Origin of the sequence: Prosthecobacter debontii, assembly GCF_900167535.1 — a bacterium.
GTDB lineage: Bacteria > Verrucomicrobiota > Verrucomicrobiia > Verrucomicrobiales > Verrucomicrobiaceae > Prosthecobacter > Prosthecobacter debontii.
This window is the reverse complement of the sequence record NZ_FUYE01000018.1, coordinates 1-56,497: the sequence shown is the minus strand read 5'-3', so window position 1 is coordinate 56,497 and position 56,497 is coordinate 1. Positions and strand designations below refer to the sequence as shown.

Annotated in this window: 55 protein-coding genes (1 of these 55 cut by a window edge); 35 read left to right on the top strand and 20 right to left on the bottom strand. The window is 58.0% G+C overall.

Features of this window, described 5'->3' with window-relative positions; translation table 11 throughout:
* Positions 1-231, bottom strand: the 5' portion of a protein-coding gene (locus B5D61_RS20885) for an NHL repeat-containing protein (RefSeq protein ID WP_078815443.1). 849 nt of this gene lie to the left of the window's left edge; only the first 231 of its 1,080 coding nucleotides appear in the window; its start codon is at positions 229-231; its stop codon lies beyond the left edge, outside the window.
* Between the two features lie 216 nt (positions 232-447).
* Between B5D61_RS20885 and rnhC the strand changes: the two genes are divergently transcribed.
* From rnhC to B5D61_RS20860, 5 genes are all read left to right on the top strand, one after another.
* Positions 448-1,407 (top strand): ribonuclease HIII, encoded by a 960-nt coding sequence (gene rnhC, locus B5D61_RS20880; protein WP_078815386.1) that lies wholly within the window; start codon positions 448-450, stop codon positions 1,405-1,407.
* A 62-nt stretch (positions 1,408-1,469) separates the two neighbouring features.
* Positions 1,470-1,805, top strand: a complete 336-nt coding sequence (locus B5D61_RS20875) for an HU family DNA-binding protein (protein WP_078815385.1) — start codon at positions 1,470-1,472, stop codon at positions 1,803-1,805.
* Positions 1,806-1,893: 88 nt separating this feature from the next.
* Positions 1,894-2,478 (top strand): helix-turn-helix domain-containing protein, encoded by a 585-nt coding sequence (locus tag B5D61_RS20870; protein WP_078815384.1) that lies wholly within the window; start codon positions 1,894-1,896, stop codon positions 2,476-2,478.
* An 8-nt stretch (positions 2,479-2,486) separates the two neighbouring features.
* Entirely contained in the window at positions 2,487-2,993 is a 507-nt protein-coding gene (locus B5D61_RS20865; protein ID WP_078815383.1) for a tetratricopeptide repeat protein, read from the top strand.
* Positions 2,994-3,041: 48 nt separating this feature from the next.
* Positions 3,042-3,488 carry a VOC family protein gene (locus tag B5D61_RS20860; RefSeq protein WP_078815382.1) on the top strand — a complete coding sequence of 149 codons (447 nt, stop codon included), beginning with the start codon at positions 3,042-3,044 and terminating at the stop codon, positions 3,486-3,488.
* Between the two features lie 49 nt (positions 3,489-3,537).
* On the opposite strand, the gene purU is transcribed toward B5D61_RS20860, so the two are convergent.
* On the bottom strand, positions 3,538-4,398 hold the full coding sequence (purU, locus tag B5D61_RS20855) for a formyltetrahydrofolate deformylase (RefSeq protein WP_078815381.1): 861 nt from the start codon (positions 4,396-4,398) through the stop codon (positions 3,538-3,540).
* Positions 4,399-4,563: 165 nt separating this feature from the next.
* On the opposite strand from purU, the gene B5D61_RS20850 reads away from it, so the two are divergent.
* The 3 genes from B5D61_RS20850 to B5D61_RS20840 all read left to right on the top strand — a co-directional run bounded on the left by B5D61_RS20850 (position 4,564) and on the right by B5D61_RS20840 (position 7,808).
* On the top strand, positions 4,564-5,088 hold the full coding sequence (locus B5D61_RS20850) for a gluconokinase (protein WP_217699033.1): 525 nt from the start codon (positions 4,564-4,566) through the stop codon (positions 5,086-5,088).
* 61 nt (positions 5,089-5,149) lie between these two features.
* Positions 5,150-6,490 (top strand): sensor histidine kinase, encoded by a 1,341-nt coding sequence (locus B5D61_RS20845; protein ID WP_078815380.1) that lies wholly within the window; start codon positions 5,150-5,152, stop codon positions 6,488-6,490.
* A gap of 13 nt (positions 6,491-6,503) precedes the next feature.
* Positions 6,504-7,808, top strand: coding sequence for a sigma-54-dependent transcriptional regulator (locus B5D61_RS20840; protein WP_078815379.1), 1,305 nt, complete (start codon positions 6,504-6,506; stop codon positions 7,806-7,808).
* Positions 7,809-7,820: 12 nt separating this feature from the next.
* On the opposite strand, the gene B5D61_RS20835 is transcribed toward B5D61_RS20840, so the two are convergent.
* The 7 genes from B5D61_RS20835 to B5D61_RS20805 form a co-directional block, all read right to left on the bottom strand.
* Positions 7,821-8,432, bottom strand: coding sequence for a lysophospholipid acyltransferase family protein (locus B5D61_RS20835; RefSeq protein WP_078815378.1), 612 nt, complete (start codon positions 8,430-8,432; stop codon positions 7,821-7,823).
* A gap of 118 nt (positions 8,433-8,550) precedes the next feature.
* Complete coding sequence (gene cmk, locus B5D61_RS20830) at positions 8,551-9,183, bottom strand: (d)CMP kinase (protein ID WP_078815377.1); 633 nt, start codon at positions 9,181-9,183, stop codon at positions 8,551-8,553.
* Between the two features lie 37 nt (positions 9,184-9,220).
* Positions 9,221-10,579: a 3-phosphoshikimate 1-carboxyvinyltransferase gene (gene aroA, locus B5D61_RS20825; RefSeq protein ID WP_078815376.1), complete on the bottom strand. Its 1,359-nt coding sequence runs from the start codon at positions 10,577-10,579 to the stop codon at positions 9,221-9,223.
* A 1-nt stretch (position 10,580) separates the two neighbouring features.
* Positions 10,581-11,444, bottom strand: coding sequence for a prephenate dehydrogenase (locus B5D61_RS20820; RefSeq protein WP_078815375.1), 864 nt, complete (start codon positions 11,442-11,444; stop codon positions 10,581-10,583).
* Between the two features lie 15 nt (positions 11,445-11,459).
* Positions 11,460-11,990 (bottom strand): hypothetical protein, encoded by a 531-nt coding sequence (locus B5D61_RS20815; RefSeq protein WP_078815374.1) that lies wholly within the window; start codon positions 11,988-11,990, stop codon positions 11,460-11,462.
* Between the two features lie 27 nt (positions 11,991-12,017).
* Positions 12,018-13,115, bottom strand: a complete 1,098-nt coding sequence (gene dnaN, locus B5D61_RS20810; RefSeq protein WP_078815373.1) for a DNA polymerase III subunit beta — start codon at positions 13,113-13,115, stop codon at positions 12,018-12,020.
* Positions 13,116-13,262: 147 nt separating this feature from the next.
* Positions 13,263-13,853 carry an HAD family hydrolase gene (locus B5D61_RS20805; RefSeq protein ID WP_078815372.1) on the bottom strand — a complete coding sequence of 197 codons (591 nt, stop codon included), beginning with the start codon at positions 13,851-13,853 and terminating at the stop codon, positions 13,263-13,265.
* A gap of 128 nt (positions 13,854-13,981) precedes the next feature.
* Between B5D61_RS20805 and B5D61_RS20800 the strand changes: the two genes are divergently transcribed.
* Positions 13,982-15,205, top strand: coding sequence for an FG-GAP repeat domain-containing protein (locus B5D61_RS20800; RefSeq protein ID WP_078815441.1), 1,224 nt, complete (start codon positions 13,982-13,984; stop codon positions 15,203-15,205).
* Between the two features lie 60 nt (positions 15,206-15,265).
* Here the strand turns inward: B5D61_RS20800 and B5D61_RS20795 are convergent, their stop codons facing one another.
* From B5D61_RS20795 to B5D61_RS20780, 4 genes are all read right to left on the bottom strand, one after another.
* Positions 15,266-16,936: a hypothetical protein gene (locus B5D61_RS20795; RefSeq protein WP_176159578.1), complete on the bottom strand. Its 1,671-nt coding sequence runs from the start codon at positions 16,934-16,936 to the stop codon at positions 15,266-15,268.
* 196 nt (positions 16,937-17,132) lie between these two features.
* Complete coding sequence (locus B5D61_RS20790; RefSeq protein ID WP_078815370.1) at positions 17,133-18,008, bottom strand: DMT family transporter; 876 nt, start codon at positions 18,006-18,008, stop codon at positions 17,133-17,135.
* The gene (locus tag B5D61_RS26680; protein WP_078815369.1) at positions 18,005-19,726 is read right to left on the bottom strand and encodes a DUF4886 domain-containing protein; all 1,722 of its coding nucleotides are present in this window, start codon (positions 19,724-19,726) and stop codon (positions 18,005-18,007) included. The genes B5D61_RS20790 and B5D61_RS26680 overlap by 4 nt, the downstream gene beginning before the upstream one ends.
* Positions 19,727-19,784: 58 nt before the next feature.
* On the bottom strand, positions 19,785-21,749 hold the full coding sequence (locus B5D61_RS20780; RefSeq protein WP_078815368.1) for a protein kinase domain-containing protein: 1,965 nt from the start codon (positions 21,747-21,749) through the stop codon (positions 19,785-19,787).
* 366 nt (positions 21,750-22,115) lie between these two features.
* On the opposite strand from B5D61_RS20780, the gene B5D61_RS20775 reads away from it, so the two are divergent.
* The 17 genes from B5D61_RS20775 to B5D61_RS20695 all read left to right on the top strand — a co-directional run bounded on the left by B5D61_RS20775 (position 22,116) and on the right by B5D61_RS20695 (position 35,737).
* Entirely contained in the window at positions 22,116-22,856 is a 741-nt protein-coding gene (locus tag B5D61_RS20775; protein ID WP_139373400.1) for an RNA polymerase sigma factor, read from the top strand.
* A gap of 200 nt (positions 22,857-23,056) precedes the next feature.
* On the top strand, positions 23,057-23,326 hold the full coding sequence (locus B5D61_RS20770) for a hypothetical protein (RefSeq protein WP_139373399.1): 270 nt from the start codon (positions 23,057-23,059) through the stop codon (positions 23,324-23,326).
* Between the two features lie 86 nt (positions 23,327-23,412).
* Entirely contained in the window at positions 23,413-23,787 is a 375-nt protein-coding gene (locus tag B5D61_RS20765; RefSeq protein ID WP_078815365.1) for a hypothetical protein, read from the top strand.
* Positions 23,788-23,794: 7 nt separating this feature from the next.
* The gene (locus B5D61_RS20760) at positions 23,795-26,494 is read left to right on the top strand and encodes a TraG/VirB4 family ATPase (protein ID WP_078815364.1); all 2,700 of its coding nucleotides are present in this window, start codon (positions 23,795-23,797) and stop codon (positions 26,492-26,494) included.
* The gene (locus B5D61_RS20755; RefSeq protein WP_078815363.1) at positions 26,491-27,000 is read left to right on the top strand and encodes a hypothetical protein; all 510 of its coding nucleotides are present in this window, start codon (positions 26,491-26,493) and stop codon (positions 26,998-27,000) included. Before B5D61_RS20760 ends, B5D61_RS20755 begins: the two co-directional genes overlap by 4 nt.
* A gap of 45 nt (positions 27,001-27,045) precedes the next feature.
* Positions 27,046-27,906 carry a hypothetical protein gene (locus B5D61_RS20750; protein WP_078815362.1) on the top strand — a complete coding sequence of 287 codons (861 nt, stop codon included), beginning with the start codon at positions 27,046-27,048 and terminating at the stop codon, positions 27,904-27,906.
* A gap of 50 nt (positions 27,907-27,956) precedes the next feature.
* Complete coding sequence (locus B5D61_RS20745) at positions 27,957-28,967, top strand: hypothetical protein (RefSeq protein WP_078815361.1); 1,011 nt, start codon at positions 27,957-27,959, stop codon at positions 28,965-28,967.
* A 21-nt stretch (positions 28,968-28,988) separates the two neighbouring features.
* Entirely contained in the window at positions 28,989-29,645 is a 657-nt protein-coding gene (locus tag B5D61_RS20740; RefSeq protein ID WP_078815360.1) for a hypothetical protein, read from the top strand.
* On the top strand, positions 29,642-30,274 hold the full coding sequence (locus B5D61_RS20735) for a hypothetical protein (RefSeq protein ID WP_078815359.1): 633 nt from the start codon (positions 29,642-29,644) through the stop codon (positions 30,272-30,274). The genes B5D61_RS20740 and B5D61_RS20735 overlap by 4 nt, the downstream gene beginning before the upstream one ends.
* Positions 30,271-31,218, top strand: a complete 948-nt coding sequence (locus B5D61_RS20730) for a hypothetical protein (protein WP_078815358.1) — start codon at positions 30,271-30,273, stop codon at positions 31,216-31,218. Before B5D61_RS20735 ends, B5D61_RS20730 begins: the two co-directional genes overlap by 4 nt.
* Before the next feature lie 21 nt (positions 31,219-31,239).
* Positions 31,240-32,463 (top strand): TrbI/VirB10 family protein, encoded by a 1,224-nt coding sequence (locus tag B5D61_RS20725; protein WP_078815357.1) that lies wholly within the window; start codon positions 31,240-31,242, stop codon positions 32,461-32,463.
* A complete protein-coding gene (locus tag B5D61_RS20720) occupies positions 32,460-33,161 on the top strand; it encodes a hypothetical protein (RefSeq protein WP_078815356.1) in 702 nt (233 codons plus the stop codon). The genes B5D61_RS20725 and B5D61_RS20720 overlap by 4 nt, the downstream gene beginning before the upstream one ends.
* 44 nt (positions 33,162-33,205) lie before the next feature.
* The gene (locus tag B5D61_RS20715) at positions 33,206-34,102 is read left to right on the top strand and encodes an AAA family ATPase (protein ID WP_078815355.1); all 897 of its coding nucleotides are present in this window, start codon (positions 33,206-33,208) and stop codon (positions 34,100-34,102) included.
* Entirely contained in the window at positions 34,077-34,505 is a 429-nt protein-coding gene (locus B5D61_RS20710) for a hypothetical protein (RefSeq protein ID WP_078815354.1), read from the top strand. The genes B5D61_RS20715 and B5D61_RS20710 overlap by 26 nt, the downstream gene beginning before the upstream one ends.
* 41 nt (positions 34,506-34,546) lie before the next feature.
* Positions 34,547-34,960, top strand: a complete 414-nt coding sequence (locus B5D61_RS20705; protein ID WP_078815353.1) for a hypothetical protein — start codon at positions 34,547-34,549, stop codon at positions 34,958-34,960.
* Positions 34,961-34,982: 22 nt separating this feature from the next.
* Positions 34,983-35,390, top strand: a complete 408-nt coding sequence (locus tag B5D61_RS20700; protein WP_078815352.1) for a hypothetical protein — start codon at positions 34,983-34,985, stop codon at positions 35,388-35,390.
* A gap of 23 nt (positions 35,391-35,413) precedes the next feature.
* Positions 35,414-35,737 carry a hypothetical protein gene (locus B5D61_RS20695; RefSeq protein WP_078815351.1) on the top strand — a complete coding sequence of 108 codons (324 nt, stop codon included), beginning with the start codon at positions 35,414-35,416 and terminating at the stop codon, positions 35,735-35,737.
* Between the two features lie 109 nt (positions 35,738-35,846).
* Here the strand turns inward: B5D61_RS20695 and B5D61_RS20690 are convergent, their stop codons facing one another.
* From B5D61_RS20690 to B5D61_RS20670, 5 genes are all read right to left on the bottom strand, one after another.
* The gene (locus B5D61_RS20690) at positions 35,847-37,982 is read right to left on the bottom strand and encodes a serine/threonine-protein kinase (RefSeq protein WP_078815350.1); all 2,136 of its coding nucleotides are present in this window, start codon (positions 37,980-37,982) and stop codon (positions 35,847-35,849) included.
* A 285-nt stretch (positions 37,983-38,267) separates the two neighbouring features.
* Complete coding sequence (locus B5D61_RS20685; protein ID WP_078815349.1) at positions 38,268-38,702, bottom strand: cyclic nucleotide-binding domain-containing protein; 435 nt, start codon at positions 38,700-38,702, stop codon at positions 38,268-38,270.
* Positions 38,703-38,889: 187 nt separating this feature from the next.
* The gene (locus B5D61_RS20680; RefSeq protein WP_078815348.1) at positions 38,890-40,449 is read right to left on the bottom strand and encodes an alpha/beta hydrolase family protein; all 1,560 of its coding nucleotides are present in this window, start codon (positions 40,447-40,449) and stop codon (positions 38,890-38,892) included.
* A gap of 248 nt (positions 40,450-40,697) precedes the next feature.
* Positions 40,698-42,368 carry a hypothetical protein gene (locus B5D61_RS20675; RefSeq protein WP_078815347.1) on the bottom strand — a complete coding sequence of 557 codons (1,671 nt, stop codon included), beginning with the start codon at positions 42,366-42,368 and terminating at the stop codon, positions 40,698-40,700.
* A gap of 62 nt (positions 42,369-42,430) precedes the next feature.
* Complete coding sequence (locus B5D61_RS20670) at positions 42,431-43,963, bottom strand: type IV secretory system conjugative DNA transfer family protein (protein WP_078815346.1); 1,533 nt, start codon at positions 43,961-43,963, stop codon at positions 42,431-42,433.
* 357 nt (positions 43,964-44,320) lie between these two features.
* Between B5D61_RS20670 and B5D61_RS20665 the strand changes: the two genes are divergently transcribed.
* The 7 genes from B5D61_RS20665 (at position 44,321) to B5D61_RS20635 (ending at position 51,715) form a co-directional block, all read left to right on the top strand.
* Positions 44,321-44,743, top strand: coding sequence for an ExbD/TolR family protein (locus B5D61_RS20665; protein ID WP_176159577.1), 423 nt, complete (start codon positions 44,321-44,323; stop codon positions 44,741-44,743).
* A gap of 154 nt (positions 44,744-44,897) precedes the next feature.
* Positions 44,898-45,467 carry a peptide deformylase gene (def, locus tag B5D61_RS20660; RefSeq protein WP_078815344.1) on the top strand — a complete coding sequence of 190 codons (570 nt, stop codon included), beginning with the start codon at positions 44,898-44,900 and terminating at the stop codon, positions 45,465-45,467.
* Between the two features lie 96 nt (positions 45,468-45,563).
* Positions 45,564-46,970, top strand: coding sequence for a neutral/alkaline non-lysosomal ceramidase N-terminal domain-containing protein (locus tag B5D61_RS20655; RefSeq protein WP_078815343.1), 1,407 nt, complete (start codon positions 45,564-45,566; stop codon positions 46,968-46,970).
* Positions 46,971-47,054: 84 nt separating this feature from the next.
* A complete protein-coding gene (locus B5D61_RS20650; RefSeq protein ID WP_078815342.1) occupies positions 47,055-48,095 on the top strand; it encodes a BPSS1187 family protein in 1,041 nt (346 codons plus the stop codon).
* A 301-nt stretch (positions 48,096-48,396) separates the two neighbouring features.
* Positions 48,397-49,014: a histidine phosphatase family protein gene (locus tag B5D61_RS20645; protein WP_078815341.1), complete on the top strand. Its 618-nt coding sequence runs from the start codon at positions 48,397-48,399 to the stop codon at positions 49,012-49,014.
* Between the two features lie 76 nt (positions 49,015-49,090).
* Positions 49,091-50,086, top strand: coding sequence for a 3-keto-disaccharide hydrolase (locus B5D61_RS20640; protein ID WP_078815340.1), 996 nt, complete (start codon positions 49,091-49,093; stop codon positions 50,084-50,086).
* A gap of 279 nt (positions 50,087-50,365) precedes the next feature.
* Positions 50,366-51,715, top strand: coding sequence for a Gfo/Idh/MocA family protein (locus tag B5D61_RS20635; protein ID WP_078815339.1), 1,350 nt, complete (start codon positions 50,366-50,368; stop codon positions 51,713-51,715).
* A gap of 309 nt (positions 51,716-52,024) precedes the next feature.
* On the opposite strand, the gene B5D61_RS20630 is transcribed toward B5D61_RS20635, so the two are convergent.
* Positions 52,025-53,323 carry a glucose-1-phosphate adenylyltransferase gene (locus tag B5D61_RS20630; protein ID WP_078815338.1) on the bottom strand — a complete coding sequence of 433 codons (1,299 nt, stop codon included), beginning with the start codon at positions 53,321-53,323 and terminating at the stop codon, positions 52,025-52,027.
* Positions 53,324-53,442: 119 nt separating this feature from the next.
* On the opposite strand from B5D61_RS20630, the gene B5D61_RS20625 reads away from it, so the two are divergent.
* Both B5D61_RS20625 and B5D61_RS20620 read left to right on the top strand, forming a co-directional pair.
* Positions 53,443-54,411 carry a c-type cytochrome domain-containing protein gene (locus tag B5D61_RS20625; RefSeq protein ID WP_078815337.1) on the top strand — a complete coding sequence of 323 codons (969 nt, stop codon included), beginning with the start codon at positions 53,443-53,445 and terminating at the stop codon, positions 54,409-54,411.
* Positions 54,412-54,510: 99 nt separating this feature from the next.
* The gene (locus tag B5D61_RS20620) at positions 54,511-54,735 is read left to right on the top strand and encodes a hypothetical protein (protein ID WP_078815336.1); all 225 of its coding nucleotides are present in this window, start codon (positions 54,511-54,513) and stop codon (positions 54,733-54,735) included.
* Positions 54,736-54,742: 7 nt separating this feature from the next.
* Here the strand turns inward: B5D61_RS20620 and B5D61_RS20615 are convergent, their stop codons facing one another.
* A complete protein-coding gene (locus B5D61_RS20615) occupies positions 54,743-56,284 on the bottom strand; it encodes a zinc metalloprotease (protein WP_078815335.1) in 1,542 nt (513 codons plus the stop codon).
* Positions 56,285-56,497: the final 213 nt, after the last annotated feature.

Here is a 56,497-nt window from a genome sequence, read left to right as displayed (position 1 = left end):
ACCATCCGGCGTGATTTTACGCACTTTCTGTCCGGTGTATTCACAATACCACAACGCCCCATCGGGCCCACGCACGACTCCAAAGGGATTGTCCATCTTTGCTTGGGTGGCTGGGCCGCCATCACCGCTGAAGCCCTTTTCCCCCGTGCCTGCCACGGTGGAGATGGTCCATTCCGCCGCAGGAGAGAGAGCGGCGCAGAGCAATGAAAAACTAAGCACGAGATGTTTCATGAGACGTAGAGGGAAGACGAATAACGACATGAGGCAGCCAATACGGAAACCTAGACAACATTTTCCGCTATTTCTCTTATATGAGGATCAACGGCAATGGAGATTGGAGTTTCAAAACAAATCTTGTAACGTCCTTATCATATTTCCGGTATGGTGCTGGAGATCATGTTGTGCCACGCGTCAGGTGTTAGATTTTTAAGGCCTGCTTTTTTGCCCATGCCACCCCTGACCTCCTACACGCATCTCCTGACCTCTGCTCAGACCTTGCAACTCCAATCCCTCCTCAAAGCCCAAGGCTGGGAATTCGAATCCAAGCCTTACTGCCTCTATGCAGCCCGCCGTGGGAAGACCCAAGTATCCGTCTATGAAAAGGGCCCCAAGGTGCTGGTTCAGGGAAAAGAGACCGCTGACTTCGTGACTCACCTGCTCGAGCCTCAGGTGCTCGGCCAGGCAGAATTAGGCTATGAGGAGGTGCTGCACCCGGAAATGTATGAGCCTCACATCGGCGTGGATGAAAGCGGCAAAGGTGATTTTTTCGGCCCTCTCGTCATCGCTGGGGTATATGTCCATGCGAAATCGGCCCGATTACTGCGTGAGGCAGGGGCTGTGGATAGCAAACGCATCACCAGCGACCAGAAGATCCGTCAACTGGCCGACACCATCCGCTCCATCCCGGGCCTGAAGTGGGAAATCGTTCAGATCAATCCTGAGCGCTACAACACCCTCTACGAGAAATTTGGCAATCTGAATCGCCTCCTGGCTTGGGGGCATGCCAAAATCATTGAGCTGCTTCTGGAGAAAGTTCCTGACTGCCCGCGCGCCATCTCAGACCAATTTGCCAATCCAGCCGTGCTGAAAAAAGCCCTCCAGGAGAAAGGGCGCGGTATCGAACTCATCCAGCGCACCAAAGCAGAATCTGACCCTGCCGTAGCTGCCGCTTCCATCTTGGCTAGGGAGCGTTTTATCAATTGGCTGCGCGACACTGAGCAAGACTGCGGTATTCCTTTACCCAAAGGAGTCTCCGAGGCCGTTAAGGCCAGTGCGAGATGTCTAATCAGCAAGGGTGGGGAAGAAAAGCTGAGTGGGTTTGCTAAAATGCACTTCAAAACCGTAGCGGAGCTAGTTTCCTCCACTAACCCCCACCAACCACCCTCCGATTCTCTCCTATCAACTTAAGAAAATAGGTTGCAAAGACCTAATCCGTCGCCATTTAAACTCTTTTACCTCCCCTTTCCATCATGTCCACGGTCACAAAACGCGATATCGTCACAGAACTGAGCGACCTTACGGGTCTCAAGCACCAACAAGTCGCTGATGTTCTGGACAAAGTGATCGATTTGATCAGCCAAAAAATGGAGAATGGCCAAGAAGTGACCTTCAGAAAGTTCGGCACCTTCGAGGTGCGTGTGGCCAAATCCAAGATTGGTAGGAATCCGAATAAACCTAAGGATGAGGTTTTAATCCCAGACCGCTGCATCGTTCGCTTTAAGCCAGGTCGCGAACTCAAGGAACGCGTTCTCAAGCTTGATCCTAAAGTCATCCAGTCGAATGGGAATAGCTCTGCGGAAAAATGAAACCAATGTGAGGGTGGGCTGCGATAAATAGAGTGATCGGCTGAAGGATCACTTGAATGTTCGAAAGAACACTATTTACTCTCCCATCATGTCCACCCTCATCGGTTCTGAATTGCGCACAGCTCGCGAGTTGCGAAACCTCAGCTTGGCGGATGTCGCCCACGAAACGCGGATTCCAGTGCCGCGCATTCAATGGCTGGAGCAGGATAATTACGCCGCCTTTGGTAGCCTGACCTATGCGCGAGCTTTTCTGAAGATTTACAGTCGCTACCTGCAAGTGGATGCCGACGAAATCTTGGGGGAACTCCCCAACTCCCGCCTGAAAGGCGCCTGTGATTACCGTCACCTCATGGCCAATTTCGGCCCTTGGATCCCCTCTAAACCCTCAGCGGCCACCCCCAAAGCGCCGGTCAGCACAGGCCATCGCTCGCCCGTTTTCACCGGCTTGTTCCTCTTTGTGCTCATGCTCGCCAGCACCGGTTACTGGGGGCACCAACTCTCCGTCAGCCGCTCCACAGAAGGTCTCCGCTCAGACGCAACCCCCGTCGCGGAACAGATCCGCCCAACGAGTAAGACCACGGCCACGAAACGGAAGGGCAGCCCCACCACCGGCAGCCCGCTCACTCAAGTCAGCACTGGATTCGACGCTGGCATCGCACCGACTTTGCGGTAGGATGTCGCATGAACAACTCCACGTCCGTGCCCAGCCCCCGCTGGTGGCTAGCCCCCCTGGTCTTCACCATCGGGCTCATCATCGCCTTGGCCATCGTGTGGCAAGCCAGCGAGATTGCGCGTGAGGTGCTGGCCAAAGCGGTCATGATGATCGTGGGCGCACTTTCCACCCCCTTCATTCTGGAAACCACCGTGGCGCTCTTCGGCCTCTGCATCGTCATCGCCATCAATCAATGGCGCCTCAATAAAGAAGGGGACGGCTGGGTTTACCTAGCCCAAACCGAGCCGGATGCCGCCAGCGTAGCTGCCGGAGCTGAAACGCCCGCCAAGCGTCTGGACCCCGTGGTGATGACCACCCCCTTGGATCAGAGCACCGACCTCCATGCACGCCTGGCCATGATCGAAGGCTATCTCGACCTCGGCCTCACTCAGGAAGCCCAGGATCATCTCCAGCAGCTCAGCGCGGATGAGCGGCAGGACCCACGTGTCTCGGCCATCCAAAGCCGACTCGGCTAGCCAGCCACTGTAGGCTATGTTCGGTAAAAAGATCCACGCCCCCGTCTTATGAGCCCCAGCAAGTCGCTCACCATGCACAACGTGGGCATCGTCGTCAAAGACCTGGATGCCGCCGTTGAGTTCTTCACTGAACTCGGCCTCGAACTTGAGGGACGCGCTCCTATCGAAGGCCCCTGGGCAGATGGCGTCACCGGGCTGCACGAAATGCGTGTGGAAATAGCGATGATGCGCACACCCGACGGCCACAGTCGGCTGGAACTCTCCCGCTTCCTCGCTCCCGAAGTCATCGCTGATCATCGCACCGCTCCGGTGAATTCACTCGGCTATCTACGCGTCATGTTCAACGTCGTGGACCTGGATGACACGCTCGCACGGCTGCGCAAACACGGTGCAGAAGTCGTCGATCAAGTGGTGGACTATGAAAATATCTATCGCCTGTGCTACATTCGTGGCCCCGAGGGCCTCCTCATTGGCTTGGCACAAGACATCGGCTAACGAGGCCCCGAAGAGGCCCACGACCTACCCATGATCCGACTTTCGGAGATCAATCGAAGACCACGGTCTTGTTTTGATAGACCAGCACTTGATCCCGCACATGCCACCAGAGCGCCTTGGCCAGCACGGTCTTCTCTAGATCGCGCCCCAGACGCACGAGGTCCTGCACACTGTCCTCATGGCTCACGCACATCACATCCTGATGGATGATGGGCCCTTCATCCAGATCTGCGGTGACGTAGTGGCTGGTGGCCCCAATGATCTTCACCCCGCGCACATGGGCTTGATGGTAGGGTTTGGCCCCCACGAAAGCCGGCAGGAAGCTGTGGTGGATATTGAGGATCTGGTTGGGAAAAGCCTCGATCATGGCCGGGCTGATGATCTGCATGTAGCGGGCCAGCACCACGGTATCAATGCGCTCCTTCTTCAGCAGCTCGATCTGCGCAGCTTCTTGAGCGGCCTTGTTATCCTTGGTGATGGGGAAGTGATAAAAAGGGATGCCAAAACGCTCGGCCGCAGGTTTCAGCGTTTCGTGGTTGGCCACGATCAGCGGGATGTCGACGGGCAGTTCCCCGGCCTCATGCCGTGCTAGGAGGTCATACAGGCAGTGGTTTTCCTTCGTCACAAACAGCGCCACCCGCTTGCGCTGACTGGCAAAGTGCAGGCGCACTTGCATCTCATGCCGGCGGGCCATCGGTTGCAGACGGGCAAAGATCTCCTCCTTCTCCAGCGTGAATTTCTCCAGGTTCCATTCCAAGCGCATGAAGAAGGCGTTTTCAGCGGGGTCGATGTGCTGCTGCAGATCGATGATGTTCCCCTGGTGGGAGGAGATGAAGCCAGTGACATCGTGGACGAGGCCAGGGCGGTCTGGGCAGTGGATCAGGAGCGTAGCGGTGTCAGCAGCAGGCATACAGGGACGCAAAGTTTCATCCAAAGGCAGGCGAGACGCAAAGGCTTAGACGCGGGAGCCGGGTGAAAGCCGTAATTTCTTCTCCCGGCGGAACAAAATCCATCTTGCCTGCGTGGGCAGGAACGCGTCCCGTAGAGTCTTTCCTCCCTTTTTCTAACCATCCCCATGTCTTCCTCTGCTTCTCCCCTGCCCCGCACCCTCGTCATCATGGGCGTGTGCGGCTGTGGTAAAACTCTGATCGGTAATATGCTGGCGCAGCACTACGGTGCCCTTTGTGAAGACGCCGATGATTTCCACACCGAGGCGGCGAAGGAGAAGATGCGCTCTGGCACCCCGCTGACGGATGAAGACCGCTGGCCCTGGTTTGCAGCCCTCCGCGCCCGCATCGAAGAAATGCGTGGTCAAGCCCCCCTCTACATCCTGGCCTGCTCCGCTTTGAAGGAAATCTATCGTGACAAGCTGCGTGCCGGAGATCGCCCCGAGGAACTGGTGTTTGTGCATCTCAAGGGCTCTCGCGAGGTGATCTTCTCACGCATGTCCAAGCGTGAGGGTCACTACATGCCGGTCAGCCTGCTGGACAGTCAATTTGCCATCCTGGAAGAGACGCCCGACCTGCTCACCGTCTCCCTGGAGCAGACCCCCGAGGCCATCGTCAGGGAAGTGATCCAGAAACTGCCTTCAGCAGAGTGACAGGCCCAGACTTCAGATCCATTCTTGGTTAGGCGACTCACTCCCCTTTCTTTCTACATTCATGGCCACCACCACCTGGCACCGCAGCTTGGCCGCACGTCATGTCGCGGTCATGGTGGGCTATGTGGCAGTGGGTTCCCTGCTTCTGCTCACTTGGCTCAGCTACCAGCAGCAGCAGGAGGCCAGACACCTCTTCGCCACGCTGGCGCAGAATGATGTGGAGTTTGTCCAGCGGCTGAACCTCCCGCGCAGTGAACGGCTGGCTCGCGATCTCCAGCGCCTGCTGCGGCTGGACATCCACTTTCGCCAGCGCCGCAAGATGGAGCCTCTCCCGCCCATCCCTGTGGAGGAAGCAGCCGCTCTCATGGGCACATCCGCCAGCCGTCAGGTGCATCAGCTCCCCACCGGACGTGAAGCGCTGATCCTGAACCTGGATGCGGACTATGACATGATCTTCATCCGCGAGCCGCCCACGGTCATGCTCACACTCTGGCATCCCACCACCGGATTCGCCTTGATCGTCTTTTGGTTATTCTCCGCCGTGCTGGCCTGGGTCATTGGTAGGCAGGTGGTGGGCCCAGTGAGCGGCCTCACGCGCAGGTTGCAAGGTTTCTTCGCCGAGCCTCACCGCCTGCTGCCAGAGACGGAGCGTGATGACGAGATCGGCCGCCTCGCCAGCGCCCTCACCCAGGCCCGGGATGAACTGGGCGAAGAACGCCGACGCCGCGAGCAGTCGGAGCGGCTCGCGCTGTTGGGTCGGGTGGCCACGGGCTTAGCCCACGAGATCAAAAACCCGCTCGCCTCCATTCAGCTCCATGCCCAGCTCGTGGAATCCGCGGAGCTGGATCTCGAATCCCAGACCAGCCTGCGTCACCTCCTGGCTGAAGTGCGGGTGATCGAAGGGCTGGTCAACCAGTGGCTCTATCTGGCCCGTCCCGCCGCCCCACGGAGACAGGCTTTGGACTCCATCGCACTGCTGCAGGAGACCGCCGAGCTGCTGCGCCCGCAGGCCGAGCATGCCGGCGTCATCCTGACCCTGCCCGCCCACCAGCCAGCGCAGGCCAACCACATCTCGGGGGATCGCCAACGGCTCCAGCAGGTGTTTCGAAACGTCATGATCAATGCCATCCAGGCCATGCCCTCCGGCGGAGAACTGCGCATCGGTCTGGCGGTGGTGAACCAGACAATCGTCTTCAGCTTTCATGATGACGGCCCGGGGTTCACCTCGGCAGCACTGGATCGCGGCGAGGAGCTATTTTTCACCGAAAAAGAAGGTGGCATGGGGGTGGGGCTCAACGTCGCGCAGGAGATCATTTCTGCCCACGAGGGTCAAATGACGCTCAAAAACCATCCCGAAGAAGGCGCTCTCGTGGAGATCACATTGCCGATGAGCAAATCTTAACCGTTGCTCGCGCATGTCACGAGTCTTGATCATCGAAGACGAATATGCTTTGGCCGCCGCCCTCGCCACTGTCGTGCGCCGTCTGGGGGCTGAACCCGTCGTCGCCGCCTCAGGCCAAGGAGGGCTCGACAAAGCCCAGCGCCAGCAGTTTGACGCCGTGCTCCTGGACATCGGCTTGCCTGACATGAGCGGGCTGAAGGTTCTGTCCGCCCTGCGTGCCGGCCCCACGCCGCCGCCCATTCTCATCATCACCGCCCATGGCAGCCTGGAAAACGCCCTGGAGGCCCGCCGACTGGGAGCTCATGACTATTTCCTGAAACCGCTGAATCTCGCCGAGATCCAACCGCAGATCCGCGCCCTGCTGGACCTGCCGCGTCTCGATCTCCCCCCGTCCTTCGCCTCCCCAGATCCTTCGTTGATGATCGGGAACGCCCCCGAGATGCAGCGTGCCTTTGCCCAGATCGCCCAGGCCGCCGCCGCCCGCGTGCCGGTGCTCCTCACCGGCCAGCACGGCACGGGGAAGACCCTGGCTGCGGAGATCATCGCCGCGCAGAGCAGCGCCTCACCGCTGACCCGCTATCGCTACGACGAGTGGCCCGCTGAGCAAGCCGAAGCCACGCTGCAACAGTGCCTGGATGAGGCCCGCAACGGCGGTGTGCTCCTGCTGGAAGAAATCTCTCTCCTGCCGCTGCACCTTCAGGCGACCCTGGCGCGCACCATCACGGAGCCGGGTGCCCCCCGCGTGCTCGCCACCAGCGCCTCGGATCTTCGGGAAGCCATCACCCAGGGGAGATTCCGCGAAGACTTGTTTTATCAAATCAGTGTCCTCCAGGTCACTCTCCCCGCCCTCTCTCACCGCACGGAGGACATCCCTGCCTTGGCCGCCGAACTGCTGAAAAACGCCGCTCCCGGCAAGGATCTGCATCTCTCCGTGGAGGCCCTCGGTCTGCTCAAAGCCTGCCCATGGCCCGGGAACGTGCGTGAGTTGGCCGCCGCCATGCAGCATGCCGCCGCCGTCTGCACCTCCCCCCAAGTCCTGCCCCGGCACCTACCGCCGAGCCTCCAGGCCACAGGCCAAGATACCTCTCACCTGGACACCGCCTTGGTGCGCAGCATGACCGCCTGGCTCGATCAAAAGCTCACCTGCCCTGTTGAGAACACCCCGGACTACGACACCCTGCTGGCGCAAATCGAAAAACCCCTCCTCACCGAGCTCCTCGCCCGCTACGAAGACAAGCCCACCCGCCTCGCCGCTGCGCTCAACATGAACCGAGCCACCCTCCGCCGAAAACTGCGTGAGTTGCTCGGCCGGGAGTGACCTTCAAAAGCTTTAAAGAGTAAGGCCTCCAATCCTCTCCATCACTTCGTCGGCGAGGGATTGGTAAAGATTGCGGCCTTCCGCTTGATGAGCCTTGAGGTCCGTCACATACGGTTTTCCCACCACCAAACGAATTTGCGCCGGGCGGATGAACTTGGCCCCCCGTGGATAGGCTTCGTAGCTGCCGTAGATACGCACGGGCAACACGGGGGCACTACTCTTGGCAATGAAGAGACCGACACCCGCCTCGGCCTTCTGAAGATAACCATCCGGGCTGCGGGTGCCTTCAGGAAACATGAGCACCTTCTTCCCGCTCTTGAGCAGGCGGATGGTGGCTTTCAGGCTGGAGGCATCCGGCTTGTCCCGGTCAATCGGGATGGTCTGCCAGCTTCTCAGGATCCTTCCCGCCAAGGGATGATTGAAGAGAGTCTTCCGAGCGAAGAAATACAGCGGCTCATCGAACGCCTGACCAATGAAGGGAGGATCGAGAAAGCTCACGTGATTGGCCACAATCAAGGCCGCCCCCTCCATCTTCAGGTTTTCCTCTCCGATCACCCGAAAGTCATAAAAGCTCCGGGCGAAGGCTCGGAAGACTGTATGGCCGATTCGGTAAGACAGGGTCATGCGAGGAGGGGGTAATGAACCGTGATCAGTGTTCTGTTTTCTATTTTCAGTGAATCAGAAGAGGTTTTTAACAGGGTGGTGCGGAGGAGGAAACTGAATACTGACCTCTGAATGCCGATTACTTCAAATGCGCCATCACAGCATCCACAGCCCCTTCCAGCGTCAGATGGCTGTTATCAATGACAACCGCGCCCTCTGGAATGACCAGAGGTGAGGTCTTGCGGGTGGAGTCCAGGCGATCACGCTCAGCCACTTGATCCGCATGTCCCTGAGCACGACGGCGGGCCGCGCGAACTTCTTCACTGGCGTCGATGTAAAACTTCAGCGGACTTTCGGGGAAAACCACGCTGCCGATGTCACGCCCTTCCATGACCAGGGGTCCAATCGCCGCTAGAGCCCGCTGATCGGCCACGAGGCGCGCCCGCACCTCAGGCACACGAGCTACGAGAGAGACGCCGCGATTCACTGGATCACTGTTCAGGTCTTCGACAGTCAAGAGACGTCCATTGACGCAGACTTGAGTCTGTCCTTCGGACACCGGGGATTCCAGGGCGACGCCAGCCGCAGCTTTCTGCACCGCGTCTGCATCGGCGGGGTCCACCCCGGTTTCCAAGACAGCCCAGGTCATGGCCCGATACATGTTCCCCGTATTCACATAGGTGTAGCCCAACCGCTGCGCCAGGATGCGGGCGACGCTGCTTTTTCCGGAGGCGGCAGGACCGTCAATGGTGATGACTGAATGGGCGGGCATGTGGGCGGTGAAAAGATCGAGGTCTGAGGACAGGAGATTACTTCAGCTTACGTGGCACACGGGAGATCACCGGGATAGGGCCCTCGCCATTTTCATTTTTCTGGAACAGTGCCAGATCATGCTCAAAGCCTGGGTAACTGGTGCTGATGCACTCTGGACCTTCGATAACGGTTTCTCCCTCGGCAAAGAGCCCTGCAATCGCGAACGCCATGGCGATGCGGTGGTCGTGATAAGTGCTGATGGTCGCCCCGTGAAGTTTGGCTCCACCGACGATCTCCATGCCATCGTCAAATTCCGTCACCGTCACGCCCATGCGGCGGAGGTTTTCAGCCACCGCAGCGATGCGGTCCGTCTCCTTCACGCGCAGTTCGTGAGCATCCTGGATGCGGGTGGTGCCAGCCGCCAGGGCAGCCGCCACGGCCAAGATGGGCAGTTCATCGATGACGTTCGGGATCTCCGCCCCACCGATGACGGTGGCGTTGAGTTGGCCGCCTTGCACCGTCACATTGCCGCGAGGTTCGCCTGAGCTGGTTTCCTCCGAGGTATGGATATGCGCTCCCATGCGGAGCAGGACGCTGATGACGCCGGTGCGTGTGGGGTTCAGCCCCACATTTTTAAGCGTGATCTGCTGATCAGGGCTGGCAGCGGCAGCGACCATCCAGAAGGCTGCGCTGGAGATGTCTCCAGGCACAACGAGATCCGTTGCCCGCGGGCTCTGGCCACCATAGACGGAGATGGCATTGCCCTCACGCAGCCATTTGATGCCGAAGTGGGACATGATCCGCTCGGTATGATTGCGGGTCGCCACAGGCTCGATCACGGTCGTCTTCCCGGGAGCGAACAAACCTGCGAGGAGGATGGCAGACTTCACCTGAGCACTGGCCATGGGCAGGGTGTATTCGATCGCCGTCAGGTTACCGCCGGTGACTTTCAGCGGAGCACAAATCTTCTCGCCCTGGCCTTCCACCTTAGCCCCCATGAGGCGGAGGGGATCGGCCACACGTTTCATTGGGCGCTTGGACAAAGAGGCATCTCCAAACATCTCGGTGGTGAACTCCTGCCCCGCCAAGATGCCTGAAAGCAAGCGGATAGTAGTGCCGGAGTTCCCGCAATCGACCGGACCCGCAGGTGCCTTGAGTTTGGGACCGTTGCCCGTGATCGCAAGCTTGGTTAGGCCAATACCTGCTGTCTCTTCCAGAGGCTCGACGGTGGCCCCCATGGCCTCCATGGCTTTCACGGAGCAGAGGCAGTCTTCACTGGGGAGGAAGCCCTCGATGACAGTGGTGCCAGAGGCCATGCCGGCAAACATCGCGGCGCGGTGGCTGATGCTTTTATCTCCGGGGACGGAGATTTCTGCGGGGAAGGACTTGAGCTTGCGGACTTTCAGAGTGGCCATATCAGGAGACGGCCGCCGGGACAGTCTGGCGGAGGCGCTGTGCCTCGGCTAGAAAACGGCGGAGCTCTTCTTCGTCCGGCTTGCCAAGGATTTCAAGAAGCTCTGTCAGAGTCGCCGAAGCCGCCTGAAGCTGGGTCAGCAAAGCTGCCCGGTTTTCCAGCGCGATTCCCGTCCACAGACCCGGATCTCCCCCTGCCACGCGCGTGGTATCACGGAAGCCATTGGCCACGCACGCCACCGCCCCAGGATCGGTGCGTAACGCGGCCAGGGTCGTGACGACCGCCATCATGTGCGGCAGGTGAGAAATGCGCGCCACCTTATCGTCATGCTCCTCGGGGGTCATCTCCAGCACCCGACAGCCGACCGCCTGCCAAAAAGCCCGCAGGGTCTCCAGCGGGGCTGGTTCACCAGTCGTCGTGGGAGTGATCAAACAGACGGCGTTTTGAAACAAATCTGCACGAGCAGCCTCCACGCCGGTCTTCTCAGAGCCTGCCATGGGGTGACTGCCGATGAAACGCGAGCCAAACACCGGCTCGAGAGCCCGCACCACGCTGCCCTTCACACTGCCGACATCGGTCACCAGCCCATCAGGCGCCAGCTCCGCATGGGCGATCTGGGCCGCCAACGCAGGCATGGTCTCCACCGGAGTGCACAGAATGATCAATGAGGCCCCCTGAGCGGCCGCTGTGGCATCGGTAAAAAACGCGGCCTGAATACCGCGCTGACGAATGCCTGCCTCAGCCGCTTCACGCCGAGCCCACAGGCGCAGACGCACCTGAGGGAATCGATCCTGGATCGCCAGGGCTAAAGAACCGCCCAGCAAACCCGGACCATAAATGGCGATGGTGGATGTCTCTGCGATCACGCGCCAGGAGAGGGCTCAATAAGGAACCCGGAAAATGACACCCGTCTCGGGGTCCTTGGCTTTCTGTCCCGGGCGCAGACCTTCGACACTGATCATCTTGCTGGGGTCCTTCGGGCTGTAAACGAACCCTGGCTTGCCAGGGACGGCACGTGCGAAGGGGACTTCCGATGGAGCCGCTGGCGCAGTCGGTGTCGTGGGTATCGTCACCACCGGCGGGGTGGTGCCCGGAGGCGTCACTGTGGAAGGACTACCGGCTGGAGGAGTGGGCACACCTCCTGGAACCGGGGGAGTCACCGTCAGACCGGGGTCCACGGGAGGCATGGTGCCTCCTGTAGAGGGGTCGAGATTCGGGGGAGGCACTTGGGGGCCTACCATGCCCTCAGGTCCTTCAGGCACAGGCTCCACATACCGATTCGGATCACCATAGCGCGGGGGCTCATCCAAGGAACGTCCTCGGCCAGCGAAAGGACGAGGAGCCGGGCCGTAACAACTGGCAAGAATTGCCGCCGCAGCGGTAAGGAGGAGGAGATGCGTGGGGCGCTGCATCGGTTTGAGGAGGGGAGTGGGGTTTGCTTAACTGTTCACGCGCATCGGCATGAGCACGTAAAGGAAGCTGCTGCCGGTGCGGAGGACGCCGGGGCTGATCTCGTCGATGAGGTGAAGAGTCACTTCGTCGGCGCTCAGGTTCCGCAGCGGAGCCATGGCGAATTCGGGATTGAAGGCGATTGTGATCGCAGGTCCCTTGTAATTGATGGCTAAAATTTCGCGAGCCTCCCCGATGTCCGGGCTTTGAGCGACGATTTCCACCTGCCCGGCTGAGAACTGGAATTTGACAGAATTGGACTTCTCACTGGCCAGCAAGGACACACGGCTGATGGCTTTGAGGAAAACTTCACGTTCCAGAGCGATGCGTTCCTTGGCTTCCCCAGGGATCACCTGACGGTAGTTCGGGTAGTTGCCATCGATCAGCTTGCTGATGAGCAGGCCGTCCCCGAAGTCAAAACCGACTTGGCTATTCGTGACCCGGATGATTACATCTCCGGTATCACTCAACAGGCGGGAAAGCTCATTCACGGCCTTGGTCGGCACGATGATATCGACTTCCTGGCTCTGCGGGAACTCGATCTCCTGCTCCACCATGGCCAAGCGGCGACCATCCGTGGCCACCATCGTCAGGGTGTTGTTTTTAAAGGAGAACAGAATGCCATTCAGCACATAACGGGTTTCATCCGTGGAGATGGCATAGGAAGTCTTTTTCAGGCAGTCACGCAGCAACTGCTGATCCATGCGAAACTCCCGGGCACCTTCGAAACGAGGCAGGGCTGGGAATTCTTCACTGGTCAGACCGAGAACCTTGAAGAAGGAAGGACCGCTGCGGATGGAGGCAACGTTCTTTTCATCCACACTGATGTCGATGTCTTCGGAGGGAAGCTCACGCACGATCGTCGCCAGACGACGAGCAGGCAGCGTGGTCGCGCCTTCCTCCTCCACCTCCGCAGGCACGCTACAGGTCACCCCCACATCCAGATCGGTGGTGGTTAATTCCAAAACGCCTTCACGGGCACGCAGCAAAACGTTGGAGAGGATAGCCAGAGTGGTGCGTGCACTGACGACGTGCTGCACCTGCTGAATGGCCTGCTGGAAAGAATCCTTGCTGATGGAGAACTTCATAAAAAGGGGGGCGGCGTGCCTACTGATAGAGTCGAACGGCTTTTTTTATCAGAGGCACGGGCTCTGGCAAGGAGTTTCGTGGAAAAGGAAATGAGGGGAAGCTAGGCCGCCAACCTGGATTTTACCCCCAGCCCACCGCCTTCCGCGCTAGCGCAACGTGCGCGGCACGAAGGCCCACTGCATCCCGGCCGCCTCCGCCGCCACGATGCCCGCCTGCCCGTCCTCCAGCACCAGGCAGTCCTTCGGCTCCACCCCCATCTTCTCCGCCGCCAGAAGGAACATGTCTGGGGCCGGTTTCCCCTGCTTCACATACGCCGGGGTCACAATGGTGGGGAACAGATGCAGCAAGCCATTGGCCGCCAAGCAGCCACGCACGATGATCTCCTCACTCCCCGAGGCCACAGCCATGGGGAAGCGCCCCTCCAGGCTGCGGGCAAAATCTGCCACCGGCTGAATGGCCTGCACCTGGGGGATGATCTTCAGAAACATCTCCGCCTTCAAATGCGCCACGGAGTCTGGATCGACCTGACTGCCGTATTGGGCATTCAGCTCCGTCACCACATCCTGCTCACGCACGCCAGCCCGGGCATAAAAGAAATCTTCGGTGAACTCAAACGGGGCCTCGTGGTGCCGCAGGGAGGCCAGCCAAGCTTCATAGTGCAGGGGCATTGAGTCCACCAAGGTGCCGTCACAATCGAAAATGAAGGCGCGGAAAGGGTAATCGGGGATTTGGAGCATTGAACCTCTTACGATGGCTCAGGTCGCCCTGGAGGCAAATGACGAATCTGCCGCCCCCCTGCCCTGCGGTTCTTCTTTCAGCTTGGCTGCAAGATATGACTCGCCAAGGTTGTTCCCTGCCTCACTCCATGAAGTCTTGCCTCGTCTCCATTCTGACCCTCGCCGCGCTCTCCGCAGCCGCGGCCCCGACCTTTAAAAAAATCACCCTGACCGAAGAATTCGTCGCGGAAGGCGCTCACTTTGCCGATTTCGATCACGATGGCCAAAATGACATCTGCGCCGGACGCTTCATCTGGAAAGGGCCGGAGTTCAAAGAGCGCATCGAGTTCGCTCCAAAATTTGAAAAAGAGCCTTATGACCCTGCCAAGGGCTACAGTGATTTCTTCCTGAGCTATACCTACGACTTCAATGGCGATGGCTGGAGCGACATCCTGGCCTTCTCCTGGCCGGGCAAGGAGACCTGGGTGTTTGAAAACCCTCAGAACAAAAAAACGGAGTGGACCCGCCACACCATCTTTGACATCACCGACAACGAATCCCCCACTCTGGGTGACATCAACGGCGATGGCAAACCCGAGCTTATCTGCCACACCAGCCTCGGTGTGCAGCCCTCCAAAGGCGGTCGTTTAGGTTACGCCGAGATCGACTGGAGCAATCCCTTTGGCAAAGCCCGCTTCCGCCCCATCACCCCCGTCACGGAAGAGAACGACAAGAAATACTTCCGCTACACCCACGGCTACGGTTTTGGCGATGTGAATGGCGATGGCCGCGCCGACCTTCTCACCAAAGAGGGGTGGTTTGAACAACCTGCCGACACGAAGGAGGACAAGGACTGGACCTTCCATGCCGCCCCCTTCACCCCAGAAGGTGAGCGCGGCGGCTCCTTCATCCTCGTCTATGATGTGAACGGCGATGGCCGCAATGATGTGATCAGCAGCCACAATGCCCATGGCTACGGCCTGAGCTGGTATGAGCAGACGGAAGACGGCAGCTTCATCGATCACAAGCTGATGGGCAACACCGTGGAAAACAGCCCTGTGGGGGTCAAATTCAGCCAGCTTCACGCCATGCAGATGGCCGACATGGATGGTGATGGCGTGCTCGACCTCGTCACGGGTAAGCGCCGCTGGGCTCACGGCCCCCTGAAAGACGACGAACCGAATGCCGCCCCGGTGCTCTACTGGTTCCAGATCAAACGCGATGGCAAAGGCGGCGCGGAGTTCATCCCTCACCAGATCGACGACAACAGCGGCGTCGGCACCGAAGTCACTCCAGGCGACGTCAATCAAGACGGCAAGCTGGATGTGGTGGTCGGCAACAAGAAGGGCGTGTTTGTGTTTTTGCAGGAGTAATCACCTGAATCTTTCTCACGGATCGCAAGGTGTATCGTTTCTTCGGAGCGATACACCTTGTTAGTTTTTGGGGGATTCGATTGCGGGGATCAATGGCCTCCTTTGCTTTATTGATGGCAAAGGAGCCGCTTTCAGAGAATTCTCCGTGGCCTGTGGATCAGGAATAAGTTTTTCGAACTCGAGTCCTACAGGCACAGCTTCATGCAATTGCGTCAAAGCTTTGTGAGCCGACTCTCGAACGATGTAATGATACCGTTTGAAAGGTTTGAATGTTCCATCCCCTACCGGCAGATGAGTTCGAGTGACTGTATATCCTCGGTGATTCAATAAGCGCTTGAGCAAAGGGATCACTTCAGACTGAGTCTGATTTCTCGATAGCGAGGGTAATCGAGAAGAATCTAACGGCAACTCAGCTAGAATAGCTAGCGCGCGTTCATACGCATGATCTGAAGCATCGAGCTCAAAATCATGATTCGTCTTTTCAGGGTCCTTCATCTCTCGATCCCAATACAGAGATAGCTGCTCTCGCAAAAAATCCTCAAGCCGGATTGCTTGACCTCCAGCATCTGAAACTAGAGGAGCTGCTTGGATAGGGCTTTGACGGACACATTCTCTCAAATACTGAAGTTCTACCGGATCAAAGAAGTATCCCAGTTCGCCCCCAGTTGAACGCATTGTTTTTTTCGCATCGATAAGGGCACTTAAGATAACCATCCGACTCTGCTGTGGAAGCTGACCGCTCAATTCAATTAACCTTGCCCCTTTGGCTCGTCGAGAAAGCGTTTTTGCAGCGAGTTTGACCACGTCTTGATCGGCACTTTTCAACAACGGCTCAAAGGCCGAAGAGGCCATGCATTGATCGGTGAGGCGTCCTTGGTTCAACAAATTCAAAACCTGAGATCGAGTCCTATTAGGTCCACGATCAAGACAGTCTAAAGCCAACGATAGCAACGGCTTCCAGTCATCCAGAGGCATATAAGCGGAAGAGTGCGCCAACCCACTGGCAATCCCCCAAAGAACAGCACGATCCGCCGATGGCGAGCCATACGTCTCGAGGTTACTTGAGTCGGCAGACAACAAGCTCGTGATGTATTGCAGGAGTTGACCGGGAGTCGCGTCGAGAGACCATGAAACACTTTTGAACGACTGCAGTGCAGCTAACGCAGCCGATTCATTCTCGGTAAGGGATGCTTTGGAAGACAACTCGGCACTCCACTTGTCAGTGAGGGTCTTTCCTGACGGCAATCCCCCCATCTTCTGCAACAACCGTAGGCCGCAGATGCGATTTTCCCAAGTCACCTCCTTGTGATCGCCAAACCTACCGAGTTGGAGAAGATCGGCTAAGGCTGTTGGGATCTCTTTCAAGGCCATGCTATCGATCAGAGCATTGGCTTCTTCTTCAGGTTCATAGAAGCCATCGCCTATGTTGGATAAAATCACTTCAGATGGGGTTCGTAACGCATACCGAACCGGTGCTTTTTTCCCGCTTTGAGGACGAAAGCCTTTGAAAACGAAATGGTGCCCACTGGACAATAACCGAGAGCCATAACTGTTCCCGCACCAGGAATACACGTGAGCTTGGCATCGCAGCCATTGTTCAGCATTGACTTGCCGCTCAAGTTTCACGGAGAGGTCTCCATCTTGACTCCAGAAGCTCGTGTCTTTGTTCGTGAGGTTGATCAAATAAAGCGGCACGCCGCTCGCATCGGCTTTCTCATAATCGGCAATCAAAGTGATTTTTCCAGGGGTCCCTTGAATGTGTGGGGGTAATTCCACATTGGGCTGACTCCATCGCACGCTTGAGTGAAAATAACCCGAACCCGATTGCCCCTGGAGCATTTCCCCAGACGCCATTAGGTATAAGAAAATCAGGCAAAACCTCATGCCTTATTAAAAACAAAAACCTGAAATCCGTTCAAATCTAAACTCACCTGCCCCTCGCTAGCCACACGCCGAGGACCGCCACGCCCATGCCTGCCAGGGACAGGCCAGTTAGGGTTTCACCGAAGATCGCCCAGGCCATGAAAGCGGTGACAGCGGGCACGGTGTAAAAGAGGCTAGCCACATTCACCGCGGTGCCGCTGCGGATGAGGTAATTTAGCAGGGTGATGGCCCCGATGGACAACACAAAGGCCACCCACAGCAGAGCGAAGACGAATTGACCGCTCCAGTGAACCTCCCGCGTCTCAAAAGCTAGGGAGAGTGGTGCGGTGATGAACAAACTGGCGAGATACTGCACCGCTGTGCTGGTGCGTAGATCGAAGGTCGGGCAATGCCGTTTTTGCCAAAGGGTGCCGAGGGTGATCCCGATGAGCGCCAGTATGGCAGGGAGAGTCATGGGCAGCGTGACCCCGCTACCCATTTTATGAGAGACCACCATGGCGGTGCCAACGAACCCTAAAGCCAAGCCTAACCATTGACGTGGCAACACTTTCTCCCCTAACACCATCCCGGCCAAGGCCGCCGTAAACAAGGGCTGCATGGAGACGATGAGACTGACAATTCCTGCCGGTAAACCCAGACGCAGAGCATAGACACAGCCGCTCAGGTAGAGGGCATGAATCAGCAGCCCCGCAAAAGCTACGTGCGCCACCTGCTTCCATCCCTGCGGCCAGGGGGCACGGGTGAGGAATGACACCGGGACCATCACGGTGAGCACGATGATGTAACGCAGCGTGAGAAAGGTAAAAGGCTCCGCATAAGGAACCCCCAGCTTCGAACCAATGAAGCCGCTGCTCCAGAGGAGCACGAACAGGAACGGAATGGCCGAGGCCCAGACGGCACGGCTGGACGAAGTCTTCATTCAGCAGGGGCTGTCAGGCCGACCAGAGTTTGCAGCTCAGACTCTTCAAGGGCGCGATTAAAAACCGCCAACCCGCCGATCTGACCGCCAAAGAAATTTCCCCACACACCGCCACGATGCACAGCCCCCACCGTAAAGTCGGCTCCTTCAACCCCACCATCGTGCAATCCCTCGGAATACGGAAAGGGATTGTAATGCTCCAAGCTGTCCAGTTTCCCATCCACAAACACTCGAGAAGCCTGGCCATCATAACTCATGGCGAGGCAGTGCCACTGCTGGAGAGGGATCTCGGTGGCTCCGCTGGAGTAAGTGATGCAAAACTCCTCTCCAGGGGTTGGACCACCAACGCCTGAGACGTGTCCATGAATGCGATTGGCCAAGGGATAGCGCTTCATCTCATCCGCACGAGTGCCGCGTGGGGCATTCAAAAAGAGGCAATATTGCCGATGCTTGTGGGTTTCATCCCACACCCCTGCAATCGCTTGCCAGGGCTCTTTAGCCTGTCGTTTAACCCATGCCACCACGGTGACTTGGGCCTCTTTGCCATGGATATTCAGCGCACCGATCTCTGCCCGAGGAAGCATCAACCACTGGCCACGCTTGATGTCCACCGACCAGGGGCCAAAAACCCCATCCTGAACTCGATTTATGGGCCCTTTCTTTTCCTGCAAAGCCAGCTTCTCACCCCCTTGAGACCAACGCTTCTCGCCTGCCGCTTCTTGGAAATCCCAAAAAGCCACAAGGTTGGGCATCTTCAGAATCGCAGTGCTATCTGCCGACTCAGGGTTCCCTAAATCCTCCTTTGCCGTCTCCACCGCACGATGAGCTGTTTTTTGGAGAAACCGAGCGTATTCCGGCTCCATCTTCGCGGGGATGTAGCTGTTACCGACCGAGCTTTCACCGAAGAGCACTTCATACCAGACACACGCTCCCAGGTATTCCCCAGCCGTGTTGGCGTGGTGCCCATCCATCCCCAGCTTCTTCACCTTGGTCTTGGCATCGGTCTTCCAAGTCCACCCGACATGCAGAGAATGCTTTTGGCTAGGCAACTCGGGAGCTTTGGCTTTTTTCAAATCGAAAGCCGTGTCGGTTTGATACCCCCACTCGGCATCCGTATCCGCCAGATGAAAGGCATCTCCCACTGGGATGCGCTGGGCTTTGAGTTCCTCGGTAATAGCCTGATAGGCCGCCGTGAGCATTTGATACATCTCCTCCTGCGTCTTCGGCTCTCCGGGCTTGTCGGAAGGCTTGGTAAAGCGAGGATCGTCCTTCCGGTAGGCCCAGGTCTGATGAACCAGGAGCTGTGCTGTCGGTGCGTGCTCATGGATCAAGGCGGCCAAACGTCCCGCATACGGTTGATAAGTGCTCAGGTCATGGCTCTTGATGCTGGCCTGCTGGAGGGTGACATAGTCCCAGGGCTGCGCTTTCAGCTCCTGCACCAGGCTGCGACCGTTAGTATAAAGTCCTGCTTTATCCTTGGGGTCTTCAGCATTCTTGAGAGCTTTGTCAGAATGCAATTCCAGGGACGCTCCGCCCACGACGATGGAGGTGTGAATCAGCTTATGACCGCCCGCCTTGGCCAAATCGCCCAGGTGATTGGTGGCATTGCGAGAGAAACTGTTGCCGATCGTGAGCAGGCGAACCGTTTGAGCTTCACCCGCAAAGCTGATCGAGCAAAGCAGCAGAGCGACTGCCAGGGACGTTAAAAAGGCTTTCATGGTTGGGACCTTCAGTGTGGCTGAAGAATCCGCATTGTCGAATACGGACCTCCGTCCGCTACAGTCCACTGTCACGCTTCGAATGCCGAACGAGGGACCAAGCCGTGCGCCGCTGGGTATCTAGAGACCACCGACAGTCGAAGGACGGCAGCATAATGATGGCCTGTGAGAAGGCTTGGGAATCTGCTGAGGAAGAGAAGAACTCACGCGCCTGGCTATTGGGCTGGCCGGGCGTGGGTTCTTGCGACCAGGACCAGGAGTGCGTGTCCGCATCGAAGATAAGGCTGGCATCCGCTGGGAAAGACTTCCAATCCTTACCGGTATCTTGAATGAGACGCCCACGCGGATCGGACCAGCGCAGACGTGCGCTCTGCGCCTCAAGCTGAAAGGAGAAGGCGAGATCATCCCCCATAGGGCCATCCGCCTCTTCACAATGGATGATCTGATAGCCTCCTGGAGGCACCACGAGGGCCGCCTTCGCTGAGCCCTCCTGGCGTCCTAGCCGTCCATCCATGGCATAGCGGCCGGAGATCTGACGCAGATTCCAGCCTGTAAGATCCACAGGCGTCGGACCAGGATTATAAACTTCGATCCAATCCGGAGAGCGCCCACTGGGCTCCCGAAGCGTGCGCTGATTCTTTGCCTGAATCTCGGAGATCATCAGGGGAGGCTCTGGAGACGCCGGCATCCATGCAGCGAAGGTAAACGGCGAGCCATCCTCCCATCGGAAGCCTTTTTGATCGGCCAATTCACGACCGCCCAACCAAATGTGTGACGTAATGTTTTGCTCCTTCAGCAACGCTCGCAGTTGATTCAGCTCCTCTTCACTGCGGATACTGGCCAGTTGAATACCATCCGTGGCATCGATGCGCCGCCGCGCCTCTTCCCAAGTCAAACGAAGGCGCACCAGCGAAAAGGTTTCATTGAGCTTCAGCACGCTGGGCCCATGCTCAGAGTCCACATAGGTCGGGACAGGCACAGGGGCCGCTTGCTTCCGTAAGACCTCCCGGTCTAGAGCATCCAAAAGATAAATGAAACCAGCGCCGACAATGACCGAGGTCATCATTGAGACGATGGGCCGCTTGGCAATGGCACGCTGCATCACCGAGCGCTCCATTTTCTCCACCTGCTGCAGGATGGCAGAGCGAATATCCTTCGCTTGCTGATATCGATCCGCTGGCCGCTCCCGCAGGCAGCGGTTGATGATCTTATCGAGGCCCGGAGGTGTCTGGACTTTTTTGGACGGCGGCTCAAAAACCCCCACGGGGAGATGCCCAGTCAGCATCTCATACAGCGTCACCCCCAGGCTGAAAATATCTGCCCGGTGATCCATATCCTTCTCTCCACGACGCTGCTCAGGGGAGGCATAGCCCGGTGTGCCCATCAGCATGGCACTGCGATTTTGCTTCGTCGTCTGGTGGCTGGTCTCGGCCAGCTTGGCCAAGCCAAAATCCGCCACCCGCACACGGCCCCAGACATCCAGCAAAATGTTCGTCGGCTTGATGTCCCGATGAATCACGCCATGATCATGCGCGAACTGGAGCGCCTCACAGACCTGCGCGGTCACCTCCAGAGATCGGGAGAGTGTCAGCCGCTCCTTTTTCATGATGTCCAGCAGGCTCGTGCCCTCCACATACTCCATCACGATGAAGAGATGGCCGGACTGATTTCGCCCGAAGTCATAGACCGCCACGATGTGAGGATGCTGAAGACGGGCCAGCAAGCGAGCCTCTTGGTGGAAACGATCCACGAAGGCCTCATCCAATCCCATTTCTGGCGGCAGGATCTTGATCGCCACCCGACGCTGCAAAGAGTTTTGGACGGCGGAATACACCGCGCCCATGCCACCGCGATCAATGAACTTGAAGTCATGATAGCCCGGGAACAACTGCTCCAGGTCCTCTGCCATGGGCGGCTCCCAATCTGAAGCCTGCCCCCCCATCACTCCATCCATCAAGCCCAGAGGACTGAGACCTTGAAGAGGGTTGGCGGGCTTTTTCGGCGGCAGCGGCGGTTGATCCATGAGAACGGGAGGAGGTCGAAAATCTAGAGGGATACGTCGGCTCCCCAAGTCCGTGTTTTGTCAAAAAACCTTGGTCAAGGAGAGCTGGAACCGAGGTTCCAAAAACTTGCGTCCCGAAGTAGCCCCTCTAGCAACTCGCTGTGACACGCTTTTTTTCAGATGTCTCAGTCCAGAGGTTGCCAAACGTCTATTTTTGGGAAAATCTCCCCGTATGGCGTGCCTAAGTCCATCTAGCTATCCATGGTTTGTGTGGGAGCAAAATGACCTTTTTCAGATTTTACCGACCGCGTGCAGTTTTGCCTGTAATTACTCGCATGATTCAGGTGATAGATGTGCAACCCCTGATACCCCCCGGCCTCCGCTTCTATGAATCCCCAAACCCATCATGGTGCATTCCCAATGACCCGATGGAGCGTGGTGCTTACGCTCCGCGATGAAGGCGACGCCCCCCGTGGACGACTGGCCTTGGATGAGCTCTGTCGGATCTATTGGCGGCCGGTTTATTCCTATGCCCGCTATCAGGGCCTCTCGCCAAGTGATGCCGAGGACCTGACTCAGAGCTTTTTCAGTTATGCCCTGGAGAAAGATCTGTTTTCAGCCGCCGACTCCACCCTGGGCAAAATGCGCAATTACCTGCTGACCGCCTTCGGTCGCCACATCAAGCACTGGCAGCGCCAAAACAATGCCCAGAAACGTGGTGGAGGGCGGGACATCATCTCCATCGAAGCCTCCCAGGCTGAGAATGAGATCACCATCGACCCCGCAGACCATCGCACGCCGGAGAGCATCTATCAGCGCCTCTGTGCCCTGCGCATCATTGAGGCCGCCGTCGATCAATTGGCCATCGAGCAGACTGAGGCCGGAAAAGGTGAACAATTCAATCTGCTGCGCAGTCGGCTAGACCCCTCCCAGGCGGGCTCCGGCAACGATGCTGAACTAGCGGCGCAGCTGGGCCTCAGCCATGATGCCGTGCGCCAGTCCATCTCCCGGCTGAGGAAGCGCTTCCGGGAGATCATGCGTGACCTTGTGGCGGCCACTCTGTCAGATCCCAGTGAAGAATCGGTGCAGGAGGAGCTCTCCGCGCTGAGAAATGCCCTGGTGAGCTAGGGAATCGGGGCAGCACCCGTGCGTGGCCGGATTTTTCCGAAAAAAAGTGTGTCACAGCCGGGAAACAACGGCATAACCCCATCCAGCAGAAGGCCATTGTGCCCGCAAGCTAACTCACACAACACCTACAAAACACCAAAATCACTACTATGAGCCCAGTCTCAATCACAATGGCAGGAGTTAACATTCTGCGCTTCACCATGCCTCTTGCCCAGGCAGGCACCGAAGAACAGCTCGCAGGCAATATGAGCGGTGTGGTCAGCATTCTGAACATGGTCGGCCTTGTGCTTGCCTTCGGGGGTCTGCTTTTCTCCGCCGTGATGTTCATGATGGGTCAAACCGAGCGCGTGCTTTACGGCCTGGTCGGCGCTGGTATCGGGGGTCTGTCCTTCATCATCGTCAAAGTGATGTTCAACTCTTCCGGCGGCACGGAGAACATCGAGAACATCAACATGGGCGGCGATAACTAAGCCTCCATCGCGGTTTCTTACACTTTTCCGGGCGTGGTGGTCAAACCCCACCCGCCCGGAACAACGTCTCATCCCACGCCACCGCCATGGAGCAACAAGGTATCCGCCTGCATGAAACCAACGAAGGCCGCGAAACCCAGCAGGGCATCGCCGGATTCGAGGGTCTCAATGCCCTCTTCTTCATGTTCGCGCTCGGCTTGGCGATGTTGATCTTCCGCAAATACGCCAGCGGCACCAATCCCAACATGCTTTTGGCGATCGGGCTGGCATCCATCCCGCTCATCATCGTTTCAGCTTATTGCTTTGGGCTGAAGCAAGGCAAGCCCCCCTCTTACGATGTGGAGCTGGGCGAGTGGCTCATCATTAAAGCAAGCAAAAACCCTTATTTCTCACCTCGTCAGGTGGAGCCGATGTCTCTGCCCTGGCTGACGGAATCGAGCAAAGAAAAGTCCGATATCTAATTTTCCGATGGCGAAGTTCGTGAATTCTTACCTGGATGAGGACCTCATCATCTACCGGGGTCTCTCCCGGGGCGGCGCCATCGGCAAGGGCTACAATGTGGAGATGCCCGACACGGAAAACACCGACGCGAGTTGGCTCATGTCCCTGGAGGACAACCTGCGCGTCCTGCTCCGTCTGATCCGCCCAGAGCTACGTCTGCAAGTGGCCTGGAGTGTGGACAGTGACTACCGTAAGGAACTGGAACGTTATCGGCAGAAGACGGAGGAACTTCCGCAAGACCGCTGGTCCACCCGCCAACGGGAAGAACGCTACCGTCGCTACGACAGCAAGATCAAAGACCATCTTCTGCGCCGGGAACACCTGCAATTTTACTACACCTCACGCGTCCAAGGCCGCACCATGGGTGGCGGGCGCCAATATTATGAAGAACTGCTGCAAGCGGCCAAGCGTGAGCAGGCAGAGCTGGAGGAGGCCCTGCGCCAGCAGCTCGGCAGCCTCGGTGGCCGGGTGTCTCCCATGGATAACATGGAGCACTTCGAGGCCTTCTACCGTTACTTCAATCCCAGTGCCTTTGAGAATGAGGCCCTGAAGCTCGAAGACATCTACGACCCCTCCAAGACGGTTTGTGAGATGTGCTTCAACAGTGATGCCGCGCCGTATCGGATGGGCTCCTCCACCTTCAAGATGGATGGCTTTTATCAAGGCATCGCCGTGATGAAGACGCTGCCCAAGTTCACCTACATCGGCATGATGCGACAGCTCACGCAGATGGACATCCTGGACTATCAGATCGTGGCCAACATCGAGGCCGGGGATGTGGAAAAAGACCGTGTGTCCACGGAAAAGAAAGTGGCGCGCCTGGAGCGCGGTAAGCTCACGCCGTCCCTCGAAGCCACCCTGATGAAGCTGCGGACCCGAATCCGCCGCCTGACCACCAACGAGGTCGTGCCCTACCGCATGCACCTCATCGTGCGCGTGTGGGACCGCAACCCGGACGTCTGCGCCAGCAAGCTCTCCGCGCTGAAAAACTCCATCCTCAAACTCGGCGGTGCCCAGTCCTATGAGCCCACCCTGCCCACAAGCGTGCGCAACTATTGGCAGCTCTGCATGCCCGGTTGGACCTGGGCGAAATACGATGACTTCAAGCTCTACGTCGAGGACGTGAACCTCGCGGATCTGCTGCCCGTCTCTAGCACGCCGACCGGTGACCTGGCGGAAGCGGAAGCGATCTATGACGGACCTCGTGGGGCTCTGGTCGGCACGACGACTTTCGTCGGTAAAGAGGGCTCCATGCGTCCCGAGCACGGCATCATGTTCGGGGCTTCCGGTGCAGGTAAATCTGTCTTCACCATCGACCTTCTCACGCAGACCGCGCCTTACTACGACTACACGGCCATCGTGGAAGAAGGTCTGTCGTATAACCTCTTCACCCGCCTCTACGGCTGCAAGCCCATCATCGTGCAGCCGAACGGTAACCTGACTTTCAACTACTTCGACACGCGCGGCCTACCTTTGAGTTCAGATCAACTCGGGGGAGCCACTGCAATCGCTCACCTGATGGCGGGACCGCCGCCAGACATTGACAAAGACCGCATCCGCCAGGCACTCCTCTCCAAACAGATCGAGCGCATCTACGTGGATCAGTTTGAAACCTGGGCAGGAAAAAATGCTGAAGGCCGCTTCGAGGCCGCCCGGCGGGTGCGCATCGCGGAGGAGTGGAAGCGCCGCAAGATGACTCCCGGCACCGTCTTGTCAGATGCTTGGTTAGACTTCAAGGCCGAGATGATCGAAGGCAACGCCGAGGCCGTGGACATCAATCACATGGAGATCGATCCTGGCGTGATCGAAGACTATCTCAATAACCCCGGCAACCAGTGGGATCTGATGAGCATGGGCTACACGCTCATGAAGGCGGAGGACATGCCCACACACAGCCAGTTTGTGGAGCTTCTGAATCTGGAAAGCCGCCAGCGCCGCGCTCATGAAGACCTCGGGCTGCTGCGCATGCTGCTGGAACCCTGGAGCCGCACCGGCCGCTACGGCGCCATTCTCGATGGCGTCAACAACGTCGATCTCAGCGGGAAAGTGGTGCACTTCGAGCTCTCTTACATCCCCGAGTCGGCCAAAGAGTTGCGCACCGTCGCCGCCTTCCTGATCACCAATGACCTGCGCAAGGAGATCATGAGCCGACCACGCTCCACGCGTAAGCGCGTCATCCTGGAGGAGCTCTCCGCCTTCCTGGCCATGCCGGATGGGGACCGCATCACCCGTGAGTATTACGAACGTATGCGTAAATACTCTTGCTGGGTCTTCTCCATCATTCAGCAGTTCCAGCGTATCAAAGACCACCCGGTGCGCTCCTCCGTGGTGGGAAACTCCCGCGTCATGTTCATGCTGAAGCAGCCTGACCAGCGTGATGTGGAGAGCATGAGTGAAGGCTTCCGCATCCCCTCCATCACCAAGCGTCAGGTCACCAGCTTCCCCGATCCCTCGGAGATGAAGTCGGACCCCTACGCCTCCTTCGTCTATTACCACGAAGCCACAGGCCGCCCACGCATCGCCATCGGTCGCCACCAGGCCTCCAAGGAGATGATCCTGGCCTCCGCCACCTCTGGAGAAGCCTTTGAGCGACAGAATGAAGAGCTCAAAGAGTTCGGGGGAGATGCCTTCAAGATGATCCTGAGTCAAGCCAAGTCAAAAGCATGAAACAACCACTCCTCCCTCTCCTGTGTCTCTGCCTCGCGCTGGCCTCCTGCGCGAACAGTGATGGAACCATGAACAAGGGTCTGCTGGGCGCGGCCACCGGTGGCCTCTTGGGCGCCTTGGTCGGAGACAATCTCCTCAAAGACGACAAGAACGGGTCCTCGTCTTCCAGCAGCGGCGGCAGCAGTGGCAGCGGCTCCTCCTCCAACGACGACAGCTTCTTTGACGAGAATACCGGCCTCATCTCCGGTGCCGTGGCAGGCTACGCCGCAGGGGCCATTAGCGACAGCATGGCCAAAAACGAAGTGCGTCAGAAATACCTCGACGGGTATAACAAAGGCCGCAGCGACGCCATCAAGGAACTCTACTGGGTGAAGCGGGATGCCGAGCGCGCCACCGAAGAAGCCCCCGTGCAGCGTCGTTATTATGAAGTGCCCGTGCCTGAGCATGTGACCACCGATGGAGTCCTCGTCGAGCCACGCAAGGTCGTCATCGAAGTCGTCGAATAACCGTTTTTCCTCCCGGACAGACCTAACAGCAAACATAACCAAGCCATGAAAACATCCGCCTTGATTTTCAGTGCCGTGCTGGTGACAGCCGGAGCCTTTGCGCAGGGGACCGTCGTCGTCTCCAGCGCTCCCACCCTTGAGATGGGTCAATCCGAACTGAACGCCAAGCTGACCCAGATTCTCAGCGAGGCCGAGAAGCAAAATGAAAAACTTCAGAGCAGTCTGGACCGGCTGGGTGATCCGGCCGCCGTTAACCTCGCTTCGGTCAATATCATCAAGCAAGACATGCTCAAATCCTCTGGCTCGCTGAAGACCCAGGACGAACAACGCGCAGCGATGACCGGAATCACTGGGGCTGAGGCCTTCAACGACGATGCTATGGGGGTGATGGAAGCCATCGGCAGTACCATGACCCGCAACGATGGCGTGGAGATCGACCGTGACCCCGCCCGCTACCGCATGGAGTCTGCGATGATGGAGCAGATCCGCGAGTTCCGTGATGTGCGTGAGAAAGCGCTTCAGCGCAAGAAGACCCTGACCGACGAGATGTCTGCCGTCGTCGATGAGCTGGAAGAAGCCAAGGATCTGGCCACCATTCAGAAACTCAATGCCATGCTCGTGCTCCTGCGCGGTCAGGTGGAGGAATGCAACCAGACCATCCTCATCGCCCAAGCGGATGCGGAAATGGCCCAAAAAGAACTGGTAAACACGGCTCAGATCATCAGCAAAGGCAAACAGGAAGAACTCGTGATCAAAGACGATACCAGCGACCCCAATGCCCCGCCACGCGTCCCGACCACCGCCGGCCCCTTCGGGGGTGTGGGTGAGGGCGGCACAGCACGCCCTCTGATCCCCAATTTGACCTGGGGCCGTAGAGGCGCCGCCACCCCTGACGAAGAAGAATAGCCGGCCTGCCTCCGCCTCGTTTGAGCAGCCCATCCTAAATCAGCCCCATCATGGACTTCGACCTCTCCGTCTTTTATGACAATCTGGCAGATGTCTGCGAGCGCTGCAGTAACGTGCTCCAGGTCTTCGCTTTCGTCATCATCCTGGCTGCGCTTCTGGTTCATGTGTATCGGGGTATGATCGGCGGGGACCTGTCTGGGATCGTCAAGCACATCGTGGTTTCCGGCATCCTGGTCTCCATCATGCCCTTCTACGGCCCCTGGATGCTGTCCACTCAAGCCACCTTGGGTAATGATCTCCTTCAAGCGCTGGGGGTGGACCCGCTCTCCATGCTGATCAACCTCGGCAGCAGCTTTGCTGAAGCCCCCTTCGATACGGGCAGCGCTCCTGAAATTGTCCTGGGTATCTTTGATCCCATGGTCTGGGTGGAATACTACGTGAATCTCGTCTGCGCCTGGTTCATGGCCGTCATGTCCATCATCATGTATATCGGCTTCTGGCTTGGCTTTCAGATCCAGATCATCGCCATCTATCTGGGCAGTGCCGCCGGCTCGCTTTTCCTAGCCATGCTGGTCTTCGAGCAGTCCCGGGATACCGCAGTGAAATACCACATCGGCATGATCTCCATCTGCTTCTGGCCGCTCGGCTGGGGTCTGGGAATGCTCTTTGCTCAGGCTCTCGCAGATACCGGTCCTGATCTCGTTGAAAACATCCTCAGCCCGGTGGCGGCCATCGCTCTCATCGGCACGATCATCACCGCTTCCGGCAGTTCCATCATTTTGATCCTCGTCGTTCTCTGGATGCTCGTGACCTTGTTTGTGGCACCCAAGGTCGTCAGCAAGGCCATCACCACCGGTGCGCAGATCGGCATGGGCATCATGTCTGGCGGTGTCAGCATGGCTGGCGCTGGTGTCCAGGCCGCCTCCGGGGCCGCGATGGCCGTCGGTGGTGCCGCCCTGACCGCGACAGGTGCTGGAGCCGCTGTCGGTGTCGGCATGATGGCCGGCGGTGCGGGGGCCATGGGTAGCGCTGCCAGCACAGCAGCCAAGGCGGGTAGTTAATCTTTTTGAAGAGCGATATTGATGAAAGGCGTCACAGACATGTTCATAGCCAAGGACAAGATGGCCATCTTTTGGTTTCTTGTCACCTGCGGCTGCATTCTCGGCACAGGCTGGTATCTGCAAAAGCTGGCTGTGGAAGGCCGTGGCCGCATGCTCTACGTGCCGCTGGAAAGGCACGATCTGTATCTGGACCGGGACATGAAGCCCCAGGACCTCAACGAGGTGGTGGACTATCACACCCGTCTGATTGTGGAAACGCTGCTCAACCGAGGCCCCCGTGGCCCGGTCTCTCCAGACCGTATCGGCATGTTATTTTACGGCAACGCCTTCGATCAAATCACCGCGGATATTCAAGAGAAGAACTACGACTTCCGCACCAGGCAGATCCATCAGATGGTGGAACTCGGGCCAGTGAATGTGGTGCATAACCCCGATGGCAGTGCCGTGACCAGCACCTCGGGGCAGGTCATTCGCGTCAGCGTGGACCCCGTTTTGAAAGAAAGCGTCATTCAGACTTACGCCGTGGATGTCACGCTTCAGCTCCGCCGCAATCCGAACCTACGTGACAACAAGCGGTTCGTGTTCGTCTGCCAAGACGTCAGTTATGCGATGCGAGAGACCTCCAGCTCACTCCCCGCCGATGCTCAGCAACCCGCCAATTCAGCCCAGAAGCAATGACTGCTGACCCGCCCAAAAAAAGACGAGCGATCGACACCTTGGTCGCTAGAGATCAGACGGCGGTCTTCTGGTTCGTCGTGGCTTGTATCACCGCAGGCCTCTGCGCCTGGTATCTCGTCATCATGTCAGACGAGCTCAAAGCTCGCCCTCCGTTCGTCGTCATGGATGGAAACGGCGCCTACTACGTCGCTCCAGGCTTGAACTACAATGCCATGGCGCCCATGCATCTCAGCCTGACGGAGTTAGCGGTCGAAGCGCTCTTTGAACGTGAGCCCAACGGCATCGTGCACTCCAAGCGTTTACCCTATCTCTGCACTAAAACGGGTTGGGGGATCTTGAAGAAGAAAATCGAGTCTGAAGCCCGCTACTTCAGCCAGCAGAACGCCACGCAAACCGTCACCATCGAATCCCGCAAGATCCTCGGCACGGGCAGCACCATCGCCCTCACCGAAGCCAAAGGCACCGTTCGTCGCCGCAGCTTCTTCAACAACAGACCCCAGGAAGAGACTTACACCTTCTACATTCAGTTCTTCTGGAGACTGAATCCGGACATCCGCCGTAACAAAGCCTTCCCATCCGTCATCGACGGAGTGCCCAAGTATCAACTGGAGAAAATCAGCGATTCATGAGACGTGCCCGACTGTTGATTCTGAACCTATGCTTTCCCGTGCTCCTGGCCCTGGCCACGCCGCTCTGGGCCCAGGTGCAAACCGGGCGTGAACTGGTGATGCTGGACGCCCGTAACAACGTGCATGACATCGCCATCAATGCCACGGTGGCGACCACCATCACCTTCCCGGAAAAGATCACCCTGCTGACTGGCTTTGGCCTAGTCACCGACCCCAATGCCGGCAGCCAGTTGACCCAATCCAAAGTGGCCCTCGTTCACTATGAAAACGTGGCCGATGACACCCTTGTGGTTCGCCTCGTGAAACCTGGTGATCCCTGCCACGCCACCCTGCGCACGAACCGCCACATTTATCTGCTGCGCTTCGTGCCTTCAGAAGCGGCCAACCTCGCCGTCATCGTCCCGCCCCCGGAGGAGAAAAATGCCGCCGTCCCGGTCTCCGGTGAGCAAGTGGTACAAAACCGCATCCACTTCGACTCCGAAGAACTCGTCGGCATGCTGAGCAAAGTGAAAAGCCGCAAGGCCCTCCAGACCCTCAACCCCGGCCTCTTCTCCGGCTGGCAGGAGCGCAATGGCTTGGACATGGCCAGCACCTCCAACGGCGTGAAGGCCAGCATCTACGAGATTCACCGGAATCCGGCCAAAGATCTAATGGCCTTCCGCTGCTGGCTCACCAACGACGGTACGGAAACCTATGAATTCGAGCCCACCTCCGTGCGTGTCCGTGTGGGTGAGCGCACGTATGACGCTCAGCTTGTCGATTGCAGTGGCCTCGTGCCTCCGGGTAAGCAGGTGCCTATGGATGTGGTGCTACAAGGCGGCCCTGGCGGGGTCCGTGAGGGCCTTTCCATCAACCAAGATTTCCGCATCGAGCTGCCCGCTCCTGGGCGCACGCAAATCTCCAATGCTCTGTTTGGCAATGCTTCCGCTGAGGATGGCAAGTAACCTTTCGAACTCCTCCCTCCCATGACCAAACACCTTCAAAAACCTGCCGTGCAGATGGGCCTCCTGGCCTTGGTTGTGGCTGTTGCCGGAGGAGCTTTTTATCTGACGCAGAGACAACCGGCGCCCGTCAACGCGGCTCCCAAATCTGCCGGTCCCCAAGCTCAAACCCCCATAGAGGAAAAGACCGTGGGACTGGGTGAAAAACGCACCGCCAGTGTCGGGAGTGAGCAGCAGGTGGATAAATTCATGGTGCCACCCGCTAAAAAGGCTGCACCACCGCCCCTCATCAAAACCCAAAGCAACTCGGGCAAACAGCAGAAGGCACCGCCCTTTCCTAAGTTGGTGCACATCGACAAACCGGTGCGGCAGAAGTATCAGGCCAAGGAGCCCAAGCTCTTCGCACCGCGGGGCCTGCTGATCAAAGCCGCCCTCGTCATCACCGTGGATTCCTCGTCTCTGGAGACCCCCGTGCTGGCGCTGGTCACCGAGGATGTCTATTGGAATCGCAAGCTCATCCTCCCTGCAGGCACTCAAGTGCAGGCGAAAGCCGGCCAAGGACGCACGCGTGACCGCATCGAGGTGAAAGGCACCTTCACCTTCGTGTGGGCGGACGGTCGTGAATACAACATCAGCGGCGTGGCCCTGGATCATGAAAGACTGCCCGATGGCTCCTACGGCCTAACCGATGGTTCTGCGGGTATCCGCGGCCAGATCGTCAAGAACGATCAATATGCGGAACTGAAGATCCTGGTGGCGGAGGCCCTGGAAGGCATCATGAACAACAAGCAGGATCAGTTTCAGACCATCTATGGCCTGGTCCCGCAAAACACCAGCCGCAACGCCGCACTCGGCGGCGGTTCTCAGGCCGCTTCAGCCTACTCCGGCATGCTGACCAAGAAGCTGGAGCAGGACCTCGACTTTGTGCGCGTCAGTGCGGGCACTCAGTTTTACATTTACACTCAGGACGTCTTCGAGCCCGAGTTGGCCAGCATCGCCGGACTGGCCCAAGGCAACAAGCCGACCTCCAGCTGGCAATTGGCCGAGGAAGCCTACCTGCGCGCACAATCGGAGTTCGCCGCCGCCACCTCTGAGGCGGAGCAAGTCTCTGTCGCCACCCGCAAAGCGGAAGAAGAGAGACGCACGGCGGAGCGCGCCGCCCGTGTCGGTCGCCTGCTGGATTCCGATTCAGGCGACTTCAGTTCCGCCACCCCCGATCTCAGCTCCAGTCCTAGTTCCACGCCATGACCGCTATCACCCGCTCTACCCTTGCCGTTGCCGCCGGACTTTTGCTCGGTGCCTGCTCCAGCCAGGAAGTCTCCCTGCCGGATGATCCCCTGGCTTTCCCCATTGAGGCGCAGGAACCCGCCTACATTCCCACTTACTCCACCACGGTGGTCAAAGGCTGGCCCAAGGGCCGTGCGCTCGATCCTTATGATCGCTCTCGCGTCCGCCTGGGCGAAGAAGTCCACAGCTATCACGTTGGTCGCTTGCCCAGCAAAGACCGCCGTGAAATGCATGAGGCGCACACCGTGTATCGCGTGGAGCAAGATGCCCGCTGGGATACCCGCCTGCCTGCCACCCCCATGGAGTCACGCGGTGTCGTGCTAGGTGTGGTGGAACCCTCACGCAATGAAGTGCCCAAGGACTCCATCGTTGCCCAGGAGCGCCAGAGCTTGATGGCGAAGAGCCAAGCTCTCCAGGCCACCATGACCCGCCTGAACAGCCTCCAGCAAGACCTGGAAAAGAAAAAGGCTCAGTTTGAAAAAGCTGAGGAAGAGTCCAAGCAGATCGAAGCCCATCTGTCCCAGACTATCCAAGAGCGCAATGTGCTAAAGGAGCAACTGGCTAAAGCCGCCGAACGGATCGAGGAACTGGAGTCTCTGGATCGCCTGCGTCCCCGCTCCGCCTCACAGGGCATCAACTCCGGCGGTAACAAAAAGTAAATCAACCAGAACCCGCCTTCTCGACCCCCTCCCGCTAACGACGCATGGCTGACCTCGAACACATCCGTGGCCTCCCTCCCTTCCTGAACGAACGGATCATCGGCCAAGATCATGTGATTCCTAAAGTCGTGCCCATCATCCAAAACGGTGAATTGGGCTTGAGCGATGCGGGGCGGCCTAAAGGCACGTTCCTCTTTCTCGGCCCCACGGGTGTGGGTAAGACGGAGATCACCCTGCTGATCACCGAATACATCTTCAAAGATGTGAACAAGCACTGCATCCGCTTGGACATGTCTGAATACCAGAACCAGGAATCGCTCGGCCTGTTGCTTGGACAAGGGGAGGGCAGCCGGGGAAACTTGGGCCGCTTCTATGACCGGGCCGAGGGCCGTGGTGTGCTGCTCTTTGACGAAATCGAAAAAGCCCATCCGCGTGTCTTGGACATCTTCCTCCAGGTGCTGGATGCGGGCCGCATCACCGTCGCCAGTGGGGAGACACTCAACCTGTGTAATTTTTACATCGTCGCCACCTCCAACATCGGTGCCGATGCCCTGATGGAGCTGAAGAACAGCCCCATGGCCACCGTGGAGCGTTTCATCGAAGACCTGGCCGCCGCAGAGTTGCGCCCGGAAGTGCTCGCTCGTTTCAACGTCCGCTGCGTCTTCCAAAAACTCGGCTACAACGCCCAAAAGCAGATCGCCAACATCATGCTCAATAAGGAGCTGAAAAACTTGCGGGGCAAAGGCTATGAACTGAATGTAGGCCCTGGAGTGTTAGACCTCCTGGTCGCCCAGGGGGTCGAGCCTCGTCTCGGGGTGCGGCGCATGCGCACGACCGCCGAGAGCAATTGCCGCCATGCAGTGCGCGAAGCTCTGATGGCAGGCCGCCCTACCTCCGGAACACTCGTCGCTGAAAATGGACATCTGGTCATCCATCCGTGACTTCTACCGCCGGTGGAAGCGGGAGATCCATCTCTACGGCACGGGTTTCCTCCTTTTTTCCAGCGCCCTGATCACCAACCGGCTCATCGCGGGCTTGATCATCCTCGTCCTCACCCTGCTGATCGATGCCATGCATCGCTGGGGAGAGGAGTTCCGCATGCGTGGTGAGTCCGTCATGGAGGAGCGGAAAAAACGCAATCGAGAACTCATCGGGGATCTCGCCGCCAAATGGCTCACGCCAACGCCCGCTCAAGAAGAGGCACCGCCCCACCTTCCTGCCACGACGCGAGTGATCCCCCGCCCCGCGCTGGCAGAGGAAGACCTTCCTGAAAGCCCCTCCCACATCCGAGAGCCTGAAAAACCTGCCCCTGTTGTGATGCCGCCCGTCACACATGACACGTGAAGGGCTAATCCCCTTTTGACCGAGCCTTTGCTTCTCCCTCTATGCCCGTTGCTCCTGCCGCCTCCATTCTCCGTCAGATGCCCCTGTTTCGCTTGCTCGGGGGGCTCTTCCTGCTGCTTTGGCAGGTGGGCTGCTCCACGCCGCCTGCCTTCCTCGCCAATGATGACCTCATCCCCGTGGGCAGCCGCATCGAGTTTTGGGTGGATCACGATGATCATGGTTGGGTAAAATCCAACATCCACATCGCCTACCTGCCGCGTGTCATGACCGGAGCTGAAGCCCGCCGCTGGGCCGAAGGCGTGGGCGACCGCGATGCAGGGCTCAAATGGACCCGCTTTTATCTCATCATCACCCACCCGGAACCTGAAGCCAAACAATACCGCAGTGCCGTCTTCCCCATGCGGGCTCAGCCCCATGAGATGACGGGTGCAGCCACTCCCGTTCGCCTTCGTTAATCCTCCACCCTACTGAACACCCATGTCCGACAACCCCGTCTCAGCCGCCGCCGAAGAACTGAAAAAATGGCTCGAGGTTCTCGAGAAGATCCTCAACAAAATGGAGTCCGATAAGCTCTCCGCTGCTAAAGCGAAGCTGGATGGAGACCGTTTTGATGCCATGCTCAAGGAGCTCAAAGGCATCAAGGAAGGCCTGGATAAAGCTCCCGACGGCCCGGGCAAAGACGCCGTCAGCAAAGACGTCGATAAGGCCCTCGATAAGCTTAACGACCACGGCAATAAGACGGGTCACGGCATGGGTCAGAAGAAGGGCTTCGACAATAAGTTCAAGGCTTCAGATGATAAATCTCAGGTCAACGCTCTCGGCAACTCCCAACAAAAAGCCGTCAAAACACCGCCCATCAAAATCTCTAGCGGTAAGGGCTTTTGAGTCCCCTGCTTTGACTTAGCGCCATGGCCACTCCACCTCCCAGAAAGAAAGTGGACTCCATCCGGGATCTGGATGGCGATGGCATCATTGACGGCGGCGATGATCCCTCCCTGGATCTGGACCGGGATGGGCGTATCGATGCAGGCGACCGAGAGATCTATGACCTGGACAATGACAACGACATTGACGCCAAAGACCGTCAGCTCCAGGCTGAGCAAGGCAGCCCCGCTGAGGAGCAGGAACAGACGCTCAGCGTCCGAGCCGCTCTAGAATTGGAAAAAAAGACCCACCAATCGCAGTCAGATCTCTCCAACTCGGTCTCCCAGACCGGGTTCCGTCAAAAATAAGACCCGCGACGGCTCCCAGGCAGGCTTGTTAGGTCTGCCTCAAACCTCAAGCGTGGAAGCTCTCAACGCATCAAGGCCCGTCTTCAGGTAGCACGGGGAAAGCTCTTCGTTATTTGAAGGGATTGAGCTTCTTGAAAGTCTCGCCGGTCTTCTGGAGGAAGGTCGGCTCTTCTTTCTGAGCCTGGCGGCGACGATAGGTGCCGCCCGAACCACCACCACCGGAAGGGGCACTCCAATCGGGCTTGTCAGGCTCTGCGGAAAGACTCAGGGCTGCCAGGGTCGGCACATCCAGCAGACCATTCGCGACCAATCCCTCCCTGACCTGGAAGAGGACGATGGCATTGTGAGTGCCTTTACCTTCTTCACCGTCCAAGGTGGAGGTGTAGAGGCCCTTTTCTTTCAGAGCACTTTGCGTCCTGTAGAGAAGATACTTTTTACCTTTGGGACTGTAGGTCGCAAACGGTGGCACCGGGAAAATCTGATCCATGGTCCAGAAACCGGAGGGCGGCTGAGGTAGATCCGGCTGGAGGAGCTGCGGGCTACCCGGAGGGATCTCCACCCCAGGAGGAAGAGGGAAGGTCTGTGTGGCTGCGCCTGGGGAAGGCGGATTCATCGAGGCCAGAGCCGTGCTGGTCGCATTGGCAGCATCGGGCGAGAGGGCCATCCCTCCAGCCACGATAGAAGGTGCCGGTGCGGACTCACCTCCAGGCATGTTCGGCAAGGCGGGTGGTGGGGCGTCTCCAGTATTCGGTGCTGGCTGCGTCGTATTCCCTGCCACGCTGGATGATTCGGGCACGGTCTGAGCAGGGGCCATGGCGGTGGCCGGTCCCGTAGGGGTGGCACCCGCATCTGATGCCGGAGGACTGTCTTGAGTCGGCGTCGTATTCGCCATCAAGCCGCCTGCAGGCACAGGTGCGGTGGCTTCAGGTCCAGTCGGCGGGGCTTCATCGGGCTTGGCTGTCGTGCCAGCGGTCACAGGAGGGGCATCCGGCTCAGCCTTCGGCATGTCAGCCACCACCACTTTTTCAGGGGCATTTTCTTTCTCCTCACTCGGCGTGGTTTCCACATCGGCGGGTTTTGAAGCCATCGCAGGGGTATCAGGCGCATTCTCCTCACCGGAGCCATTCATCAGGAAATAGGCCCCCGCAGAGCCTCCGAGGACAATCGCCGCTGCAGCCGCCACCAGAGGCAGGCGAGCCGGTTTGCTCTCAGCCGCAGCTCGGGCATTGGCCGCTGCGTAGGAACCCGTGCGCACCGTCACCGTGGCCGGGCGGATGCCGAGCATCTCCGCCAGAGCACCTGCGCAGCTTGGCCGCATGGCCGGATCTTTATGCAAGCAGGCTGCAATCGCGTCTTCCCAAAGTTTAGGCACGAGGTCAGAACCACCGATATCTAGCTCCAGACGCCGCTCCTGCATGGAAGGCGGGATCTTGGAATTGATCTGGGTGGGCAGGTCTCCTCGATAGAAGGGCGGTTTGCCACTGAGCAGTTCGTAAATCGTCGCTCCCAGAGAATAAACATCATCCGTCGGCATGGGTCGCTCACCCATGGCCTGCTGTGGGCTCATGTAAGGGAGGGTGCCACTGGTGCCAATGTGCGCCGCAGAAAGACGGCTCATGGTATCCGATAAACTGCGGGCGATGCCAAAGTCGGCAATCTTGGCCACGGCATCGCTTGAGGTCAGCATGATATTCGCGGGCTTGAGATCCCGGTGAATCAGGCGGCGTTGGAAGTGGGCGTAATCTAGAGCATCACAGACGCCCAGCAGCCATCCAGAAAGTTCATCGACAGAGAAGACACCGTGCTCAGTGGTCATCCGCAGTTCCGATAGCGTCTTGCCATCGACAAACTCCATCGAAATGGCCGCCGCATCTTCATCATCCACAAAGTCATAGATGCGGACGATGTTGGGGTGAGAAAGCTCCAGGCCACGACGGGTCTCCGTCTTCAACTCCTTCACCGCCGCAGGGTCCAGGCCGATCAGGCTGGGCAGGAACTTCAGGGCCACGGGCCGCTCCAGCTTCGTATCTTCGGCCAACCAAACGACCCCCATGCCACCACGCCCAAGCACACGATCCAAGCGATAACGGCCAAAGGCCATCATGCCACTTCCTGGGGCCTTGATCCTGATCGTCTGATCAAAGTCAACCTCAGCACCGCCACTCGCAGGCAAGGTATGCGAAGTGACCCCCACGGATGGCGGGACGGCTACGTTGCCAGGTCCTGATGGAACGGTATTTGCCATGATGAAACGAACAGAGGGGAGAAACTAGCTTTCTGATTCGATGGTCAAGGGTTGGCCAGTGTAGGGGCAGGAAGTGCACCTGTCATCGGAATATTTCACCTCATGGGGCTACGATTTCAACGATGCATCTGAAATGCCTTTTTTGAGAAATCTGTGACATAAAACGTCGGATGTTACTGAAGGATGCTTTTTGCAATTTTCACAGCAACATCCACACCAGTTAGACTCACCAATCTCTTTTAGAAAAAGACTGTGGGATGGGTGTCAGAAAGCCCTTCCCTCGTGTCAGCGATTCACCAGATCCACCACCTTATCATTCATCTGGCGCAGGCGCTTTGACAGACAGGTGGTGATCCGGCTTAGCAGGCGATAAGCCACTTTGGGATTGGCGCCATGAAGGCGATCTAGACTGTCCTTCGTGATCAGCCAAACCTCCGCCTCCGTAGCGGCACACACGGTCGCACTCGCCGGACCAGGATCAAAGATGCTGACCTCTCCGAGTGAATCTCCTGACTCCAGGGTGGCCACCTTTTTGTTCATGCCATCGACATCCTGATAGACCTCCAGCTTGCCTTTCAGCAGCAGATACAAATGGTCATTTTCATCCCCCTGTCGGATGACCACCTCCTCGGCCTGATAACCGCGTGAGTCACCGAAGCTGGAAAGCAAGCTGAGTTCGTTGGCACTGAAATTGGCGAGCAGGGGGGTGAGAGAAGGCATGGTGAGGAAAAGCGGTGATGAAGTTACGATGGAAGCGGTTGATTTGAAACGATTTTCGCCTCAGCCGATGAAACAGAGAAGGCTTGCTTCAGAGAAGCCGGTTAAATATCGAGGGCAGGAGCCGCATCGCCTGACAGGGGGCCGTAAGAACGGAGAGCTGCAAGGGCGTGTCGATTCCATGAGGAGCTTAACCAACACTGACATTGGCGGATTGTTGCTGGTTCTGGGCTGCGTTTCTGCGATCTGCCCGAAGCTTGATTTTATCGTCCTGGGCTTTGACCTTATCTCCGAGTTTATCGACCTTGGCTGCGTTTTTGGCGATGCGATCCTCCAGTTTGTTAGCAGCCTTGATCTCGTCGATTTCGTTGGCAATGTCGATCTGTTGCTTTGAGCCCAACTTCGTCGGGTCATACTGCTTCTGCAATTCCGCCAGTCGGGCGTCACGCGTTTGCCGGGGATCGAGATCCCCCATGGCTTGCAACTGACTGTCAAGTTTGGCCTGATGATTTTGGCGCTTTTCGAGCTGCTTTTCCAACCGTTCCAGCTTCACTTGATCCACCTTATCCGTAATGGTGGCCTTCAGATTACTAGCCGCATTGCTGACACGATCAGCCGCCCCCCGCAGCATGTCCCGCACGCTGGTTTTAGGCGTGGCCACGGCCTGCTGAGCATTATCATCGCCAGCAACCAGTCCCGTGCCCGTGCCGATCACTTGGCGGTTCTCGTTCTGTGCGTAGGCTTGGGTATCATTCATGAACTGCCGCATGCCAGTCTGGTGTGCACCCGAGTCGAGCATGTCTAGGTGATCCACCCCCGAAGAGGTCTGCACGCTGACGCTGCCCCCCTCGGCCCGGAAGGTGTCGATCAGCGGGGTCATGTGCCGGTTATTGTCATTACCGAAGTCTTCCTGCGTGTCATAGGTAGCACTGATCGGCATCTTGGCATCCACCGGCTGGCCTGCGACCCGCTGAGTGATATCGACGGCCAAGGGAATATTGTCCCAAGTCTCCGTAAGCTGGCGTTTTTCCACGAGTGAGGCCAGCGGGCCCATAGCCTTATCAATGCCTTCCTTCTGCGCCATACGGGCGGAGCTGAAGCCGGAGGTGATATGCAAACCGGCGGCGTCAGGATTATTAGCCGCCGCAAAGGTCGCCAAATGGCTACCCTGGGAATAGCCTGAGTAGGCTTGTTGATCCAGACTGATGCCGAGGTCCTGCGCGAGGTGATTCTGCACCTGATCCACGAACTGATGGGCCATCTCTTCATTCACTCCCTCTGGATAATCGAAGGCAGCGAAACCCATGCCTCTTTCCTTCGCATCCTCTGCCATTTGTTGGATGGCTTTCTCATAACCTGGATCCGCTCGATCAAAGTTGCTACCGCCGAAAAAGACCACCGTCGGCTGGCCAGGCTGCGGAGGAAGGACCCAGCCTTCGACGGTCTGTGGCGTCCCCCCCGGGGGCTGAAACTGCATCTTATCAATGGCCATCTGACTGTTGTTCATGGCCAGCCTACCATTGGCATCCCGCATACCTCGGCCCTGATCGTCACGGATAACATTATTGGCGAGTTGAGGCGGGGCTAGGTCCGTGTTAGAGACGAAACTGCCTAGCATGGCCGCCTGGGCCTGTTGATTAGCCGCCATGCCCAAGGCCGCGCGCAGCGGCTTAGTCACCGTGGTAGCGGCCTGTTTGATGAAGGAATTATTCTGTGCAGCGGCTTCGCTGATTGCGTCTCTGTCGGCCATAATCGGGATCTGGGGGGTAGGGATAAGAGGAGGAGAAAAGTAAGAAAGGCTCTGCTGGCGGAGTTTCAAAACCAACGGGCATGAAAGCACTTATCACCGTTCACCAGATTAGCCCAATACAGCGGAGTGTGACACATTTCTCCCGAACTTAGAAAGACTCGCAGGCAAAAGCGTGCTCTGGGAGATTCCAGCTCCGACTGGGCTTCTCACGGAAGACTGAAAGCCGCGATGAACTTGCCGTCGAAGACTCAAGCAACGCTGACGCTGGCGGACTGCTGATGTTTGTGAGCGTTGTCTTTGCGATCCGCCCGAAGCTTGATTTTATCTTCCTGGGCTTTGACTTTGTCTCCGAGTTTATCGACCTTAGCTGCGTTTTTGGCGCTGCGGTCCTCCAGCTTGTTAGCAGCCTTGATCTCGTCGATTTCGTTAGCGATGTCGATCTGTTGCTTTGAGTCCAACTTCGTCGGGTCATACTGCTTCTGCAATTCCGCCAGTCGGGCGTCACGCTCTGGCCGGGGGTCGAGATCTCCCATGGCTGTCAGCTGACTCTCCAGCTTGCCCTGATGATTTTGACGCTTTTCAAGCTGCTTTTCTAACCGTTCCAACTTCAACTGATCCACCTTGTCCGTGATGGTGGCCTTCAGATTACTAGCTGCATTGCTCACACGATCAGCCGCCCCCCGCAGCATGTCCCGCACGCTGGTTTTTTGTTTCGGGGCCTCAGCGGTTTGTTCCGCGGGAGCGATGTTGTTGGCTGGTGCTGCCTGAACCGGCGGCTGCCAATTGTTGAGGTTATTTTTGACCTGCTGCCCGGCCTGTTGAGCCTGCGGTCCAATCACGCTGTCAGGGCCAAAGGCTGCGACATGAGCCTTCGCTGAATCAAGCGTCTCATTGAATTTCCCTTGTTGGAGATTCTTCACGTCGGGCCGTTCCGTGGTGATCTGTCCATCGTTTCCGATCACCTGCTTCACCCCGAGTGCCCGGTGAACTGCATCTTGGATGCGCTTGTCGGAGGGGTCGGCTGGGTTTTGATGACTGTAATTCCCATTTTGAAGCCCCTCAAGAGCCTGCTGCGCCACTCCCTGAGCATTTGCCACATTAGGTTTGAGGTCATCGTGGTCGAGAGAGTAATCGGCCACAGCCTTCACGACGATTGCACGCTCTTCCGCGGTCAGGCCCATGGCTTCAAGCTCAGGTCCAATTTCCGCGTCTATCTCGCTCTGAAACAGCGACCGCTTATCCTGATCCGCTTTCAATCGAGCCTCAGAGAGATCGCCTGATGCTGCGGTTAAGTTTGAGAGGGCTCCGGCCAGCTTGTCTTGGTCGACGGGTTGAACGTTGAGTTTAGCTTCCTCAAAACATTCGAGCACGGCTTGAAGGTTTGCAGCCTCATTCGCATCCGCCTCCAAAACCTCCGCCATGATGTGATCCCCATCATCGTGAAGGTAACCCGCCATGTCTTGATTCGAATCCACTCGAATACTGGCATTATCAATCTTCTCCCTGAGTTGGTTGGCATCCATGCAGGCAAGTTGCACCAGCTGATCGGCCTGCATCTGATGCATAGGAGGTCGTGTCGATGTGTTGGCTGGCGGTAAGTTGGCTGCAGCCGCCTGTAAGCGAGCCTTGTCATCGGGCTGAGCCAGATAAGCGTTCTTCTGCACCATGTCCTGCTGAACTGAGCCAGGATGCTCACCTTGATCCAAACGATTCTTATAATCTTCGTTTTGGTCCATGACCGCCGCCCGATCTTTGACCACTTGCGCCAAGGTGTCCCGGGCGGGTCCCTCTCCCATTCCGCCCAAACGTGCGAGATCGCTCGTCTGGCGGCTTTGCATACGCGACTGCTGATTGTCGATGTAATCGATGAGATCTTGAGCCGATTGACCTGTCGCAGACTTTTGATCGGAGTGTGGCATGACTGGGAGGAGTTAGGATTTTTTTCTTGATCGGATGTGTATGCGGCTTTGAGATGTTCTCATCACTTCCACCAATCAGGGATCTTCCCGGCTCCATCCATGGCCGGAATGCGCATCTTCACCTTGTTCTTGCTGGGGTGCACGATCCAGGCCGTGGCATCCGGCATCTTCATGAGTTCGCCAGGCTGGACTTCGTAGTCCCACTCTTTGTTAACCGTGGTGCTGGCATCCTTACCCAAGAACCCGGCGGACTTGGAGACCTTTTTCTTTTCCACCTTGGCAATGAACTCCGCCACGGCCAGTGCTCCCTCAGGGTCAGGCTGGCGGAAAGCGATACGGGAACGGCAGTTCAGCGTCAGCACCTGGGCGGTTTCTTTGCCCAAGACTGGGAAGAGTGAGGCATCACTCTGCATGCCCAGGATCAGGCAGCAATTCGCCGCACGCAGACGGTCAATGACGTTATGGTCGGAAATACCATCTTCACTGGCGGTGGCCAGAGCTTGAAACTCATCCATCAGCGCGATGAGGAGATTCTCCGTTTTCCGTTCCGACTTCGGTTTATCGAAGCGCATCATCGCATGGGTGTAAAAGAGCAGCTTCAAGTAGGTATTGATGTAGCGGCGCTCCGTCTGGAAGGTCTGTGGCAGGGCGGTGCAGAAAACGCGGCCTTTATCCACGTCCTGGATGTCGATGGTATTCGGCAGATCCGAGCAGAAGACTTCCGCAATGTCTGGATGCGTGAAGAAGCCGAGCATCACCTTCAAGGTGCCCACCAAACCTTCTTTTTGTTCGGCCGCCTTGGCACTGAGGAAGGTCTGGTCGAAGTATTTCGCCAGTTTGATTCGCTCCGGAGTGCTATCCGTATCCAGCAGCTCCTCAAAGATTTTTTCCATCGCCGAGCTATCCGTCAGGATCTCATAAGCGCGCAGGACATTGACGGGCTTGCCGAGGGTCTCCAGCAGTTCAAAGGCACTGGTGAGGGCTTGTTGAGCGGCGGGTTTGAAGAAAGAGGACTGCTCCCCTTCAGTCAAAGAGGCCCCGGTATCGACCAAGTTTTTAGCATGGGTGGTGTAGGGCAGCCGGGGATCCGAGACAAGGTTATAGCGCTCCTTAGGCTTCCAGCTTTTATCCAGGCGATCTGGACGCACGGCCAGCACGCACACGGCATCCGGGCGGCCATGACCGGTGAAGTGCTCGATGGCGAAGAAGTGCTCATCCCCTTTTGCTCCAAGGACGAGCCCGCCCCAGTTCGGGCGGCTCATGCTGATCTGGTGCAGCAGGGGATTGAAACCCGAAGTCGTCTTACCCACCCCGGTATCTCCGGTGATCAACCAATGACGCGTGAACTCGCCGGGCAACCACTTCAGGTTCTTGTATTGGACGATGTAATCCTTCTTGCTGAAATCCGGCTGCCACTTCAGCAGCATCATGGCCCCGACGAGGCAAGCAAAGGGAACAAATGCATAGCCGGCCAGCTCGATGTGATTGGCATAGTCCATGATGCCATAACGCTGGATCTCATACTTCACGAAGGCGAACCACAGACCAAACAGTACCAGAGCGACGGCGGTGAGAAACTTCAGGAATGAAAACATAAGTCGGGAGGAGGAAACGAATCAGAAAAGAACAGCCAGAGAAAGCTCTGGACAATCCCGATGGCAAACGGACTCGCTACCGAATAGTATCCCCTTCGAATCTGTTTTTTCCGTTGTGAAATCGGTCTTCATGGAGTCGGTCACTGGCTTTTTTTCGGCATGTTCATGCATCAATTAGAACAACCGTATCCGAGTGTGACGCAGAAAATGCGCCGGATGAGCAGCGAACCAGCGCAACGCTCGCCATAGCTCCGCCAAAATTGAGAAGCCCCTCCTTGCTTGCCATTTCGCTGCCCTCCACTATGAATGACCCACGTGCTGGGAGGTTCATGCCTCTCTAGCCAGTTCACTGCTCTGATGAATCTCCGCCCACGCCGCCGCCCTGTCCCGGCCATCCCCATCGTATCGCTCATCGATATCATGGTGATTCTGCTGATTTTCTTCATCGCCACCACCTCCTTCAATGAGGAGAAAAAGCAGGTCAAGATCACCCTACCTCAATCCAAAGCCCTGGGGGAAGCCGTGCCCAAGCAAGAGGTCCGCCGCACCCTGGCCATCACTCAGAATCAAGAACTCATCCTGGATGGCACCCCTGTGGATGCCGAGCATCTCGCCGCTGCCATCCAGCAGCTCCGAGACCTGAACCCTGGGGTAAAATTGGAGCTTCAGGCCGATGCCAAAACCGAGCTCGAACTCCTCATCAAAGTCTGGGATGCCCTGCGGGAAGCCGGCTACCCCATCAATGATGTCCCGGCCCGGATTAAGGCGAGCGGCAAGTAGGAAATCCAACAAACGCAGCCTGAAGGTTTGATATAGGGATCATTCCTGGTTAGGCAGGTGTAGATGCGCGGGTCTGGGCTTTTCAGAGCATAAACTGAAAACAAACCCTTGTCCTGCCCCCCGGCATCCGCTTTTTTAGTGGCTGCTTTTTCTCATGGTCCTGCCCATCGTTCGTTACCCAGATCCCGTTCTTCGCGCCAAATGCCGTCCTGTCACTCAGGTGACGGACGAGATCCGCCAGTTTGCTGCGGACATGATCGAGACCATGCATGCCGCCAATGGCGTGGGTCTGGCCGCGCCCCAGGTCGCACGGGATATCCAGTTGGCCGTCATTGATGTTTCCCATAACCCGAAGTGCATCACCTACCTTCGCATCAATGGCCAGTCCGCCGAGATGCCTGTGCACATGCCCGTGATCTTTCTCAATCCCGTCCTCGAACTTGGCAAAGATAAGGATGTGGATGAAGAAGGCTGCCTCAGCTTCCCCCGCCTGCGGGGAGACATCCGCCGCAGTGAGGATGTGAAAGTCACCTTCCAGACCCTGGAGGGTGAAACCCAGACCTGGGAAACCGATGGTCTGCTGGCCCGTGCCTTTCAGCACGAGATCGATCACCTCAATGGCATCCTCTTCATCGATCGGCTCTCCGCCGCCGCCAAGGTGGGCCTAAAGCGTAAGCTCGGTCGCCTCATGGAGGAGTGGACTGAAGACGATGTCGGCGAGTGATCCGGCTCATGGTTAGGCGCTGATTGACAAAGGAAAGCACAAAAAAGCGCAATTCCTGACTTGGAATCGCATCGTGAATTTCGCAATCATGCGCACATGCTGCTCCCAAGCCTCCCGGCTAACTTCATTCGCATCGGTTTCACCTTACTGCTCCTGAGCCTCGCCCTCCTTGATCGACCACTGAGCGGCCAGGAGCCCTCCGCCTGGAAGGCAGGAGCCGCGAGCATCGACATCACGCCAGACTATCCCGTTCGGCTCAGTGGCTACGGCAGCCGCAAGACGCCGAACGAAGGGGTGGAGATGCGAATCCATGCTAAGGCCCTCGCCCTGACCTGGGAGCAGGACCCGGTCTCGGTCATCCTCACCGTGGACAACTGTGGGGTGCCCGCCAGCCTGCGGGCCAAGGTGCTGGCGGCTCTCAAAACCGCCGGGCATCCCGTGCAGGATGAGCGTCTGGCCCTGCACTCCAGCCACACGCACTGCGCCCCCGCCTTGCCGGGGCTACTCACCTTTCTCTTTCCCGAGGAACCCTCCGCTGAAGAGCAGGCCGCCGTCCAACGTTATGGCGATGAGTTGGTGACGAAGCTGGTTAAGGTGACTCTGGAGGCCCTACAAAACCAGAGTCCTGCCCGGCTGCACTGGTCCACGGGCAAGGTCCCTTTTGCCATGAATCGGCGGCTGAAAACCGACACAGGCTACACCAACAATCCCAACCCCTACGGCCCGACTGACCATGCCCTGCCGGTGCTGCGCATCACGTCTCTCGAGGGTAAACTGCGCGCTCTTTACACCAGCTATGCCTGCCACTGCACCACCCTGGCCATCAATAAGATCCATCCTGACTGGGCAGGCTGTGCCCAGCAAGAATTGGAACTCCGCTTCCCGGGCGTCGTCGCCCTGACGGCGATTGGCTGTGGGGCCGATCAAAACCCCTATCCACGTCGTGAACTCCCCCATGCCACCCTGCACGGCGTCACCTTGGCTAAGGAAGCCGTGCGCCTCATCAATGAGCCCATGAAGGAGGTTCGGGGGCCTCTCACCTGCACCACGAAAGAGATCAAACTCCCCTTCGACACCCCACGCACTGCCGCCGAGTGGGAGAGTCTGGCACAGGATAAAAATCCCTGGACGGCCCGCCATGCTAAGCACTTCCAGGGCATGCTTCAGCGCGGTGAAGCCATCCCCACCGACCTCCCCTACACCGTCCAGGTGTGGAGCTATGGAGACGACCTTCTCACCATCAATCTCCCCGGCGAGGTCGTGGTGGATTACGGCCTGCGTTTCAAAAAAGAAAACGACGCCCAACGCACCTGGGTGAACAGCTACACCAATGATGTCCCCTGCTACATCCCCTCTCAGCGGGTGTGGGAAGAAGGCGGTTATGAAGCCGCGGGCGCCATGACCTACTACGGTCGTCCGAATCGCTTTGCCTCCGGCATCGAGGAGACCATCGCCACCGCCGTGCAGAAACTCGTGCCTGCGGGTTTCCAAAAGCGGCCCTAGGCACCAACCCGGCCAATTCCCTGTATCAAAGCGGCGCTTCAGCGAGTTATAGATGCCTCGGTTCGTCGTTTCCCTTCCACCTTCATGAAGCTCCTTCTGCTCCTCCCCTTCCTCGCCGCCAGCGCTTATGCCGCGACTCCGGCGCTTGAGTTCAATGATCCCAACCCTCAGCGCTACGATTTGTCCAAACGTGCCAGCGAGATTGATCCTCGCGCTAAGGAGCATCCGGAGATTGACTTCGTCTTCACCGATAAGAAGGGCAAGCCGCAGGACCTGGAGCACGCCAGCGTGGACACTCGCGTGAAGCCCCAGGGCAAGCTGGTGATCTGGCTCATGGGCCACAGCGCCCCGCTGTTTGAGCGTCTGAATGGCTACGGCCTTCATGCCATCCAGGTGCATTATGCCAACAAGTGGTTCGGCATCATCCCCGCCGCCCGGCGTGACGATGGCAAGACGCTGGGAGACATTCGCCTGGAGGCCGCCACGGGTGAGGATCACTCCGATCTCTGCGCCATCCCGAAACCCGATGGCATGATGGAGCGTGCCTTCCAACTCGTGAAATGGCTCTCCAAAGAAAACCCCCAGGGCAAATGGCAGCAGTTCATCAATGCCAAGGGTGACGGACTCGATTGGGACAAAGTCATCGTCTCAGGGGCCTCTCATGGTGCCACCACCTCTGCCCGTTTCGCCAAGCATCAGAAGGTGGACCGCGTCGTTTGTTTCTGCGGCCCGCGGGATCAACTCGAGAGCTGGCAGAGCCTGCCCTCCGCCACTCCTGGAAACCGCATCTTTGCCTTCAGCCACGTGCTGGATAGCGGCTGGACGGGGGATCACTACTGCCGCTCCTGGGAGATGATGGGCCTGAACCAATACGGCCCCATCGTCAATGTGGATGAAGCCGCACCGCCCTATGCCAACACCCGCCGCCTCATCACCGACTTCGACGTGAAGGGAGACGCCAAGCGGGCCCACGGGCTCGTCACTCCCGGCGGTTCCTCTGCCAAAGGACCGGAGGGTAAGTTCCTGCATGAAGCCGTGTGGAACTATCTCTTCAATCACCCCGTAGACGAAGTCGGTGATCCGACCCAGCTCGACCCGAGCTGCGAGCATGATTTGAAGAAGTAAGACTGGAGTGAAGCTGTATCGACAAACCCCTCACCCTAACCCTCTCCCCAGAGGGGCGAGGGAACGGTCGTTGGGTCTGCGGTGTCGAAAGCCAAAAGACGTTCTCCCTCGCCCCAGGGACTGGGGGTGAAGTCAGCACATAGGTAACACTTCGGGTTCAGGACATGGGTCACACGTTGCGCCCTCACTTCAAATGACTTCCACTCAACACATCCATTCGTGCGGTGGGTTGTCCTCCGGATAAAGAAAAAAATCCGGGCCGACAGGGGGATTGTGGCTATGTTCAGCCACTTCCCCTCGAATGCCCCTGATCCAGTTGATTCGCCACGCGGAGAGTGTCGCCAATGCCGGCGGTGTCTCTCAGACTCCCGCCTGTATTCCCCTCACCGATCTTGGTCATCAGCAGGCCCAGGCCCTGCTCGCCCACTTCCCCCAGGCACCGGACCTCGTCGTCGTCTCGCCTTTCATCCGCACCCTCGAAACGGCCAATCCTCTTCTGGCCAAGTTTCCCCACGTGCCGGTCGAGACCTGGCCTGTGCAGGAGTTCACCTACCTCGACAACGAGGCCTACCGAGGCACCACCGTGGCCCAGCGTTCTCCTGCCGCCCAGGCGTATTGGCAGCGGGGTGATGTCCGCCATTGTCACGGTCACGGAGCCGAGAGTTTTGCCGATTTCATGGCGCGGGTGGATCACCTGATCGAGCGTCTCTCCTTGGAGACACGCCGCCACATTGCCATCTTCAGCCACGGCTTCTTCATCTCCGCCGTGCTCTGGCGCTGCCAGCACCCCACCGCCCCGGTGGACACCCGCTTCATGGGAGACTACTTGCAAAACCGTCTGGCCAATCCGGTGCCGAACGCCCTGATCGTGCCTTTTCCAGGCGCGGAAAGTCGCCAGCCCAAGCTCGCGGCCGCCTGATTTCAGCGTCTTTCCCTGAAATCGGACGCAAGACTGCCCCTGCGATGCCACGTTCTCAGTCTCCCCAATCATCACCATGATTACATCTCGCCGTCACCTTTTCCTCCTGGCCGCTCTCGGCTTCTCCAGTCTGGCCCACGCTGCCGATAATCCTTATCTGGGCCGCTGGGCTCTCACCCTGCAGGGCGACCGTGCAGGCTGGCTGGGCGTGGAGGAAAAAGACGGTGGCCTCGCCTCCAGCGTTCTCTGGGGTGGCGGTAGTGTTCTTCCGACGGATGGCACGAAGATTGAGGGCGACAGCCTCATCATCACCCGCCTGTCCAATGCCAAGCGCAAAAACAAAGAGGGGAAAGAGGTCTCCGAAAAAGTGACCGAAACCCTCACCGTCAAGGTTTCCGGCGACAGCCTCAGTGGCAGCACAGTGAAGACCAAGGAAGACGGCAAGGCCTTTGGCCAGGCTGAATTCACCGGCAACCGCATCCCCGCTATCCCAGCCAAGCCTGATCTGGCCAAGGTGAAGTTCGGTGAGCCCATCTCCCTCTTTAACGGCAAGGACCTCAGCGGCTGGCGCCTCGTGAAAGAGGGCGACCTCAGTGGCTGGAGTGTGGAAGACGGTGCCCTGATCAACCGCGTGGTCAAGGAACCCGGCAAGCACTTCGGTAACCTGCGCACCGACGCCGAATTCGAAGACTTCAACCTCAAGCTGGAAGTCCGCACCCAGGAGAACAGCAACAGCGGGGTTTACCTGCGCGGCGTTTATGAAGTGCAGGTCATGGAAAGCTTTGGCCAGCCGCTGGACTCCCACCACATGGGCGCTCTCTACAGCCGCATCACCCCTTCCGTCGCTGCCGAGAAGCCGATCGGTGAATGGCAGACCATGGACATCACCCTGGTGGACCGCCACTTGACGGTGATCCTCAACGGCAAAACCATCATTGATAACCAGCCCGTGCTCGGCTGCACCGGTGGAGCCCTCACCAGCAACGAGTTCAATCCCGGCCCGATCTTCCTGCAAGGCGACCACACCAATGTGGACTACAAGAACATCGTCCTGCGCCCGGTGGTAAAGTAAGCCCCGGCTGCTTTTCCCCAGAAGGAACCCGTTTCCCCCTGCCCGTTCATGGTTTTCCTGAGCGGGCTTTTTTGTGCCTGGGTCTTTCGAGTTTGGAGCCTCACTTTTAGGCCGAATCAAGGAAGGCCGAAACGAGCCAAAAAATGCCGTCTGAATCCGGGGCTCCGAGCAATGAAACGAAGGAGGGAGGCTCTACCGCTGTCATTTTAGTCCCACATCGCATCACCATTGCTCCGAAAGGATGGAGGGTTTGTGCACGATAAGTCATTTCGACAATTCATGAGCACTCTTTACAACCGCCGTCAGTTTGCCCAGACCACTGGGACAGCCGCCATCATCACTGCTGCGAGCACCCTGCGTGCTGAGCAGAAAGCCGACTCCCAGGAGACACTACGCATCGGCCTCGTCGGCTGCGGTGGTCGTGGCACCGGAGCTGCCTCCCAAGCGCTGGGAGCCGATTACAACGCCAAGATCGTGGCCATGGCCGATGTGGACATGAAGCAGATCGAGACCAGCATTGGCAGCCTGAGCCAGAAGTTTCCGGATCGCGTGGATGTGAAGCCGGAGAAGCGCTTCATCGGCATGGACGCCTACCAGAAGCTCATTGATAGCGGCGTGGATGTGGTGCTGCTGGCCAGCCCTCCGGGCTTCCGCCCCCTGCACCTGATGGCAGCGGTGGATGCGGGCAAGCACATCTTTGCCGAAAAACCGATGGCGGTGGACACCATCGGCTATCACATGGCCATGGCCGCCGTGAAGAAGGCTAAGGAGAAGAAGCTGAACCTCGTGGCCGGCTTCTGCTGGCGCTACAGCACCTCCCGCAAGGAAGCCTTCCAGCGCGTGGCCGATGGGCAGATCGGTAAGGTCACCAGCATCCTGGCCACCTATCACACCGGACCCGTGAAACCCATGCCGCCCGCCAGCGCCCGCACGCCTGAGATGAGCGATGTGGAGTGGCAGGTGCGGAACTGGTATAACTTCTCCTGGCTCAGTGGGGACAGCATCGCCGAGCAGGCCGTGCACAGCATTGATAAGATCGTCTGGGCCATGGGGGATACCCCACCCGTCTCCTGCATCGCCACCGGGGGTCGTCAGATCCCCTCAGAAGGCGGTAACATCTATGACCACTTCCACGCTGCCTTCGAGTGGGGTAACGGTCTCATGTGCCATCTGGCCAATCGCCAGATCAAGGGCTGCACCGGCCATAACCAAGACATCATCCGCGGCGAAAAAGGCGTGCTCATCATCGGTAAAGGCGGCGCTCCCTTCATTGATGGACCCAAGCGCTGGCGCTGGCGTGCGGAGGAGAAAAACATGTATGACCTGGAGCACGAGGCCCTCTTCAACGCCATCCGCAAAGGAGAAGTGATCAATGACGGCGATCGCATGATGCTCTCCACGCTGGTGGGGATCATGGGCCGCGAGGCCGCCTACACGGGTCAGCTCCTGACCTGGGATCAAATGCTGGCCTGCACTCAGGATTTGGCCCCGGATAATCTGAAGTGGACGGATAGCTTCACCCCCACGCCGATGGCCATGCCGGGCGTGACAAAATTCCAAATGCCTGAGCCCCAAAAACCCGAAGAAGAGGTGAAGGGCAAAGAAGAGAAGAAGAAAGAAAAGGCCTAACCGCAAGTCGGATCATCCTGAAAGGGATGATCTGATCGCCAAAAGCAGGCAGGGTTTGTCCGGCGCTGGGTTCAGATTCACTCTGAGCCCCGTCGCCGGACCTATTAAGTTTGGTTAACGTGACCCACGCTGGATGCAGCCTTCCCAGCACCGCGGCTGCTGTCGTATCGACAGCGCGTTTTCTTTCTAATTCTTCAGCAGCAAGCTCTGAAGCGACCACCGCAGGGTCTCCCCCTGCGGAATCGCTAACGCAACCGTTCGTTAGGCCTAGTTAACGGAGAGGGTTGTGCCCTCCCTCCATTCGTAGGTTTAAATCCAGGTGCCTGCGGGGATGACGGTGTCTTTCGGGATCACCACGATACCGTCGCGGATGTAGAACAGCTCGCTGTCCATGTCATCGGGTTTACCCTCGGGGGTGATGACGACGTTATCGCCGATGTGCACGTTCTTATCGATGATGACGCGCTCGATGCGGCAGTTACGCCCGATGCCAGGGGCGGGGCGTGTGGGATCGGTGCCCACGGCACCTGCGTAGTAATCCGCGCCCATGATGATGGTTTCACGAATGGTGGTGCCGGTCTCGATGATGGAGCGGATGCCGATGACCGCAGTCTCCACATGAGCGTCGGTAATGATGCAGCCGTCGGAGATGAGGGCTTCACGGATCACCGCGCCATTGATCTTCGTGGCAGGCAGGAAGCGGGCATGGGTGAAGATGGGGGCGGCGGAGTCAAAGAAGTCATACTGGGGCACCAGCTTACAGAGGTCCAGATTGGCCTGGAAGAAGCTGAGGATGGTGCCGATGTCTTCCCAGTAGCCCTGGAAGTTGTAGGAGTGGACTTTGTATTTCTTCAGCGCTGCGGGGATGATGTGCTTGCCGAAGTCCATGCAGTCATTATCCAGCGCGTCGATGAGGGCTTGGCGATTGAATACATAGATGCCCATGGAAGCTTGATAACGGGCCTCGGTGGTCGGCAGACCGAGCTGCTGGAGCATCTCTGCAGGCATTTGAAGGTCTTCGAGGATGGCAGGGTCCTTGGGCTTCTCCACGAATTCATGGATCCGACCTTCAGCGTCGGCTTTCATGATGCCGAAGCTTTTGGCATCCTTCGCATTCACAGGCAGGGTGGCGATGGTGAGCTCGGCCCCGGTGGTGAGGTGCTGCTCCATCACCTTGCGGAAATCCATGCGGTAGAGCTGGTCACCGCTGAGGATGAGGAAATACTGATGATCGCCTTCCAGGAAGTAGCGCAGGTTTTGCCGCACGGCGTCGGCAGTGCCCTGATACCAGCGCTCGCCCTGCGGGGTCTGCTGAGCGGCCAAGACCTCGATGAATCCGCGCTCGAAGGAGTCGAACTGATAGGTGCGGGCGATGTGACGGTTCAGCGAGGCGCTGTTATACTGCGTGAGCACATACACGTCGCGCACGCCGGAGTTGATGCAGTTGCTGATGGGGATGTCCACCAGACGATACTTACCCGCCAGAGGCACTGCAGGTTTGGCCCGATCCTTAGTGAGGGGGAACAGGCGGGTTCCCGCACCGCCTCCCATGACGATGGCCAGTGTGGAGCGCCGGAGGAGTGCATCGGTTTCGATTTTGGAGGGCATGGCTGGTAGGAAAGGGCTAGTTTTCAGTGAAACAAGACGCCTAAGCAAGCGTTTCTGTCGGGCGATACGCATGTATTCCGTCTTTCTACGGTAACGTGCCCCAACCGCCCCCACCCTGCATGTCCTCCACTACGAATCGCCTCGCCATTCTTGCCCTTAGCTCCGCCACCCTGGCGGCGATGCCGCTCCAGGCTGCGGTCAGCTTTGAAAAGCAGATTCTTCCCGTGCTCGAGGCCAAGTGCCTGGGGTGCCACAAGGCCCCGCACATGGAGGACGGCAAGATGAAGAAACCGAAAGCCGACCTCCGCCTGGATGCCGCCTGGGCCATGCTCAAAGGTGCAGAGAGCGGCCCGGCCCTGGTGCCTGGAAACTTGGCCAAGAGCTACATCTATGAAGTGGTCACCCTACCCAAGGATGACGATATGTTCATGCCGCCGAAAGGCGACCCCCTCACGGCGGATGAAATCCAACTGCTCAAGGAATGGATCGAAAGCGGAGCCGACTTCGCCGGGTGGAAGGGTAACATGGAGGGGGCCCCCGAGGAGGAGGAACCCAAAGCCGCCGTGGTGAAGGTGCGCGAGCACGAGGTCTTTTATCAAAAGTTAGGCGATGGAGTGAAGCCTGCCGAAAGTGCCGCGCTCGAAGCTGCCAAAGCCGCTGGAGCCCAAGTCTCCACCCTGAAGATGGACAGCCCTCTGCTGCGGGCGGATTTCCTCACCGGCGTCTCCAAATGCACCGACGACAAAGTGGCCGCGCTGCTGCCACTGAAGGAGCAACTCGCCCAGCTCGATCTCGGCCGCACCGTCATCACGGATGAGGCGCTGAAGACCGTGGCTCAGTTCCCCCGCCTCGCCGCGCTGGACCTGCGCCAGACCCAGATCACCGATGCCGGCCTGGAAGCGCTCACCGCACTGAAAAACCTTCAGACCCTGAACCTCTTCGGCACCGGGATCACGGATGCCGGTGTGAAGCAACTGGCCGCCATCAAGTCCCTGAAGACCATCTCCCTCTATCAGACAAAGGCCACCCCCGCCGCCGCCAAGGAACTGGCCACCGCGATCCCCGGGATCAAAGTGACGCTGAAGTAGGTTAGGTCTTCTGCGGATTTATTGTCACGGTTTCTTTGCACAAACTCATGTGAAGAAGCCATACGGCCAAGCTGACAGTGTCTCGCGATATCCCTCAGCATGAACCATGCCCCGACCAACCACGACGGCAGTTCCGACTCACCTACCGCGATCGAGAGCTGCCTGGAAGCTCTCGCGGCCGAATTTCCAGGCCTCTCCAGCGAGCATCTCGCGGCGGCCTACGAAAACGTGCGCCGTCGCAGCAACACACCTCTTTCCGACGACATCCTGAAAACCCGCCTGCGGCTCCTTTGCCAATCTCGCGGGATGTCGCATACGTTGTGAGGAGAACTCAGCGCAGCGAGCCTCGTATCAGCGCCCATTCCTGATTCGTTCTCTGAATGACGCCCTGCATGAGCTTGGCGGTCAGTGCATTTGGCCTGTTACCTTTGCGATCAAATTCAGGCACACTGCGGGTGTAGCTGGTGACACACGCCCGATCCGGTGAAGTGGAAATGCCCAGGCTTTTGATGATGCAGCCGAGACTTTGCTTCGCCAATCGAAACCGGAGAGCCTCCTCTCCGTCAGAGATATCAAGATATCGGGCATACGAAACGACGCCGCCAAAGTTAGAGGAGCAGGAAAAGACGTAATTGGCGTCTCCCATGTAAATGTCCGCGGCAGTGATCAGCAGATAACGCAAAGGGGCACGTGGTGAATCATGCACAGTCCTTTGCAGAGCCGGTAGCATCACATTCACATCCCACTGCACTTCGCCTAACAAACCACGCCGACGGGTATGTTCAGGCAGGGGCACCACCTGATCGGATAAGAGAACTGGCATGCCTGTTTCCTGTTCGATCACATAACCCACCGCTTTTAAAAGAGGTTCAGGCACATCTCCTAGCCTAACCAAAATGACGGTCAGCACAGCCACGGAATTGAGGCTGGAATCGAGCTTGCAAGTCCGCACTTCTGGGATCTCAGCGCTCGACTGCCAATAAGGCAAATTGGCCGCTTCCTTCGTGCCGGATGAGATGAGGATGCTAGATGAATCCAGTCGGGAGACCATCTCATAAGCGCGATTGTTTTCCGCGTTCAAACGCAGCGCTTCCTGAGCCATCCGCAAAGCCTCCTGAGACTTCCCTTCGCCGTCCAGTTGTTCAGCATAGTCTTGCACCGCGTCGGAAAATTCACCCGCGACAACATTATCCGTGATCGACAAAACCCGCTCAGCCGCCAGTCGCTTATGCTCTGGGTTCCACGGATTCAAATACGCATGGTCCTGCATCACGATGAAAACCAGCATGCCAGCCAGTGGCGGGACGGGCAGCGCCCACCAGAACGTCGCCTGACGCTGCGCCCGATGTGATTTTTCCCATATCCAGGGCCAAGCATATAAAGCCAGGCAACCGACTAAAATCAGTGCTTCCGTCCAACCCCGGTTTCGATGGAGGGCCACGAATTCGTGAGTGCTCAAAAGAATCAGTATGGGCAGGAGCACCCCAAAACCCAACAGCCCAAAAGCCTCAGCTAGAATCACTTTGGAGGGGCGGCGCACGGGCAAGGTCCGTCTGTTCCGCTCGATCTGCTGAGCCGCTAGTTCCTCTGGGGTCGCCGTTGGACTCAGGCCTTGATAAAGTGCTTCTTCGGCGAGCTCTTCTTCACTCAGAGATTGATAGTAATGAATAGCCTGCTGCTCCCACTCCTTCCATTTCAGTGGGCTGTGCACTCTACTCCTAAACTCTCCGACCAAGGCTAAAAGACGAAGCAGGAGAAAGCCTCCCCACGCGGTGAGGAACGCATGACTCGGCACTACCCCATACAAAATCGCGACCACCAAACAGAAGAACAAGGCTTTGAAAAAAGTCGGCGCGACGAGGGAATTCATCATGAGCTACAGAACAAGCCTCAGATATCAGACTTCTGAGGGAGGTTCAACATGACAGGATCTTTATCCGTAAGACGTTTTTCGACATTCGCCGACAACCTGATGTAAAAGAGCCTTCATTGGGTAGCGTGGACAGGATTTGAACCTGTGATCCCGCATGCGGGACTATGAGCCTGACGAGGCTTGGGTGCGGGTGAGTCCGGTCAGCCGATAGAA

Excerpts from the sequence above, each read along its gene's own strand:
- B5D61_RS20615 (WP_078815335.1), bottom strand. The coding sequence starts at position 56,284 with ATGATGAATTCCCTCGTCGCGCCGACTTTTTTCAAAGCCTTGTTCTTC.
- B5D61_RS20635 (WP_078815339.1), top strand. The coding sequence starts at position 50,366 with ATGAGCACTCTTTACAACCGCCGTCAGTTTGCCCAGACCACTGGGACA.
- aroA (WP_078815376.1), bottom strand. The coding sequence starts at position 10,579 with ATGGCCACTCTGAAAGTCCGCAAGCTCAAGTCCTTCCCCGCAGAAATC.
- B5D61_RS20770 (WP_139373399.1), top strand. The coding sequence starts at position 23,057 with ATGCCTCTTGCCCAGGCAGGCACCGAAGAACAGCTCGCAGGCAATATG.
- B5D61_RS26680 (WP_078815369.1), bottom strand. The coding sequence starts at position 19,726 with ATGAAAGCCTTTTTAACGTCCCTGGCAGTCGCTCTGCTGCTTTGCTCG.
- B5D61_RS20845 (WP_078815380.1), top strand. The coding sequence starts at position 5,150 with ATGGCCACCACCACCTGGCACCGCAGCTTGGCCGCACGTCATGTCGCG.
- B5D61_RS20700 (WP_078815352.1), top strand. The coding sequence starts at position 34,983 with ATGTCCGACAACCCCGTCTCAGCCGCCGCCGAAGAACTGAAAAAATGG.
- B5D61_RS20620 (WP_078815336.1), top strand. The coding sequence starts at position 54,511 with ATGAACCATGCCCCGACCAACCACGACGGCAGTTCCGACTCACCTACC.
- B5D61_RS20875 (WP_078815385.1), top strand. The coding sequence starts at position 1,470 with ATGTCCACGGTCACAAAACGCGATATCGTCACAGAACTGAGCGACCTT.
- B5D61_RS20860 (WP_078815382.1), top strand. The coding sequence starts at position 3,042 with ATGAGCCCCAGCAAGTCGCTCACCATGCACAACGTGGGCATCGTCGTC.
- B5D61_RS20775 (WP_139373400.1), top strand. The coding sequence starts at position 22,116 with ATGAATCCCCAAACCCATCATGGTGCATTCCCAATGACCCGATGGAGC.
- B5D61_RS20740 (WP_078815360.1), top strand. The coding sequence starts at position 28,989 with ATGAAAGGCGTCACAGACATGTTCATAGCCAAGGACAAGATGGCCATC.
- B5D61_RS20725 (WP_078815357.1), top strand. The coding sequence starts at position 31,240 with ATGACCAAACACCTTCAAAAACCTGCCGTGCAGATGGGCCTCCTGGCC.
- B5D61_RS20650 (WP_078815342.1), top strand. The coding sequence starts at position 47,055 with ATGAAGCTCCTTCTGCTCCTCCCCTTCCTCGCCGCCAGCGCTTATGCC.
- def (WP_078815344.1), top strand. The coding sequence starts at position 44,898 with ATGGTCCTGCCCATCGTTCGTTACCCAGATCCCGTTCTTCGCGCCAAA.
- B5D61_RS20625 (WP_078815337.1), top strand. The coding sequence starts at position 53,443 with ATGTCCTCCACTACGAATCGCCTCGCCATTCTTGCCCTTAGCTCCGCC.
- B5D61_RS20735 (WP_078815359.1), top strand. The coding sequence starts at position 29,642 with ATGACTGCTGACCCGCCCAAAAAAAGACGAGCGATCGACACCTTGGTC.
- B5D61_RS20790 (WP_078815370.1), bottom strand. The coding sequence starts at position 18,008 with ATGAAGACTTCGTCCAGCCGTGCCGTCTGGGCCTCGGCCATTCCGTTC.
- B5D61_RS20680 (WP_078815348.1), bottom strand. The coding sequence starts at position 40,449 with ATGGCCGACAGAGACGCAATCAGCGAAGCCGCTGCACAGAATAATTCC.
- B5D61_RS20870 (WP_078815384.1), top strand. The coding sequence starts at position 1,894 with ATGTCCACCCTCATCGGTTCTGAATTGCGCACAGCTCGCGAGTTGCGA.
- B5D61_RS20645 (WP_078815341.1), top strand. The coding sequence starts at position 48,397 with ATGCCCCTGATCCAGTTGATTCGCCACGCGGAGAGTGTCGCCAATGCC.
- B5D61_RS20720 (WP_078815356.1), top strand. The coding sequence starts at position 32,460 with ATGACCGCTATCACCCGCTCTACCCTTGCCGTTGCCGCCGGACTTTTG.
- cmk (WP_078815377.1), bottom strand. The coding sequence starts at position 9,183 with ATGCCCGCCCATTCAGTCATCACCATTGACGGTCCTGCCGCCTCCGGA.
- B5D61_RS20865 (WP_078815383.1), top strand. The coding sequence starts at position 2,487 with ATGAACAACTCCACGTCCGTGCCCAGCCCCCGCTGGTGGCTAGCCCCC.
- dnaN (WP_078815373.1), bottom strand. The coding sequence starts at position 13,115 with ATGAAGTTCTCCATCAGCAAGGATTCTTTCCAGCAGGCCATTCAGCAG.
- B5D61_RS20705 (WP_078815353.1), top strand. The coding sequence starts at position 34,547 with ATGCCCGTTGCTCCTGCCGCCTCCATTCTCCGTCAGATGCCCCTGTTT.
- B5D61_RS20780 (WP_078815368.1), bottom strand. The coding sequence starts at position 21,749 with ATGGATCAACCGCCGCTGCCGCCGAAAAAGCCCGCCAACCCTCTTCAA.
- B5D61_RS20840 (WP_078815379.1), top strand. The coding sequence starts at position 6,504 with ATGTCACGAGTCTTGATCATCGAAGACGAATATGCTTTGGCCGCCGCC.
- rnhC (WP_078815386.1), top strand. The coding sequence starts at position 448 with ATGCCACCCCTGACCTCCTACACGCATCTCCTGACCTCTGCTCAGACC.
- B5D61_RS20665 (WP_176159577.1), top strand. The coding sequence starts at position 44,321 with ATGAATCTCCGCCCACGCCGCCGCCCTGTCCCGGCCATCCCCATCGTA.
- B5D61_RS20710 (WP_078815354.1), top strand. The coding sequence starts at position 34,077 with ATGGACATCTGGTCATCCATCCGTGACTTCTACCGCCGGTGGAAGCGG.
- B5D61_RS20695 (WP_078815351.1), top strand. The coding sequence starts at position 35,414 with ATGGCCACTCCACCTCCCAGAAAGAAAGTGGACTCCATCCGGGATCTG.
- B5D61_RS20765 (WP_078815365.1), top strand. The coding sequence starts at position 23,413 with ATGGAGCAACAAGGTATCCGCCTGCATGAAACCAACGAAGGCCGCGAA.
- B5D61_RS20715 (WP_078815355.1), top strand. The coding sequence starts at position 33,206 with ATGGCTGACCTCGAACACATCCGTGGCCTCCCTCCCTTCCTGAACGAA.
- purU (WP_078815381.1), bottom strand. The coding sequence starts at position 4,398 with ATGCCTGCTGCTGACACCGCTACGCTCCTGATCCACTGCCCAGACCGC.
- B5D61_RS20630 (WP_078815338.1), bottom strand. The coding sequence starts at position 53,323 with ATGCCCTCCAAAATCGAAACCGATGCACTCCTCCGGCGCTCCACACTG.
- B5D61_RS20755 (WP_078815363.1), top strand. The coding sequence starts at position 26,491 with ATGAAACAACCACTCCTCCCTCTCCTGTGTCTCTGCCTCGCGCTGGCC.
- B5D61_RS20800 (WP_078815441.1), top strand. The coding sequence starts at position 13,982 with ATGAAGTCTTGCCTCGTCTCCATTCTGACCCTCGCCGCGCTCTCCGCA.
- B5D61_RS20675 (WP_078815347.1), bottom strand. The coding sequence starts at position 42,368 with ATGCCACACTCCGATCAAAAGTCTGCGACAGGTCAATCGGCTCAAGAT.
- B5D61_RS20750 (WP_078815362.1), top strand. The coding sequence starts at position 27,046 with ATGAAAACATCCGCCTTGATTTTCAGTGCCGTGCTGGTGACAGCCGGA.
- B5D61_RS20640 (WP_078815340.1), top strand. The coding sequence starts at position 49,091 with ATGATTACATCTCGCCGTCACCTTTTCCTCCTGGCCGCTCTCGGCTTC.
- B5D61_RS20745 (WP_078815361.1), top strand. The coding sequence starts at position 27,957 with ATGGACTTCGACCTCTCCGTCTTTTATGACAATCTGGCAGATGTCTGC.
- B5D61_RS20805 (WP_078815372.1), bottom strand. The coding sequence starts at position 13,853 with ATGCTCCAAATCCCCGATTACCCTTTCCGCGCCTTCATTTTCGATTGT.
- B5D61_RS20760 (WP_078815364.1), top strand. The coding sequence starts at position 23,795 with ATGGCGAAGTTCGTGAATTCTTACCTGGATGAGGACCTCATCATCTAC.
- B5D61_RS20730 (WP_078815358.1), top strand. The coding sequence starts at position 30,271 with ATGAGACGTGCCCGACTGTTGATTCTGAACCTATGCTTTCCCGTGCTC.
- B5D61_RS20815 (WP_078815374.1), bottom strand. The coding sequence starts at position 11,990 with ATGCAGCGCCCCACGCATCTCCTCCTCCTTACCGCTGCGGCGGCAATT.
- B5D61_RS20655 (WP_078815343.1), top strand. The coding sequence starts at position 45,564 with ATGCTGCTCCCAAGCCTCCCGGCTAACTTCATTCGCATCGGTTTCACC.
- B5D61_RS20850 (WP_217699033.1), top strand. The coding sequence starts at position 4,564 with ATGTCTTCCTCTGCTTCTCCCCTGCCCCGCACCCTCGTCATCATGGGC.
- B5D61_RS20685 (WP_078815349.1), bottom strand. The coding sequence starts at position 38,702 with ATGCCTTCTCTCACCCCCCTGCTCGCCAATTTCAGTGCCAACGAACTC.
- B5D61_RS20670 (WP_078815346.1), bottom strand. The coding sequence starts at position 43,963 with ATGTTTTCATTCCTGAAGTTTCTCACCGCCGTCGCTCTGGTACTGTTT.
- B5D61_RS20690 (WP_078815350.1), bottom strand. The coding sequence starts at position 37,982 with ATGGCAAATACCGTTCCATCAGGACCTGGCAACGTAGCCGTCCCGCCA.
- B5D61_RS20835 (WP_078815378.1), bottom strand. The coding sequence starts at position 8,432 with ATGACCCTGTCTTACCGAATCGGCCATACAGTCTTCCGAGCCTTCGCC.